At 55.6% G+C, this 57671-nt stretch carries 56 protein-coding genes (2 of these 56 running past the window's edge); 25 read left to right on the forward strand and 31 right to left on the reverse strand.

Features of this window, described 5'->3' with window-relative positions; genetic code table 11:
- The 8 genes from WA922_RS10800 to radA form a co-directional block, all read right to left on the reverse strand.
- A protein-coding gene (locus WA922_RS10800; RefSeq protein ID WP_424771708.1) for a DUF805 domain-containing protein crosses the window boundary here: on the reverse strand, positions 1-238 show its 5' portion. Its footprint begins 356 nt before the window's first position; only the first 238 of its 594 coding nucleotides appear in the window; its start codon is at positions 236-238; the stop codon falls past the left edge of the window.
- A gap of 17 nt (positions 239-255) precedes the next feature.
- Positions 256-1803, reverse strand: a complete 1548-nt coding sequence (locus tag WA922_RS10805) for an aminoacyl--tRNA ligase-related protein (protein ID WP_424771709.1) — start codon at positions 1801-1803, stop codon at positions 256-258.
- A gap of 45 nt (positions 1804-1848) precedes the next feature.
- The gene (gene phaR, locus WA922_RS10810; RefSeq protein ID WP_424771710.1) at positions 1849-2403 is read right to left on the reverse strand and encodes a polyhydroxyalkanoate synthesis repressor PhaR; all 555 of its coding nucleotides are present in this window, start codon (positions 2401-2403) and stop codon (positions 1849-1851) included.
- Between the two features lie 62 nt (positions 2404-2465).
- Complete coding sequence (gene alr, locus WA922_RS10815) at positions 2466-3524, reverse strand: alanine racemase (protein WP_424771711.1); 1059 nt, start codon at positions 3522-3524, stop codon at positions 2466-2468.
- The gene (locus WA922_RS10820; protein WP_424771712.1) at positions 3517-5160 is read right to left on the reverse strand and encodes an MFS transporter; all 1644 of its coding nucleotides are present in this window, start codon (positions 5158-5160) and stop codon (positions 3517-3519) included. Before WA922_RS10820 ends, alr begins: the two co-directional genes overlap by 8 nt.
- 35 nt (positions 5161-5195) lie before the next feature.
- Positions 5196-5636 (reverse strand): iron-sulfur cluster assembly scaffold protein, encoded by a 441-nt coding sequence (locus WA922_RS10825; RefSeq protein WP_424771713.1) that lies wholly within the window; start codon positions 5634-5636, stop codon positions 5196-5198.
- A 21-nt stretch (positions 5637-5657) separates the two neighbouring features.
- Complete coding sequence (locus tag WA922_RS10830) at positions 5658-6167, reverse strand: CvpA family protein (protein ID WP_424771714.1); 510 nt, start codon at positions 6165-6167, stop codon at positions 5658-5660.
- Between the two features lie 11 nt (positions 6168-6178).
- Positions 6179-7543 carry a DNA repair protein RadA gene (radA, locus tag WA922_RS10835; protein ID WP_424771787.1) on the reverse strand — a complete coding sequence of 455 codons (1365 nt, stop codon included), beginning with the start codon at positions 7541-7543 and terminating at the stop codon, positions 6179-6181.
- A 70-nt stretch (positions 7544-7613) separates the two neighbouring features.
- Between radA and WA922_RS10840 the strand changes: the two genes are divergently transcribed.
- Positions 7614-9926: a patatin-like protein gene (locus WA922_RS10840; protein WP_424771715.1), complete on the forward strand. Its 2313-nt coding sequence runs from the start codon at positions 7614-7616 to the stop codon at positions 9924-9926.
- A gap of 18 nt (positions 9927-9944) precedes the next feature.
- Here the strand turns inward: WA922_RS10840 and WA922_RS10845 are convergent, their stop codons facing one another.
- The 3 genes from WA922_RS10845 to dnaK all read right to left on the reverse strand — a co-directional run bounded on the left by WA922_RS10845 (position 9945) and on the right by dnaK (position 13702).
- Positions 9945-10562, reverse strand: coding sequence for a DUF6445 family protein (locus WA922_RS10845; protein WP_424771716.1), 618 nt, complete (start codon positions 10560-10562; stop codon positions 9945-9947).
- Between the two features lie 11 nt (positions 10563-10573).
- Positions 10574-11692, reverse strand: coding sequence for a molecular chaperone DnaJ (gene dnaJ, locus WA922_RS10850; protein ID WP_424771717.1), 1119 nt, complete (start codon positions 11690-11692; stop codon positions 10574-10576).
- Between the two features lie 81 nt (positions 11693-11773).
- Positions 11774-13702: a molecular chaperone DnaK gene (gene dnaK, locus WA922_RS10855; protein ID WP_424771718.1), complete on the reverse strand. Its 1929-nt coding sequence runs from the start codon at positions 13700-13702 to the stop codon at positions 11774-11776.
- A gap of 177 nt (positions 13703-13879) precedes the next feature.
- Between dnaK and WA922_RS10860 the strand changes: the two genes are divergently transcribed.
- Both WA922_RS10860 and WA922_RS10865 read left to right on the forward strand, forming a co-directional pair.
- The gene (locus WA922_RS10860; protein ID WP_424771719.1) at positions 13880-14371 is read left to right on the forward strand and encodes a copper chaperone PCu(A)C; all 492 of its coding nucleotides are present in this window, start codon (positions 13880-13882) and stop codon (positions 14369-14371) included.
- Positions 14372-14380: 9 nt separating this feature from the next.
- Entirely contained in the window at positions 14381-14914 is a 534-nt protein-coding gene (locus WA922_RS10865; RefSeq protein WP_424771720.1) for a vgr related protein, read from the forward strand.
- A gap of 2 nt (positions 14915-14916) precedes the next feature.
- On the opposite strand, the gene grpE is transcribed toward WA922_RS10865, so the two are convergent.
- Together grpE and hrcA are read right to left on the reverse strand one after the other, a co-directional pair.
- The gene (gene grpE, locus WA922_RS10870) at positions 14917-15516 is read right to left on the reverse strand and encodes a nucleotide exchange factor GrpE (RefSeq protein ID WP_424771788.1); all 600 of its coding nucleotides are present in this window, start codon (positions 15514-15516) and stop codon (positions 14917-14919) included.
- 56 nt (positions 15517-15572) lie between these two features.
- On the reverse strand, positions 15573-16616 hold the full coding sequence (gene hrcA, locus WA922_RS10875) for a heat-inducible transcriptional repressor HrcA (protein WP_424771721.1): 1044 nt from the start codon (positions 16614-16616) through the stop codon (positions 15573-15575).
- Between the two features lie 81 nt (positions 16617-16697).
- Between hrcA and rph the strand changes: the two genes are divergently transcribed.
- Together rph and rdgB are read left to right on the forward strand one after the other, a co-directional pair.
- Positions 16698-17411 carry a ribonuclease PH gene (gene rph, locus WA922_RS10880; RefSeq protein ID WP_424771722.1) on the forward strand — a complete coding sequence of 238 codons (714 nt, stop codon included), beginning with the start codon at positions 16698-16700 and terminating at the stop codon, positions 17409-17411.
- A gap of 9 nt (positions 17412-17420) precedes the next feature.
- The gene (gene rdgB / locus WA922_RS10885) at positions 17421-18050 is read left to right on the forward strand and encodes an RdgB/HAM1 family non-canonical purine NTP pyrophosphatase (protein WP_424771723.1); all 630 of its coding nucleotides are present in this window, start codon (positions 17421-17423) and stop codon (positions 18048-18050) included.
- Here rdgB and WA922_RS10890 read toward each other — a convergent pair.
- A complete protein-coding gene (locus WA922_RS10890) occupies positions 18047-18589 on the reverse strand; it encodes a CAP domain-containing protein (RefSeq protein ID WP_424771724.1) in 543 nt (180 codons plus the stop codon). The genes rdgB and WA922_RS10890 overlap by 4 nt on opposite strands.
- 44 nt (positions 18590-18633) lie before the next feature.
- Here WA922_RS10890 and hemW point away from each other — a divergent pair, with 44 nt between their 5' ends.
- Together hemW and WA922_RS10900 are read left to right on the forward strand one after the other, a co-directional pair.
- Positions 18634-19785 carry a radical SAM family heme chaperone HemW gene (hemW, locus tag WA922_RS10895; RefSeq protein ID WP_424771725.1) on the forward strand — a complete coding sequence of 384 codons (1152 nt, stop codon included), beginning with the start codon at positions 18634-18636 and terminating at the stop codon, positions 19783-19785.
- Entirely contained in the window at positions 19782-20678 is an 897-nt protein-coding gene (locus WA922_RS10900; RefSeq protein ID WP_424771726.1) for a tyrosine recombinase XerC, read from the forward strand. The genes hemW and WA922_RS10900 overlap by 4 nt, the downstream gene beginning before the upstream one ends.
- An 11-nt stretch (positions 20679-20689) precedes the next feature.
- Here the strand turns inward: WA922_RS10900 and gshB are convergent, their stop codons facing one another.
- Genes gshB through rsmI form a run of 3 tightly spaced genes read right to left on the reverse strand, consistent with a single transcriptional unit; the run spans position 20690 to position 22903 of the window.
- Positions 20690-21682 (reverse strand): glutathione synthase, encoded by a 993-nt coding sequence (gshB, locus tag WA922_RS10905; protein WP_424771727.1) that lies wholly within the window; start codon positions 21680-21682, stop codon positions 20690-20692.
- Positions 21683-21707: 25 nt separating this feature from the next.
- Positions 21708-22058 (reverse strand): YraN family protein, encoded by a 351-nt coding sequence (locus tag WA922_RS10910; protein WP_424771728.1) that lies wholly within the window; start codon positions 22056-22058, stop codon positions 21708-21710.
- The gene (rsmI, locus tag WA922_RS10915) at positions 22055-22903 is read right to left on the reverse strand and encodes a 16S rRNA (cytidine(1402)-2'-O)-methyltransferase (RefSeq protein WP_424771729.1); all 849 of its coding nucleotides are present in this window, start codon (positions 22901-22903) and stop codon (positions 22055-22057) included. Before rsmI ends, WA922_RS10910 begins: the two co-directional genes overlap by 4 nt.
- A gap of 46 nt (positions 22904-22949) precedes the next feature.
- On the opposite strand from rsmI, the gene WA922_RS10920 reads away from it, so the two are divergent.
- Positions 22950-24122, forward strand: coding sequence for a penicillin-binding protein activator (locus WA922_RS10920; protein WP_424771730.1), 1173 nt, complete (start codon positions 22950-22952; stop codon positions 24120-24122).
- Between the two features lie 69 nt (positions 24123-24191).
- Positions 24192-26183, forward strand: a complete 1992-nt coding sequence (gene parE, locus WA922_RS10925; protein ID WP_424771731.1) for a DNA topoisomerase IV subunit B — start codon at positions 24192-24194, stop codon at positions 26181-26183.
- An 87-nt stretch (positions 26184-26270) separates the two neighbouring features.
- Here parE and WA922_RS10930 read toward each other — a convergent pair whose 3' ends face one another.
- Positions 26271-27479, reverse strand: coding sequence for an alpha/beta fold hydrolase (locus WA922_RS10930; protein WP_424771732.1), 1209 nt, complete (start codon positions 27477-27479; stop codon positions 26271-26273).
- A 128-nt stretch (positions 27480-27607) separates the two neighbouring features.
- Between WA922_RS10930 and WA922_RS10935 the strand changes: the two genes are divergently transcribed.
- The 3 genes from WA922_RS10935 (at position 27608) to WA922_RS10945 (ending at position 30252) form a co-directional block, all read left to right on the forward strand.
- On the forward strand, positions 27608-28897 hold the full coding sequence (locus WA922_RS10935) for a serine hydrolase (RefSeq protein ID WP_424771733.1): 1290 nt from the start codon (positions 27608-27610) through the stop codon (positions 28895-28897).
- An 87-nt stretch (positions 28898-28984) separates the two neighbouring features.
- Positions 28985-29848: an AAA family ATPase gene (locus tag WA922_RS10940; RefSeq protein ID WP_424771734.1), complete on the forward strand. Its 864-nt coding sequence runs from the start codon at positions 28985-28987 to the stop codon at positions 29846-29848.
- Between the two features lie 8 nt (positions 29849-29856).
- A complete protein-coding gene (locus WA922_RS10945; RefSeq protein ID WP_424771735.1) occupies positions 29857-30252 on the forward strand; it encodes a hypothetical protein in 396 nt (131 codons plus the stop codon).
- On the opposite strand, the gene WA922_RS10950 is transcribed toward WA922_RS10945, so the two are convergent.
- Entirely contained in the window at positions 30249-31652 is a 1404-nt protein-coding gene (locus WA922_RS10950; protein WP_424771736.1) for a methyl-accepting chemotaxis protein, read from the reverse strand. The two genes, WA922_RS10945 and WA922_RS10950, sit on opposite strands and share 4 nt — an antisense overlap.
- A gap of 131 nt (positions 31653-31783) precedes the next feature.
- Between WA922_RS10950 and WA922_RS10955 the strand changes: the two genes are divergently transcribed.
- The gene (locus WA922_RS10955) at positions 31784-32965 is read left to right on the forward strand and encodes a vWA domain-containing protein (protein ID WP_424771737.1); all 1182 of its coding nucleotides are present in this window, start codon (positions 31784-31786) and stop codon (positions 32963-32965) included.
- Positions 32966-33031: 66 nt separating this feature from the next.
- Here WA922_RS10955 and WA922_RS10960 read toward each other — a convergent pair whose 3' ends face one another.
- The 4 genes from WA922_RS10960 to WA922_RS10975 all read right to left on the reverse strand — a co-directional run bounded on the left by WA922_RS10960 (position 33032) and on the right by WA922_RS10975 (position 35779).
- Positions 33032-33664, reverse strand: a complete 633-nt coding sequence (locus WA922_RS10960; RefSeq protein WP_424771738.1) for a hypothetical protein — start codon at positions 33662-33664, stop codon at positions 33032-33034.
- A gap of 5 nt (positions 33665-33669) precedes the next feature.
- On the reverse strand, positions 33670-33894 hold the full coding sequence (locus tag WA922_RS10965) for a DUF2188 domain-containing protein (protein WP_424771739.1): 225 nt from the start codon (positions 33892-33894) through the stop codon (positions 33670-33672).
- A gap of 161 nt (positions 33895-34055) precedes the next feature.
- Positions 34056-35261 (reverse strand): exo-beta-N-acetylmuramidase NamZ family protein, encoded by a 1206-nt coding sequence (locus WA922_RS10970; RefSeq protein WP_424771740.1) that lies wholly within the window; start codon positions 35259-35261, stop codon positions 34056-34058.
- Complete coding sequence (locus WA922_RS10975) at positions 35258-35779, reverse strand: hypothetical protein (RefSeq protein WP_424771741.1); 522 nt, start codon at positions 35777-35779, stop codon at positions 35258-35260. Before WA922_RS10975 ends, WA922_RS10970 begins: the two co-directional genes overlap by 4 nt.
- 94 nt (positions 35780-35873) lie before the next feature.
- Here WA922_RS10975 and tyrS point away from each other — a divergent pair, with 94 nt between their 5' ends.
- The 4 genes from tyrS to cysK all read left to right on the forward strand — a co-directional run bounded on the left by tyrS (position 35874) and on the right by cysK (position 39821).
- Positions 35874-37103 carry a tyrosine--tRNA ligase gene (gene tyrS, locus WA922_RS10980; protein ID WP_424771742.1) on the forward strand — a complete coding sequence of 410 codons (1230 nt, stop codon included), beginning with the start codon at positions 35874-35876 and terminating at the stop codon, positions 37101-37103.
- 110 nt (positions 37104-37213) lie between these two features.
- Positions 37214-37552, forward strand: coding sequence for a PilZ domain-containing protein (locus WA922_RS10985; protein WP_424771743.1), 339 nt, complete (start codon positions 37214-37216; stop codon positions 37550-37552).
- Between the two features lie 59 nt (positions 37553-37611).
- Positions 37612-38904, forward strand: coding sequence for an MFS transporter (locus tag WA922_RS10990; protein ID WP_424771744.1), 1293 nt, complete (start codon positions 37612-37614; stop codon positions 38902-38904).
- On the forward strand, positions 38901-39821 hold the full coding sequence (cysK, locus tag WA922_RS10995; protein ID WP_424771745.1) for a cysteine synthase A: 921 nt from the start codon (positions 38901-38903) through the stop codon (positions 39819-39821). Before WA922_RS10990 ends, cysK begins: the two co-directional genes overlap by 4 nt.
- A 220-nt stretch (positions 39822-40041) precedes the next feature.
- On the opposite strand, the gene WA922_RS11000 is transcribed toward cysK, so the two are convergent.
- From WA922_RS11000 to WA922_RS11020, 5 genes are all read right to left on the reverse strand, one after another.
- The gene (locus WA922_RS11000; RefSeq protein ID WP_424771746.1) at positions 40042-42381 is read right to left on the reverse strand and encodes an EAL domain-containing protein; all 2340 of its coding nucleotides are present in this window, start codon (positions 42379-42381) and stop codon (positions 40042-40044) included.
- A 310-nt stretch (positions 42382-42691) separates the two neighbouring features.
- On the reverse strand, positions 42692-44497 hold the full coding sequence (locus tag WA922_RS11005; RefSeq protein WP_424771747.1) for an acyl-CoA dehydrogenase C-terminal domain-containing protein: 1806 nt from the start codon (positions 44495-44497) through the stop codon (positions 42692-42694).
- Positions 44498-44516: 19 nt separating this feature from the next.
- Positions 44517-44975 carry a MerR family transcriptional regulator gene (locus WA922_RS11010; RefSeq protein WP_424771789.1) on the reverse strand — a complete coding sequence of 153 codons (459 nt, stop codon included), beginning with the start codon at positions 44973-44975 and terminating at the stop codon, positions 44517-44519.
- Positions 44976-45006: 31 nt separating this feature from the next.
- On the reverse strand, positions 45007-45387 hold the full coding sequence (gene hisI, locus WA922_RS11015; protein ID WP_424771748.1) for a phosphoribosyl-AMP cyclohydrolase: 381 nt from the start codon (positions 45385-45387) through the stop codon (positions 45007-45009).
- 327 nt (positions 45388-45714) lie between these two features.
- Positions 45715-46563 (reverse strand): double zinc ribbon domain-containing protein, encoded by an 849-nt coding sequence (locus WA922_RS11020; protein WP_424771749.1) that lies wholly within the window; start codon positions 46561-46563, stop codon positions 45715-45717.
- Here WA922_RS11020 and WA922_RS11025 point away from each other — a divergent pair.
- Positions 46557-47312 carry a methyltransferase domain-containing protein gene (locus tag WA922_RS11025; RefSeq protein ID WP_424771750.1) on the forward strand — a complete coding sequence of 252 codons (756 nt, stop codon included), beginning with the start codon at positions 46557-46559 and terminating at the stop codon, positions 47310-47312. The two genes, WA922_RS11020 and WA922_RS11025, sit on opposite strands and share 7 nt — an antisense overlap.
- Positions 47313-47317: 5 nt before the next feature.
- On the opposite strand, the gene ppdK is transcribed toward WA922_RS11025, so the two are convergent.
- The 3 genes from ppdK to WA922_RS11040 all read right to left on the reverse strand — a co-directional run bounded on the left by ppdK (position 47318) and on the right by WA922_RS11040 (position 53458).
- Positions 47318-49987 carry a pyruvate, phosphate dikinase gene (ppdK, locus tag WA922_RS11030; RefSeq protein ID WP_424771790.1) on the reverse strand — a complete coding sequence of 890 codons (2670 nt, stop codon included), beginning with the start codon at positions 49985-49987 and terminating at the stop codon, positions 47318-47320.
- Between the two features lie 151 nt (positions 49988-50138).
- Positions 50139-52595, reverse strand: a complete 2457-nt coding sequence (gene glyS, locus WA922_RS11035) for a glycine--tRNA ligase subunit beta (RefSeq protein ID WP_424771751.1) — start codon at positions 52593-52595, stop codon at positions 50139-50141.
- Positions 52592-53458 carry a glycine--tRNA ligase subunit alpha gene (locus WA922_RS11040; protein ID WP_424771791.1) on the reverse strand — a complete coding sequence of 289 codons (867 nt, stop codon included), beginning with the start codon at positions 53456-53458 and terminating at the stop codon, positions 52592-52594. Before WA922_RS11040 ends, glyS begins: the two co-directional genes overlap by 4 nt.
- 242 nt (positions 53459-53700) lie before the next feature.
- On the opposite strand from WA922_RS11040, the gene WA922_RS11045 reads away from it, so the two are divergent.
- The 7 genes from WA922_RS11045 to pth all read left to right on the forward strand — a co-directional run.
- Positions 53701-54168 (forward strand): hypothetical protein, encoded by a 468-nt coding sequence (locus tag WA922_RS11045; protein ID WP_424771752.1) that lies wholly within the window; start codon positions 53701-53703, stop codon positions 54166-54168.
- On the forward strand, positions 54165-54362 hold the full coding sequence (locus WA922_RS11050; RefSeq protein ID WP_424771753.1) for a helix-turn-helix transcriptional regulator: 198 nt from the start codon (positions 54165-54167) through the stop codon (positions 54360-54362). Before WA922_RS11045 ends, WA922_RS11050 begins: the two co-directional genes overlap by 4 nt.
- A complete protein-coding gene (locus WA922_RS11055; RefSeq protein WP_424771754.1) occupies positions 54346-54774 on the forward strand; it encodes a hypothetical protein in 429 nt (142 codons plus the stop codon). The genes WA922_RS11050 and WA922_RS11055 overlap by 17 nt, the downstream gene beginning before the upstream one ends.
- Positions 54775-54831: 57 nt before the next feature.
- Positions 54832-55764 (forward strand): TraB/GumN family protein, encoded by a 933-nt coding sequence (locus tag WA922_RS11060; RefSeq protein ID WP_424771755.1) that lies wholly within the window; start codon positions 54832-54834, stop codon positions 55762-55764.
- Between the two features lie 2 nt (positions 55765-55766).
- Positions 55767-56672: a TraB/GumN family protein gene (locus tag WA922_RS11065; RefSeq protein ID WP_424771756.1), complete on the forward strand. Its 906-nt coding sequence runs from the start codon at positions 55767-55769 to the stop codon at positions 56670-56672.
- A 119-nt stretch (positions 56673-56791) separates the two neighbouring features.
- Positions 56792-57469 carry a 50S ribosomal protein L25/general stress protein Ctc gene (locus tag WA922_RS11070; protein WP_424771757.1) on the forward strand — a complete coding sequence of 226 codons (678 nt, stop codon included), beginning with the start codon at positions 56792-56794 and terminating at the stop codon, positions 57467-57469.
- 103 nt (positions 57470-57572) lie between these two features.
- A protein-coding gene (gene pth, locus WA922_RS11075) for an aminoacyl-tRNA hydrolase (RefSeq protein WP_424771758.1) crosses the window boundary here: on the forward strand, positions 57573-57671 show its 5' end (the start). 474 nt of this gene lie beyond the right edge of the window; 99 of the gene's 573 nt are visible here — the first part of the coding sequence; it begins with the start codon at positions 57573-57575; its stop codon lies beyond the right edge, outside the window.

The following is a 57671-nucleotide window of genomic DNA, read 5'->3' on the forward strand; positions in this document are numbered from 1 at the left end:
TGGGCGCATATTGAACAACTTGCTCAAAAATTGCCGCTTCTGCTGCGGCAGAATCGCCGGTTTGAGCAACTTCAAAACCGGCGTTCATGGCCGCAACCATCATTGGTATGCTGGCGAGCAGCGAGATTGCAATGTTCAAAATAACCACGAACAACAGATATAACCAGAACACCTTGCGGCCATCTCGGCCGTGAATATTGGTCAGGTTTTTGAGATTATGGCGGATAGCTTTAAGCATGGTGAATCCCTGAATTATCAATAAGCTTTTGCGACATAAACGCGTTGCACTGCCGGTTCACCAGTGAAAATGCACGCGCCGTCCACTGGCGCTGCGTCCATTGGCACATTACGCACGGTCAATTTTAATTGTTTAAGCTTCTCCACCACAGCGTCCAACGTGGCCCCGGTCGGCCTCGACCATTGGACTTCGGCCCAGCCGGGATGGGTTTTGCCGGATGCAAAGTGTTCGGCCAACGCATCCATATCAGAAATATCGCGGGTAATATTCGCATCGCGGCGTGCAGCTGCCTGGTCGAACAGACTTCGCTGAATTTCGGCCAATAGTTCCGGGATCATATGTGCCGCTTCCTTGCGCGACAGCGTGAGGAAATTAGCCTTGCCATTTTCTGTCCAAAGGGCATCACGGCGCAGCAGGCTGACACCGTCATTATCCATGTCCCGCCCGCCGACTTCGATGATGACCGGCGCGCCCTTGCGGACATAATCCCACCGTTTTGCTGCTGCTTTTCCGGGCCGGGTATCCAACATCACGCGAAGTTTCTCGCCAAACGCGGACTGTCCTGCCAAAATTGCGCGCAGACTCTCGCAATATTCGGTCAGAGCGGTGTCTTCCCCCTCGTCCTTGCCACGCAGCATCGGCAGAATGATTACCTGACGCGGCGCGATGGTCGGCGGAACGCGCAGACCGTCATCATCGCCGTGCGTCATTATCACCCCGCCGATCATGCGGGTGGACACGCCCCAGCTGGTTGTATGGCACAGCTGCTGCACGCCGTCGGGATCCTGATACCGGATGCCTGAAGCCTCGGCGAAATTGGTGCCGAGATAATGCGAAGTACCAGCTTGTAACGCCTTGCCATCCTGCATCATCGCTTCGATCGACCATGTTTCCAATGCCCCGGGGAACCGTTCATGTTCCGGCTTCTCGCCCGCAATGACAGGCATCGCCAAATCTTCTTCCGCGCAGGCACGATAGACTTCGAGCATCCGCAGGGTGTGGGCTTTTGCTTCGGCGGCATCCGCATGGGCAGTATGCCCTTCCTGCCACAAAAATTCGCTTGTGCGCAGAAACATGCGGGTACGCATTTCCCAGCGGACGACATTGGCCCATTGATTGGTTTTGAGCGGTAAATCTCGCCAGCTTTGCACCCAGCGCGCCATCGCATCGCCAATGATGGTTTCCGATGTCGGACGAACAACCAAGGGCTCTTCCAGCTTCGCCGCAGGATCGGGAACAAGTTTGCCCGTACCGTCTTGGATCAGGCGGTGATGGGTAACAACGGCCATTTCTTTGGCAAAGCCATCAACATGCTCTGCTTCGCGTTCAAAATTGGCGAGCGGGATGAAGATCGGGAAATAACAATTATCATGGCCGGTATCCTTGATCCGGTCATCAAGCAGCCGCTGGATACGCTCCCAAATACCATAACCCCAAGGCTTGATGACCATGCAACCGCGCACGCCGGATTCCTCCGCAAGATCAGCGGCAGAAATGACTTCCTGATACCACCGCGCAAAATCATCTGCGCGCTTCACGTTCAATGCGTGGCGAATGTTAGACACGGATATTCCTGTTCATATTTACGTTGGAGCAGCCCAAGGAGTTGCTTATTTACCGATTTCGTCGAGCTTTTTTTGCATTTCCGCCATTTGTTTGCGCAGTAAAGCAATCTCGTCATTTTTTTCCGCTACTGGCGTTGCATCTGCGGCTTTGTTGCCTGGAAGAATGGCTTCTCCTACCGCGCGCATAACCGCCAAGTTGGTTTCGGCAATTTTAGCGATCGGATTGGCGGTCAGGCCATCCTTCAAAGCCTCCTGTATTTTCGATTGGTTGGCTCTGAAATTGGCCATAGTCGCTTCAAGATAATGCGGCATCATCGACTGCATGGAATTGCCATACATTGCGATCAGATCACGCAGAAAACTGACTGGCAGCATTTGCTTGCCGCTCGCCTCTTCATCCATGATGATCTGGGTCAAAATGGAATGCGTTATGTCGTCGCCCGTTTTGGCGTCCACCACCACAAAATCAGTTCCCTTTCGCGTCATGGCGGCAAGATCATCCAGCGTGATATAGCTGGAGGAAAGCGTGTTATAGAGCCGCCGATTGGCGTATTTCTTAATCGTGACTGTGTCGCCGGTGTGCGCTTTGCGCTTTGCCATTGGGCCATCCTGTTTATTGCGGTTATTGCTGCGTTAGCAGGTGCAGCAAGTGCAGCGCAACATCAGTGAGAAAACTTTGTCCTGCGGGCAAAACGCTGACCTAAAATGGTGAGCAATTCATATTGCGAAAGGCCGGAATGCCTGGCCGCCTCGGGTAATGCGTATGGCACTTCCAGCCAGTCGCCCTCCCGGCAATGCGGTACAGATGTCAGGTCCACCACGATCATGTCCATCGATATCTTGCCCAGGACTGGCAGCGTGTTACCGTGATGCATCAAGACAGCATGCCCTGCCCAACTGCGCAAAAACCCGTCCGCATACCCTAGCGAAACCACGCCAACCTGCATGTCCACGCGCGCGGTAAATGTGGCATTATAGCCAACAGTGTCGCCAGTTTTCAGCGTGCGGATTTGCAATATCGCGGCTTCGAGAAACGCGACCTGTCTGATGACACCGGCCAGTTCTGGGCGCGGTATACCGCCATATAGTGCAAGCCCGGGCCGGGTAAGATCATATGCATAGTCTGGCCCAAGCGCTATTCCTGCGCTATTGGCGAGACTGTATTGGCAGGCTGGGATGATATCCATTGCCCCCTTGAATTTCGCCCGTTGTTGCCCGTTGCGCGCGCCATCTTCATCTGCGGACGCAAGGTGTGACATTAACGTTCGAACAGACAGGCTGGTTGCTAAACCGCCGCCAATATCATCCATTGCGAGGCCGAGCCGGTTGATCCCTGTATCGACCATCACATCACACAGCTTCCCGCCAGCATCCTTCCAGATGTTGGCCTGATGAAAACTGTTTATGACCGGAATAATCCCCGAAGAAACCGCAAACTGCGCTTCTGCGGCATTTAACGGGCCATGCAAGACTGAAATCTGTTGAGGCGGAACATACTTCAGCAGCTTCTTTGCCTCGCCCCAATGGGCCACGAAATAGGATCTACATCCTGCTTTGATCAAGGCGGGAACAGCTTTGGCCAAGCCCAGCCCATAGGCATCGGCTTTGACTGCCGCCCCCGCAGACGCAGCGCCGGACATTGAATCAAGAACCCGCCAATTTTGCGCAATGGCTGCCGTATCAATGTTCAGCCGTAAAGTCGGCGCGAGCGGCTCAGGCATATTCGTCAAAGTCTTTGGGCGGCCCATCAGGCAGGCCCCACCATGCAACCACCAGCCCGAATGCCACCACGGCCCACGTATACCAAAGCCCTGAATAGGGGTCACCGGTTGAAGCGATGATGTATCCTGCAATCAGCGGCAGAAAACCGCCGAGATACCCGGCCCCGATATGATACGGGATCGACATGGAGCTGTACCGAATTTTTGGCGGAAACATCTCAGACAGCAGCGCCGCGACCGATCCGTATGTGAGCGCAGACAATATACCGCACAGCAGCAGTAGAGCGATAATAGCTGCCACACTTACCGGTGGCGGTGTCTGCACCGAGAAATCATAGCCGCGCAATTCCAGCATTGATTGCATTGCAGCTTTGCGCTCAGCGCCATTATCCCACGGGTAATCCGCCGCAAACGAGACAAGCTGATTGCCTATGGAGACCGAGAAGGCGCTACTCGCCGCCGTTCTGGCAGGTCCGATCGAGTACGTCACGCCAAGCGCAGTTAAATCCTGCAAAACCTTGCCGCAATCGGTTTCCTGCTGTTCGGCAAAAGGGGCATAGGTGCAGCTTTCGCCTGCCACTGTGATCGGCGCAGCGATACTGCTTTGTTGCAGCCCGGGATTGGCCAGAGATCCGATACCCCAGAAAATCGGGAATAGCAGAACCAAAGAGAGCAACCCGCCAATCATGATCGGTTTCTTGCGCCCGACCTTATCGGACCATTTGCCAACCAGAATGTAGAATATCATCGACAGCGTGCCCGCAGTCAGCATGATAATCTCGACTAGCCCCTCATCCACCCGCATCGGGCCGCGTAGAAAAGACAGACCAGAAAAAAAGGCGGTGTACCAGATGGTGGTGAGAATACCGGTGACGCCGAATAAGGTCACAAAAATACGCTTCTTATTGCCGGGATAGGTAAAACTTTCGACAAATGGATTTCTCGCGGTCTGACCCGATGCTTTCATCGCCTTGAAAACAGGGCTTTCTGACAGCTTGAGCCGCATCCAAAGGGAAATCACGAGCAGTATGATCGATAGCAGAAACGGTATGCGCCAGCCCCAGGCGGCAAAATCACCCGCCGGAATCAGTGCACGGCACAGCAGCACCACCACAATGGACAGAACAAACCCGCCCACAACGCTCGCTTGAATGAAGCTGGTGTAGAACCCGCGTTTTTCTGGCGGGGCATGTTCGGCGACATAGATCGCCGCGCCGCCATATTCTCCGCCCAAGGCAAGCCCCTGCAGAATTCGCAGCAGAATGACAATAACCGGCGCCGCGATGCCGATGGTGGCCGCGCTCGGGATCAGGCCGACTCCGGCGGTTGCTATACCCATCAAAGTGACCGTCACGAGAAAGGTATATTTGCGCCCCAATCGGTCGCCCAGAAATCCGAATAATATCGCGCCCAGCGGACGAAACCCAAACCCGACTGCAAAGCCCGCCCAAACCAGCAGCAATTGCAATGTCGGATTGTCCGACGGGAAAAACGCCGCCCCGATCAGCGCCGCGAGCGTGCCGTATATGAAAAAATCATACCATTCAAAAATCGTACCGGCAGATGATGCGGCGATAACCAGGCGGATCTCTTTCTCGGTGGGTTGGTGTTCGGCAAGTGCTGCGGCGTCACTCATGGTCGGTTGTTCTCCCCTGTGAACATTCGCGTTGTTTAGCCGGTAGCCAAGCCATTGGAAAGCGCGCGCTGAGCGGCTCGCCAGGGAAGCAACAGAGCCCCGCGGCGCGCCGGATATGAACGTGCCGGTACTATCAAGTCAAAAGATGGTATTTCCGGCGGGTTTTCGTAGCCATTCAGCCAAGCTTCGATCTGAGCCGATTGCCTGATCAACGCTTCGGTAGACATGCCCGTGACCGAGCGCGCAAAAAGTGCCGCTGATGCCTGACCAATTGCGCATGCGGACAACGACAGACCGATTTTCGATACCGTACCATAAGGGTCAATATTCAGTCCCAGCGAAATTGTGCTGCCGCAGGTGCTGGACCGCGCCTCCGCAGTGCACTCAAAGACGCCAAGCAATGGATAATTTGCCAGATCAACGGCAAGAGCAAGCACATCAGGCGTGTAAAGTTTTGCCGAATTGCCCGTTGCCATGTCTATTTAATGCCAGGCGTTTCAGCCGTCGTCCCGCAATCTGGCGCGGCGTTCATCAATCATTTGAACAAGCGTGTCAGCACTCGCATTGATTACCGGGTAGCTTCGCGCATCGGTCATCCATCCAGGCCTGCCCGCAACACCCCAGACTGTGTCGTAGCCAAGTACAATCAGAGAGAATGCCGTCACCACTATAAGCGCGCCCTTGATCGCCCCAAACCCAAAACCAAGAACGCGGTCAATCGGGCCAAGTATCGAATTGCGCGATGCTTCGCCTATCCGGCCTGCAATCAGTTTCATCGCTGCATACGGAACCAACAATAGCAATGCGAAGGCCAGCACCGCCACGGAAGTACCTGCCCCCAAATACTCCCGAAGAATCTCGTAGAAGGGCGTGTGTAAATAATGGATCGCAAACAGCGCGAGTATCCACGAGGCGAGCGACAGCACCTCCTGAACGATCCCGCGCGCAAAACCGCCAATTGCCGCGACGCCGACGATTGCCAGCACAATGATGTCGAACCCGCTCATGCGTCGATGGTTTATTCTTTAGCCACCACTTGGTCAACGAGGTTGCTCAATTGTTTCAGCCCGCGATATTTGAGCCCGGTGGGCGCTTGTGCATCCTGCGGGCCGCAGCCAGACGTGAAGCCAAGTTTTGCCGCTTCGCGCAATCGCAAACCGGCGTGCGATACAGGGCGAATTTCGCCGGCGAGTGAAACCTCACCGAACCAGATGCTCTGATTGGGCAAGGCTTTGTCAGCAAGCGCAGACATCAAGGCCGCCGCAACAGCCAGATCAGCAGCAGGATCAGATAAACGATATCCGCCCGCTATATTCAGATAGACTTCTGCCGAACTGAAATTTAGCCCGCAGCGCGATTCCAGCACCGCGAGTAGCATCGCCAATCGCCCACTGTCCCAACCAACGACTGCGCGGCGCGGCGTAGCCCCGCTCTGCAGTCGGACGATCAGCGCCTGTACTTCTATCAATACCGGGCGCGTCCCTTCCAGGGCCGGGAATACCGCGCTGCCCGCAAGCGGAATGTCGCGGCCCGATAGAAACAGCATGGACGGGTTGGCCACCTCCTCCAGCCCCTTGCCCGCCATTGCAAACACGCCAATTTCATCGACCGCTCCAAACCGGTTTTTAAGCGCGCGCAAAATCCGATATTGGTGGCTGCGTTCGCCTTCGAAGCTCATCACCACATCAACCATATGTTCAAGCACGCGCGGTCCGGCGATGCTGCCGTCTTTGGTCACATGCCCAACCAGAACGAGCGCCACGCCATTCTGCTTGGCATAACGGATCAGTTCAAACGCGCATCCGCGGACCTGGCTGACCGTACCCGGCGCGCCTTCGATAGTGTCAGAATGCATGGTCTGGATAGAATCGATGACCAGTAATGCGGGCGCTTCCATATGTCCCAAAGTGGTCAAAATATCGCGTACGGATGTCGCGGAAGCGAGTTTGATCGGGGCATCGGCCAGCCCCAAACGCGAGGCCCGCAGGCGTACCTGTCCAGCGGCTTCCTCCCCGCTGACATAGACAGTTGGCGCGCCATCTTGAGCAATTTTCGCCGCCGCCTGAAGCAGCAAAGTCGATTTTCCAATGCCAGGGTCACCACCCATCAGAATGGCCGAGCCGGGAACCAGCCCGCCGCCCAGTGCATGGTCGAACTCGTCCAGTCCGGTCGCGCGGCGTTTGAGCGGAATGCTGGGTGCATCGAGCGATACGAATTCTACCGCTCGGCCTCCACTAGACAGATCATGCTTCTGCGAGAATACTGTGGCAGGCGCATCTTCGGCCAGCGTATTCCACGCAGAACAATCGGGACATTGCCCCTGCCACCTATGCGATACGGAGCCGCATTCTGTACAAATATACCGCTTTTTTGCCTTTGCCATCATGCATTCTTAGTCAGAACATAAACGGAACGCAATTGCCTTCCGGTGTTTTGCCCGCCACAAGCATCCGGTGAGACAAAAAGAACTTCGTATCGCCCTCGTGTGTTATGGCGGCGTCAGCCTCGCGGTGTACATGCACGGCGTCACCAAGGAGATCTGGAAACTCGCCAAGGCAAGCTGCGCCTATCACGGTGCTATTCCGCGCAGCGAAGGAGTGCAAGGTGTATACCGTGATTTGCTAGAGCATATTGCCAGCCATCACGGACTACGATTACGCGTACTGCCTGACATTCTTACCGGAGCGAGCGCGGGCGGAATTAACGCAGTGTTTCTTGCCCAGGCGATCCATTCGGGACAGTCACTGGAGCCGTTGACCGATCTATGGCTTGATAATGCCGATGTGGATAGGCTGGTTGATCCCGATGCTCGGCCGATGTGGCGGTTCGCCAAATTCTGGGCACAACCCATCGCGTGGATGTTTCTGAAACGACCGGGCAACGAGATTTCCGAAAGCGTGGCCCCGGAAACCCGCTCTGAGGTGCGCCGCAAAGTTACCCAATTAATCAAAGGCCGCTGGTTTCAGCCGCCTTTTTCGGGCCCCGGCTTTTCCAGATTGTTGCATAATGCGCTGCACGCGATGCAAACCAGTGCAACCGGCAGCCCTCTGTTGCCCCCGGGCCATCCGATCGACCTGGTGGTCACTGCGACAGATTTTCGCGGACACATCGAATTGCTTCGGCTGAACAGCCCGCCAGTGGTTGAGGAGAGCGAACACCGCCTGCCAATTGGTTTTACTGCCATCACACCCCGGCAAAGCGGCGCTAGTTTGGCCGACAGTGCGGAATTGACATTAGCCGCCCGTGCAACAGCCAGTTTCCCCGGCGCATTCCCCCCGCTGGAGATTCAGGAAATTGATGATCTGATGATGGCCCAAAACCGGGAATGGGTGGGCCGCAATGCATTTATTGAGCGTGTGATGCCGGTGCGCGCCCGGTCCGGCGAGGTTGAGAATGCTGCGTTGGTAGATGGATCGGTGCTGGTCAATGCGCCCTTCGGCGCTGCGCTGAATGCATTACAGGGCCGCCCCGCCCAGCGTGAAGTTGACCGGCGGTTCGTTTACATTGATCCAAGACCGGATAAATTTGCGGACCATAGTGAACGCCGTGATCGCCCAGTCGGTTTTTTCTCGGCGATATTCGGATCAATCTCGACCATTCCCCGTGAACAACCCATTCGCGATAATCTGGAGGAACTGGAAGAGCAGTCGCGCGATGCGGAGCGTTTGCGGCGTATGGTGATCGCCTTGCGCCCTGATGTTGAAGATACGGTAGAAAAGCTGTTCGGACGTACGGTGTTTTTCAACAAACCCACACCGAAACGCCTGGCGGCATGGCGGGGCAAAGCCCAGCAGGCAGCCGCCGACGAGGCCGGCTACGCGTTCCAATCCTACGCGCAGGCAAAATTCACCGGTATCGTAGAAAAGCTGGCACGTTTAACGTATGATGCAGCGCCGGAATTGGGACTGCCCGACAGCACAGCGATCGCAGACAGCTTTTATACAGAACTGTCCCGCAGCGGCCTTTCTATACTTTCTCAAAATGGGGTGACCAAGCCCGCAGCGATCGGGTTTTTCCGCGCGCATGATCTGGGTTTTCGTATCCGCCGCCTACGCTTGCTAACACGGCGCTTGGCGCGTGATTGGGAAGCGGACCCGTCAATTCCGGACGAAGCACTGGAAGATGCGCGCGCTGCAATTTATCGGATTTTGGCACTTTATTTTGAGCAGGAACGTGTCGAAAATCTAGGCCCGGATTTTGCGGTACTCGCAAGCAATGCACTGCGGGCCCCGGCGCCGGTTCTGGCCCATCTGGCAAAGCGGCGCTTATTGGCTTCGATCGATGATGCGGCCGAGGACATGCTGGCCGATGCATTGGAAAAAATGCCCAAGGACCTGCGGCGAAGAATGCTGCTGACCTATCTCGGGTTCCCATTTTATGATGTCGCGACATTGCCACTGATGCGCAATGAAGGGTTGACTGAATTTGACCCGATCAAAGTAGACAGGATATCTCCTGATGATGCACGGTCGATACGCGACGGCGGTACAGCCGCGACCTTGCGCGGGACCGAGTTCTATAATTTCGGCGCGTTTTTCAGCAGGGTCTACCGCGAGAATGATTATATATGGGGGCGCTTGCACGGGGCGGAGCGCATGATTGATCTGGTCTGTTCAACGACGGACAGCCTTATGCACGATGACGAAATTACCCGCTTCAAACGGCACGCCTTTCTGGCAATCTTGGATGAGGAAGAGGAACGGTTGGAGGCGGACCCCGGTTTGCTGCCCACTATCCGTAACGAAATACTTCAGCGATTGGGCTGACCGGCCCTTCTTGCCCGTTCACGTCTTGGCAAAAAACAGGAGCATCACCAAGCGGCTATCTTCCAGCTTGCTACCAAAACCTGGCGCTGCATTATGGAACTGCCACGGCGAAAACAGTATCAGCCGGTTAAAGCGGATCGGCACACGCATGGTGCGTTCCCATCTGGCCGGAGACAGTGTATCCTTGTTGACGACATCATCAATCAGCAGGTTGATGTCTGTATAACCCGCAGCCTGAATGCCCGCCGCATCGCGCGGTACGCTTTCCAGCCCGGTCCGCTTGTGGCGGAAGAAATCAGTGCCGCCCGCAGCAGGCCTGATGCAGTCATCAGGTTTCGACAGATATAAAATGCCGGAGTAATATGCGGGATCGATATGAACTCCGCTGCGCCCTATATCGGATTTGCGCGTAACCCGGCAACAGCCGTGGTTTGTATCCGGCGCGCTGGCAAGATTTATGCCCAGATGCTTTGACACCGCGGCATCAATGGCATCTGTTGGTAACGGGGCGGACGAATTGAGACCGGGAAAATTTCCGTGTTTCAGAGCTGGATCATAATTCAATGCCAATGCCTCGCGCCGCGCCGCCCAGGGATCGATCAGAAAATTATCGATTATCGATAGCGAAGGCAGCAATGCGTTTGTCCTTAAACAGTGAAGGCATCTTTCAGTTTGTCAAAGAAGCCTTTGCTGGCAGGGCATTCCTCGCCTGTCTCGGTTTCCTGGAACTGACATAGAATTTCGCGCTGGGCCTTGGTCAATTTGGTCGGCGTCTCCACTGCGATCTCTACCACCAGATCACCGCGGCCGCGCCCCTGCAACACAGGCATGCCCGCGCCGCGAACGCGCAGCTGTTTTCCTGATTGGATACCAGCGGGAATATCGACTGTGTTGGTGCTACCATCCAAATCGGGGATATCCACTTCACCGCCCAAGGCTGCGGTCGTGAAGCTGATCGGCACCTGCGTGATCAAAGTTGTGCCCTCGCGTTCAAAGACGCTGTGCTGCGCCACGTGGACAAAAATGTACAAATCACCCGGAGGTGCGCCGCGCGGACCCGCTTCACCTTTACCGCTAAGCCGTATGCGCGTGCCGGTATCGACACCAGGCGGTACTTCCACATCCAGTGCAAGCGGCCGGTCAACGCGGCCCTCGCCCCGGCAATCATCGCAGGGGCTCTCAATAACTTCACCCCGCCCGTTACAATTCGGGCAAGGCCGCTCAACCACAAAGAAACCCTGCTTGGCGCGGACTTTGCCGTGGCCTTTGCACAAATTACAGCCGCGACTGCCCGTACCCGGTTTCGCGCCAGATCCGTTGCAGCTATCGCAGCCTTGCGAAACTTCTATTTCAATCTGGGTTTTTTTGCCGTGGAAGGCATCTTCCAACCCGATTTCCATATCATAGCGAAGATCTGCCCCGCGCCGCGCCTGTTGACGGCCACCGCCGCCACCAAATGCACTGCCGAAAATGGTTTCAAATATATCGCCGATATCGCCGAAGTCGCCTTGCGCACCGTGGCCGCCGCCACCGCCCATGCCCTGCTCGAATGCGGCGTGGCCATAGCGGTCATAGGCAGCGCGTTTTTGCGGATCTTTCAAGCAATCATATGCGGCTGAAACGGTCTTGAATTTCGCTTCGGCCTCTGCGTTCCCGGGGTTTCGATCGGGATGACATTCCATCGCGATTTTGCGGTACGCCGACTTGATTGTCTTGTCGTCAGCATCGCGGCTGACGTTCAGCACATCATAAAAATCTGAAGACATAATTCGTCCTAAACCGGTTTCGCCACTGGCACATGCTGCGGTGCAATATGCCAGCGGCGAAGAGGTTTTTTCAACAGGCTATCAGCCTTTGTTTTCGTCTTCATTCACTTCGGAAAATTCCGCATCGACCACATCATCATCTTCCGGCGGTGTACCGGCAGCTTCAGCACCTCCCTCAGACGCCGCACTGGCCTGTTCCTGCTGATAGATTTCCTGGCCCATTTTCATGGCAACTTCGGTAAGTGCCTGCGCCTTGGCGCTGATGGTGTCAGTATCATCACCTTCCAACGCAGTCTTGGTCTCTGCCAGAGCGGCCTCGACCTCGCCTTTCAGATCGGAACTGATTTTGTCGCCATGCTCTTCGATTTGCTTTTCAGTTGCGTGGACAAGACTGTCGGCCTGATTGCGCGTTTCCGCTGACTCCTTGCGCTTCTTGTCTTCATCGGCAAATTTCTCGGCATCTTGGACCATTTGTTCAATGTCAGTATCGGACAGACCGCCCGATGCCTGAATGCGAATCTGCTGCTCTTTGCCCGTGCCCTTATCCTTGGCTGAAACATTCACGATACCGTTGGCATCAATATCAAATGTGACTTCCACTTGCGGGACACCGCGCGGCGCGGGCGGAATGCCCACCAGATCGAACTGGCCGAGTAGTTTGTTATCAGCGGCCATTTCGCGCTCGCCCTGACCAACCCTGATCGTAACAGCCTGTTGGTTATCTTCAGCAGTTGAATAGGTTTGCGACTTCTTGGTCGGAATGGTGGTGTTGCGGTCAATCATCCGCGTAAACACGCCGCCAAGCGTTTCAATACCCAGTGACAACGGAGTCACATCGAGCAGCAGCACATCCTTGACGTCACCCTGCAACACGCCGGCCTGAATGGCTGCGCCCATCGCAACGACTTCATCAGGGTTCACACCGGTATGCGGTTCCTTGCCGAAGAAATCCTTCACGATTTCGCGGACACGCGGCATCCGGGTCATACCGCCAACCAGTATGACTTCATCAATACCGTTTTTGTCCACGCCCGCATCGGCGATGGCTTTCTTGCAAGGCTCCAGAGTGCGCTTGATCAGATCGCCAACCAGCTTTTCCAGGTCAGAGCGGCTGATGGTTTCTACCAGATGGAGCGGCGTTGAGGCGCCGCCTTCCATGCGCGCGGTAATAAACGGCAAGTTCACTTCGGTCGTCTGCGCGCTGGAAAGTTCAATTTTGGCTTTCTCGGCGGCTTCTTTCAGGCGCTGAAGAGCAAGCTTGTCGGTCTTCAGATCCATGTTTTCCTTCTTGTTGAATGCAGCCGCGAGGTGCTCAACAATCGCATTGTCGAAGTCTTCACCGCCAAGGAAGGTATCGCCATTGGTCGATTTAACCTCGAAAACGCCATCGCCGATTTCGAGAACGGACACATCGAAGGTGCCGCCGCCAAGGTCGTAGACGGCGATGGTTTTACCGTCATCCTTGTCCATACCATATGCCAAAGCCGCAGCGGTTGGCTCGTTAATAATCCTCAGCACTTCCAGACCGGCAATTTGGCCAGCATCCTTAGTTGCCTGACGCTGCGCATCGTTGAAATATGCAGGAACGGTGATGACGGCCTGGGTGACAGTTTCGCCCAGATAACTCTCAGCTGTTTCCTTCATCTTCTGCAAGATGAAAGCGGACACCTGTGACGGGCTATAATCCTCTTCGCCCGCCTTGACCCATGCATCGCCGTTTTTACCCTTGACGATGTTATACGGGACGAGGTCCATGTCCTTCTTAGTCATTGGATCATCGAACCGGCGGCCAATCAGACGCTTTATTGCGAAAAGTGTATTGTCGGGATTGGTCACCGCCTGACGCTTCGCGGGCTGACCGATCAGGCGTTCACCGTCTTTTGTGAATGCAACAATCGATGGCGTCGTACGGGCGCCTTCGGAATTTTCAATAACCTTCGGCTTGCCTCCGTCCATGACGGCGACACACGAGTTAGTCGTGCCGAGATCGATACCAATTACTTTAGCCATGAATTCCCCACTTGGTTCTTAAATGTTTGAACCCCGCCGCGTTTCTCCGTCCAGGGTGACGGCGCAACGGAGCTTGTTAAATTTGCAACTTCGAGGGTGGATATAGGTGCGGTTTTTGTTGGCACAAGGGATTGCTACGGCTAGTCCCGCGCAAGAAACATTTCAGGAGTTATTATTGTGTCGAAACGGTTTTTAGCCGGTCTTGTACTGAGTATGTCGGCGGTAACGCTCGCTGCCTGCGGCGATACGGCAGAGGAAGTGGCCGAAGCGCCTGAAGGCATTGAGGGTTTGACCGTTGAAAATGCGCGATTGGTGCTTGCCCCGGTTGCAGGCAATCCGGCAGCAGTCTATCTTGATCTGACCTATGATGGCGAGCGCGGATTGTCGCTTAGCCGCGTGTCAGTCCAGGGTGCGGAAAGCGCAGTGATGCATGAATATGGCGAATTTAACCGCAAGGTCCAGATGATGGAAATGCTGCCCGTCGCACTGACCAAAGGCACTCAGGTCAGCTTCAAACCGGGGGAACAGCATATCATGGCGATGGGTGTGTCACCGGAATTGAAACCGGGCGGCACGACTGAAGTCACTCTGATTGTTTCAGGCGGAGACAAGCAAACCGTAACTGCGGATATTGTCGCTGCTGGCGGGGAGCGCGAAATCGCGCAATAAACGCAGCCGATGGAATCAAGCAGCGAGCGAGCACCGATTTGTCCGGTGGGCGGGGAAAGGCCCCTCACCCCCGGCGAAGTTAAGCTCGCGCGTTGTGTTTTCGGTGATGCAATCGATTATGCCAAGGTTACTATACGGCGCAGAAAATGGATGCCGTTCCAGCCGTCCAATGTGACGATCGCGCCGCGCGGGCATATCCATTTTCACCCGCTTAGCGCGGGATATTGCGATGATTTTTCCGCTCAGTCGCTTAGCCGCCAGGGCCACTTCATTCATGAGATGGTTCACGTTTGGCAAGCACAGAAAAAGGGCAGCTGGTGGCTGGTATTCAACCGGACGCCGTGGGCGCGTTATGATTATAGCCTGAAACCGGGTTGGCCGCTGGAACGATATGGTATTGAGCAGCAGGCAGAGATTGTCACGCATGCGTTCTGGTTGCGCAAGGGGGTATCCGTTGCGGGGGCGCCTGGTCCGGCAGCTTACGACAGGCTGGTCGATTTTCCCGGAGCGACCAAATATTCGGAAGATAGCTGCTCCCCCTGATTTCACTCAGGCTTTTTCGCCACACCTACCATTGCGGGGCGCAGCAGCCGGTCTTTAATCATATAGCCGGACTGCATCTCCTGAACGATCGTTCCCGGCTCGTGCTGGTCGCTGGGGATTTCCATCATCGCCTGATGCTGGTTGGGATCAAGCGGCATGCCCGTGGCGGCGATCCGCGTAATGCCGTGCTGGCCGAAAACCTTTTCGACCTCGCGCTGGGTTGCTTCGATACCGATGACCAGCCCCTTGAATTTTTCATCTTCGCGCAGATCGTCCGGCACGGCTTCAATTGCGCGAGCAAGGTTGTCTGCCACCGATAGGATATCGCGGGCAAATCCGGTTGCTGCATAGGCGCGCGCATCGGCGATATCTTTTTCCATCCGGCGGCGGACATTTTGGGTTTCTGCGCGGGCATAGAGAACTTGCTGCTTCTGTTCTTCCAGATCACCGCGAAGATTGGCTAACGCCTCTTCAAGGCCGCCCTCGTCGCTGCTGTCTTCCTCATCATCTGCCAGCATCTCCGCAGGCACGCCTTCGAGCTCTGCTTCTACGGCTGCATCCTGGGTGTCGGAACTGGTTGGTTCCGGCTTGTCATCATTCATCATCATTCAAATCCAGCTATAAAATTGGCCACTGTCCAATGGGTCTCCCGATCAGTTCAGCCGATGAGTTTGCCCAGTGAACGCGCTGTGAAATCAATCATGGGGACAACGCGCGCGTAATTCAACCGCGTGGGGCCGATGACCCCCAACACACCAACCACTTTTCCGTCAATATCACGATATGGCGAGGCAATCACCGATGATCCCGACAGGGAAAATAATCTGTTTTCCGCACCGATGAAAATTCGTGTTGCATTGGCTTCGCGAGCATTCTCCAGCAACGCGGCGACCGACTGCTTATTCTCCAGATCATCCAATAGAGAGCGCACCCGTTCGATGTCTTGCAGGGCCCCGTCATCGATCAGTCTGGCCTGACCACGGACGATCAGGATGGGGCGCTGGGCTGGGTCCTGTGTCCATATCGCAAGCCCGCTTTCAACCAGATCGCGGCTTGCTTTGTCCAACGCATTCTGGCCGCTGGCAATGTCATGTTTGAGCGCCGCGGCTGCCTCAGCGAGCGTCTTTCCGCCCAGGCGCTGGGAGATAAAATTACCGGCTTGTTCTAATGTCGATTGATCTATCGCTGCTTTCAGGTCGAAGACGCGGTTTTCAACCTGGCCATCCTCGCCGACGAGAATCGCCAGTCCCTGATTTTCCGATACCCGCACCAGATTAAGCTGCCGCAGCTTACTCTCGCGCTTCGGCACCATCACCATGCCCGCCGCGCCCGATAATTCCGATAACAGCGTACTGGTGGCTTCCAGGGCTTTTTCTATCGGACCATTTTCCGTCAGGCGGCGTTCGATGGTGGCACGCTCCTGCGCGGTTGGTTCCGCCATTTGCATCATGCCGTCTACAAACAGGCGCAAGCCCGTTTCGGTCGGCATCCGCCCGGCGCTCGTATGCGGTGCTGCGAGCAGCCCGAGGGTTTCAAGATCAGCCAATACGGAGCGGACCGAAGCAGGCGAAAGATTAACCCGGCCGTCATTGGCTAGCGCCTTTGATCCCACCGGGCTGCCATCTTCAATATAGCCTTCGACGACAAGCTGAAAAATTGCCCGCGCGCGCTCTGTCAATTCGGTCAATGGTACATGTGTCAACGGATCATTCTCATAACGGCCCTTGCGGCTTTATCTCGCTTGCGCCTAACGCGGGACGATCGATTCATCAAAGGACATTCTATGCGACCTTCCGGACGTGCGGCTGACGAAATGCGCGCAATCACTATCGAAACCGGCTTCACCAAGCATGCAGAAGGCTCCTGCCTGATAAGTTTTGGCGACACGCGGGTATTATGCACTGCCAGCGTGGAAGAACGGATTCCGCCGTGGCTGCGCGGTAAAGGCGAAGGGTGGATTACGGGTGAATATTCGATGCTTCCGCGCGCAACGCACACGCGTGGCAGCCGTGAAGCAGCGCGCGGAAAGCAAAGCGGACGGACACAAGAAATCCAGCGGCTTATCGGGCGCTCCTTGCGCGCGGTAGTTGACATGAAGAAACTGGGCGAGCGTCAGATCACTTTGGATTGTGATGTAATACAGGCTGACGGCGGAACCCGGACCGCGTCAATTTCAGGTGCATGGGTTGCCTTGCGCCTAGCCGTCAACGCATTGATGAAATCGGGTGCTATCACGCACGATCCGATAACCGCTCAGGTCGCCGCGATCAGCTGCGGTATCTATAAAGGTGCGCCGGTTCTCGACCTCGATTACCCGGAAGATAGCGATGCAGATGCGGATGCCAATTTTGTGCTGATTGAGGGCGGACAGATTGCTGAGGTGCAAGCCACTGCAGAGGGCGCAACGTATGACGAAGAAGGCTTGCTACGCCTGCTGCGCCTCGCAAAAATCGGTTGCAGCAGCATCTTTGCCGAACAGCTGAAAGCGACACAATAGGGACTGACAATGACACAACGCCTTGGTTCCGGGTCGCTAGTGATAGCAACGCATAATGCGGGAAAGCTGAAAGAGATTTCGGCGTTGCTGGGGCCGTATGGGATGAAATGCCTCTCCGCCGGATCACTTGGCCTTCCCGAACCGGCGGAGACTGGCACCACCTTTGCCCAGAATGCGCTGATCAAGGCGCGCGCAGCGGCAGAGGCGTCGGGCATTGTATCGCTTGCTGATGACAGCGGGTTGTCGGTTGCCGCGCTTGATGGGCGGCCCGGTGTGTATACCGCCGATTGGGCAGAGCGGCAGCATTTTGAAGGGCCCGCTGGCCGCGACTGGTATATGGCTATGGGTAAGGTGGAAGGATTGCTGGCGGAGCAAGGGCCGGACGTGGACCGCTCGGCATGGTTTTCCTGTGTATTGGCGATTGCCTGGCCGGACGGGAACCAGGCTGTCTATGAAGGGCGCATCGACGGATCGCTGACCTGGCCGCCGCGCGGATCGCTCGGCTTCGGTTATGATCCGGTCTTCGTTCCAGGCGGCAAAGATAAGACATTTGCAGAACTTGAACCAGCAAAGAAGCATGCGATCAGCCACCGCGCGGATGCGTTCACCAAACTGGTCGCGGAGCAATTTGGCGCTTAACCTACATAAACGCCCGCCATATTCCCGCTGGGCCAATAGCGGCATACAAGAAAATCAAGCGTGTCGCCGGTTTCAATCGCACAGCCGACGCGCTGCGTGCTGGCCCAGATGATTTGTGTGTAATGGCCGACATCCTGCCATCGTCCAGTTGTTGTGACGTAGGGGAATTTACCGGCATGGAAGTATCGGCGTTCTTCCAGGAATGTTCGCATCATATCTTCGGCTTTGAATTGGCCTGCCGAGCCAGCCCATATGTTTTCGCCAGCTGTGTTTCGCGCCTCATAGGCCGAGTGATGTATCGCGCCATCATTGGCAAGCCTGACCGCCCATTCACGGGCCTGTATTTCCAATGCCGTATCCCAAAACAGCACGGGAAGATCTTTGGCAAGGCGTTCCGCATTATGCTGATCAAGCAAAGTGCTTTCGAACATATCGGAAGGCCCCTCTGGTGCCGCAGTGTCAGAGGCAGTCGCTATGCCGTGCAGAACAGCTGCACCAATGATCAGGCTGCAAACAGTCAGATTGGCCAATCTTTGCATGACAAAACCTTGACTTCATCATCTTAACAAGTGCTGAAAGAGGCGTGGCACACGCTCTATATATCCATTGGCCCTTTTGCGTGAAGAAATGCCCCTATTGCGACTTCAACAGCCATGTCCGCAGCGCAGTTGATTACGCCAAGTGGGAGGCGGCTCTGATCAGCGATATGCGGTTCGAGGCGGCACTATCTGGCGGCACGCCACTGCGTTCAATTTTCTTCGGCGGCGGCACGCCGTCTTTAATGCCCCCCGCCCTTGTCGCATCATTGCTGGCAAGGGCGCAGGCGCTGTGGGGTTTTGATCCTGACATAGAAATCACTCTGGAGGCCAATCCGTCATCGGTCGAGGCGGAAAAGTTTGCCGATCTGGCATCCGCAGGGATCAATCGCATCAGCCTTGGCTTGCAGTCTTTGAATGATGATGCACTGCGGTTTCTCGGGCGGCTTCATTCCGTTTCTGAAAGTCTGACGGCGCTCGAGATCGCTCAGCAGAATTTTGACCGGGTGAGCATAGATTTGATCTATGCGCGCCCCAAGCAAAGCGAAACGATGTGGCGCGCTGAACTGGCGCAGGCGCTGGCGCTTGGCACAGATCATCTCTCGCTATACCAGCTGACCATCGAACCCAATACGCGTTTTGCCACCGACGTGCGGATCGGAGCTTTCTTGCCGCTAGACGACGATCCAGCAGCGGATTTATTCGCGGTCACGCAGACGATGACCGCGGAATTGGGCATCCGCTATTATGAAGTGAGCAATCATGCGCGCGCAGGTCAGGAAAGCCGTCACAATCTCACCTATTGGCGGTATCAGGATTATGTCGGGATCGGTCCCGGCGCACATGGGCGGCGCGGGAGCTACGCCACGCTGCGCCATAAAAAGCCTGAGAACTACCTGGCGGCAATCACGCAAAACGGCCACGGCATGAAAGAGGCGCGGCGCCTGTCGCAAGCCGAATCCGCTTCAGAAGCCCTACTGATGGGGCTGCGATTGCGCGAAGGTGTGTGCCTGTCAGATTTGGCCACACGTTTCGGGTTCGCGCCCGAAAATCTGATCGATGCCCGGCAGGCCGAAATGATGCAACGATTGGGCTATGTGGTGTTTTCAGCAGATCGCCTTGCAGTCACAGATCGGGGCATGCCCGTGCTTGATGCCATTCTGGGCGCGCTGGTTCACAGCGATCTGGTTGCTGCATGAACGTTGCGGATATACTGGGCCAATGGCGCAGCCATCTGGAGCACGGCCGCCGCAGATCGCCGCATACGGTGAGAGCCTATGTAGCCGCCGCAGACCGGCTGCTGGGATACAGAGCTTGTGACAGCTGGGCGGATATTTCGGCGATTTCGTCGCTCCAGCTCAGAACCCATCTTGCCGGACGGCGCGCTGACGGATTGAACAACAGCTCCGCCGCGCGCGAATTATCGGCGATCAAGGCCTTTATCGCTTATGCACGCGGTCAATGCGGAATGGCCGAAACAGGCGGCCCCAGAATACGCGGTCCGCGTATTAAGAAGGGCTTGCCCCGCCCGCTGACACCCGATGATGCGTCGAACATTACGGATGTGGTCGATAGCAACGCCGCAACCGATTGGATCGGTGCGCGCGACCGCGCGGTGCTGTTATTGCTTTACGGGGCGGGATTAAGGATTGCGGAGGCTCTGGCGATTACCGGCGATCAGGTGCCTTTGCAGGGAACGCTTCGGGTTACAGGCAAAGGCGACAAGCAGCGCATTGTCCCAATTATCCCCATTATCCGCGAAGCGATGGACGAATATTATGCGATGTGTCCTTGGCCAATGCCCCGCGACGAGCCGGTATTTCGCGGCTTTCGCGGCGGAACTTTGAGCCAGGGTATGGTGCAAAAAGCGATGGCAAAGGCACGGACCGCTCTGGGTCTCCCGGCAACTGCGACGCCGCATGCGCTTCGTCATAGTTTTGCCACGCATTTGCTGGGCGCAGGTGCCGATTTACGCAGTCTGCAAGAACTGCTCGGCCATGCCAGCCTTGGCAGCACGCAGATTTATACGCAGGTCGACGCAGCAAAATTGCTCGAGACATACCGGCGCGCGCATCCGCGCGATCAGGATTGAAAAAGCCAGGATTAATCAGCCAGCCGCCGCTCAATCGCATCCATAATCGCGCCCGCACTGTCGGTGCCGTTAAACGCGTCGATCGCAACAATTCCGGTTGGTGAGGTGACGTTGATCTCCGTCAGCCACTTGCCGCCGATTACATCGATCCCGACAAAAACCAGTCCGCGCCTTTTCAGTTCAGGCCCCATCGCGGCGCAAATCTCTTCTTCGCGAGCGGTTAATGTGGCCGCTTCGGCATAGCCGCCTTGCGCCAGGTTGGAGCGGAATTCGCCTTCACCTGGCTTACGGTTGATCGCGCCAGCAAATTCGCCATCAATCAGCACGATCCGTTTATCGCCTTCGGACACTTCGGGCAGGAAGGGTTGGATCATATGCGGTTCGGGCCATGTCTGATTGAACAGTTCAAACAGGGCGGACGTATTCGTACCGTCCGCATCCAGTTTGAAAATCGCCTTGCCGCCATTGCCATGCAGCGGTTTGACCACCACGCTGCCATAACGGGCCTGAAAAGCGCGTACATCCTCCAACTTACGGGCAATCAGCGTCGGCGGCATAAATTGCGCATAATCGAGCACAAGCATTTTTTCCGGCGCATTGATAACTTCGCGCGGGTCATTGACCACCAGCGTGTGCCCTGTCAGCCGGTCGAGCAGCAATGCCGCACTGATATATCCCAGATCAAAAGGGGGATCCTGCCGCATCAAGATCACGTCTATATCCTTGACCAGATCGATCCGGCGGCGCTCCCCCGCACAATAATGATCGCCTTCTACCCGCTGGACGGTAACAGGTGCCGCATCCGCTGTCAGCGTGCCGCCAACCACCGACGTATCATAGGCAAGCGTCCGCACATCATAATGCCACAGTTCGGCACCGCGAGCCTGCGCCGAAAGCATCAGCGCGAAGCTGGAATCGCCAGCAATGTTGATCGAGTCCATCGGGTCCATCTGGACGGCGATACGCAGCGGATTGTTGGCGGCGGGCATAGTCAGTCTTTCCATTGAGGCAATCGCTGGCGAAACACGATCACGGTTGCCAGGCGTTGGTGATGTGGCGGGGAAATAGGCCGGGCGCAAGCAGCATCACGTCAATGCGCATATCCTCCCCCTCGGCAGCATATTGATGGGCCACGCATTCGGCCGCTGCAGCTACGCGGCGCAGTCTATGTTCATCAATTGCAAGGTCAAGATCGGCCGGTTTCCTGCGCCATTTTACCTCGATGAAGGCAACCAGATTTCCGCGCTTTGCAATCAAGTCTATTTCGCCGCGCGGGGTTTTGACACGGCGGGCGAGCACGCTCCACCCTTTCAGCTTGAGCCAGATCGCCGCACGCCGTTCACCCTCGCGCCCGCTTTGTTCGGCGACCTGTCGTTTCACCGCGCGCGCAACTGCATGGCGCGGGCATACAGCATTTTTCTGTCCCCACCGATGGCCTTCGCGACTTTGCTGGCCGCTTGGGAGGGTTTGTCAATGTCCAGCGCAGCGCGCAGCAATGCATCCGCATCCTGCTGCGAAAATGCGGCTTTGGCCGGCGGCCCCACCATCAGCACAATCTCCCCTTTGGGCGGATTGTCGCGGTAATGCCCCGCCAGAACTGCGGCGCTACCGGTTCGGCATTCTTCGAACAGCTTTGTCAGTTCCCGTGCGACAGATATGGCACGATCCGGTAAAAGCTCTGCCATCGCATCCAGCGATTTCACCAATCGCGGGCCTGTCTCGTAAAATATGAGCGTTGCATTGGCCGCGCCGGCATCTTCCAGCGCAGCTTTGCGGGCCTTTTCTTTAACCGGCAGGAACCCTGCGAACAAGAACCGGTCATTGGGCAGGCCGGATAGCGTCAGGGCGGTTATCGCTGCACACGCACCGGGTAGGCTCGTGATGGCAACACCCGCTGCACGGGCATCGCGGACGAGCCGGTGTCCGGGATCGGAGATGAGCGGGGTACCGGCATCGCTCACCAAAACGACAGCGTTATCCTGCATCATTTGCACCAATCGAAGCCGGGCCGCTTCGTCACTGTGATCATTATAGCGGTGCAGCGGTTTGTGAATCCCCAGATGTTTCAACAACTTTCCTGTTACCCGTGTGTCCTCGCATGCGACCACATCACAACGTGTAAAACTATCAACCGCGCGCAATGTTACATCGCCAAGATTGCCAATCGGCGTGGCAACGATATAGAGGCCGGGAGAAAGGGCTTCAGGGGGCGGTTCGATAGACACAGCCCTGCATTGAACCCCAGTGAGTAGTACCGCAAGGATGAAGCGAATGAATTTGGTCAAAACGGCTTTTAACCGCCGGAATATGATGGTCGTGGCCGCGACGGTTGTTTTGGCAGGCTGCGAGGTTATTCCCAAGGGGCCCGCTCCCACCACTCAGGCGCCTGCCACAACTGTACCGGCGGCTCCGACCCAGGCTCTACCAACTGATGACACACGCCACCGGGTTGCGTTGCTGGTGCCTATGACAGGCCGCAATGGCGGTGTCGGCAATGCGATCGCCAATGCCACCACTATGGCGTTGCTTGACACCAATGCGGCAAATTTGCGCATTACCACTTACAACACGGCTAATGATGCCCGCGCTGCGGCGCGTAAGGCATTGGGAGAGGGTAACAAGCTCATTCTTGGCCCATTGCTGGCCAATAATGTCCCTGCGGTTCTAGCGGAGGCGCGGGCCGCAGATGTGCCGTTGATATCCTATTCCAATGACGTGAGCGTGGCGGGACCAGATGTTTTTGTGATGGGGCATGTTCCGGGCCAATCGATCACGCGCACTGTGACATACGCGCGTAGTAAAGGCTCGCGAAACTTCGCGATTATCGCGCCTGACGGGGATTATGGCGCGAATGCCAAGGCTGCATTGTCAAGCGCGGTAGAGGTATCGGGCGGACAGGTCGTGCGTTCGGAAAGTTACGACCGCGGTAATACCTCGATCGTAAGTGCGGCCCAGCGTCTGCGTTCTGCGGGCGGCTTTGATACGGTATTGATTGCGGATAATGCACGGCTTGCGGCTTTGGCTGCCGGCGAATTGCGTCCGCGCGGATCGGGCACGACGCAATTGATCGGCACAGAATTGCTGAGCGGGGAGTCTTCTGTCACGCGGGCTTCAGCTCTGCGGGGATCGTGGTTTTCAGCTGTGTCTGATGCGCGCTTCAAACGGTTTTCAGACAGCTATACTTCGCGCTTTGGCAGCCAGCCGTTCCGGATTGCGACTCTGGGATATGACAGTGTTCTGCTGACGTTGCGGGTTGCGCGTGATTGGCGTGTGGGGTCGAATTTTCCGGTATCTCAATTGCGCGCGAGTGACGGATTCCTGGGGCTGGACGGGGCGTTCCGTTTCTCCCGAAATGGCGTGGTTGAGCGTGCAATGGAGGTGCGCGAAGTGCGTGACGGGGAAGTGGTTATCGTCGATGCGGCACCGTCCAAGTTCGACGACTGACACGCACGATAGGCGATAAAGCCCAATCGCCGCTTGTAAGCGCGCGAAACACCCGCTTATAGCTGCGCCATGTCAGATGATCTTTTCGACGGTACGCCGGCCTCTAGCGGTAATTATGATTCCTCCTCGATCGAGGTTTTGGAGGGGTTGGAGCCCGTCCGCCGCCGGCCCGGCATGTATATTGGCGGCACGGATGATCGCGCATTGCACCATCTTGCCGCCGAAGTGCTTGATAATGCAATGGACGAGGCGGTTGCGGGGCATGCAACCCGAATTGAGGTCAGTCTGGAAGAAGGTAACCGGCTGAGTATTACTGATAATGGGCGCGGTATTCCGGTAGACGAGCATCCAAAGTTTCCGGGTAAATCCACACTGGAAGTGATCCTGTCCACTCTCCATTCCGGCGGTAAATTTTCCGGCAAAGCCTATGCGACCAGCGGCGGCTTGCATGGAGTAGGCGTCAGCGTGGTCAATGCCCTGTCGAGCGATACCCGGGTCGAAGTGGCCCGCGACCGACAGCTTTACGCACAGAGTTTTGCCAAAGGTCAAACGCTGGGCCCGATTGAGACGCTTGGCCCCACCCCCAACCGGCGCGGCACCACTGTCAGCTTTACCCCGGACACAGAGATTTTTGGTGACCGGCAATTTAAGCCTCACCGGTTGTTCAAGCTCGCCCGTTCGAAAGCCTATCTGTTTGCCGGTGTCGAAATTCGCTGGAAATGCGCGGATAGTCTGGTCAGTGATGATGTCCCGGCCGAGGCAGTGTTTAAATTTCCCGGCGGGTTGGCTGATCATCTTGCGGAGCAACTGGATGGCCGTGAATGCGTTACTTCGCTGCCTTTTGCCGGTACGCAGGAATTTCCCGAAGATGAGAGCGGGCAATCGCAGGGCCGCGTGGAATGGGCCTGTGCATGGCCGCTCTATTCCGAAGGAACAACCAGCTGGTATTGTAATACTGTACCAACGCCAGACGGGGGCACGCATGAACAGGGTCTGCGTGCGGCTCTGGTCAAAGGATTACGGGCTTTTGGGGATCTGACGGGCGCAAAAAAGGCGAAGGATCTGACTGCTGATGATATAATGACCGGCGGCGAAGTGATGCTGTCCGTCTTCATTCGTGACCCGCAATTCCAGTCACAGACCAAAGACCGGTTGACGTCGCTTGAGGCCACGCGGCTAGTTGAAAACGCCGTGCGCGATCATTTCGACCATTTCCTGACCGATAATATGGAGCGCGGCAAGGCTCTGCTCGGTCAGGTTATGGAGCGGATGGATGAGCGTTTGCGGCGCAAGCAAGAGCGCGAGATTAAGCGTAAATCGGCAACGAATGCCAAGAAGCTGCGCCTGCCCGGCAAGCTGACTGATTGTAGCGGCGAAACTGATAAAGAAACCGAACTGTTCATTGTCGAGGGTGATTCAGCGGGTGGCAGCGCCAAGCAAGCGCGCGACCGCAAAACGCAGGCGATCCTGCCGATCCGGGGTAAAATCCTCAATGTTGCCAGCGCGACCAAAGACAAGATCAACGCGAATTCAGAAATTGCCGATCTGGCGCTGGCGCTGGGATGCGGGACCCGCAAAGACTGTAACGCAGACAATCTGCGCTATGACCGCGTGATTATTATGACCGATGCGGATGTGGACGGTGCGCATATCGCGACATTGCTGATGACGTTTTTCTTTCAGGAAATGCCCGACATCGTTCGCAAGGGGCACCTCTTCCTCGCCCAGCCCCCGCTTTATCGCCTGACTGCGGGTAAAGAGAGCCGTTACGCCCGTGACGACGCCCATCGCGCGGAGCTGGAAGCGAGCGTATTCAAAGGAAAAACTGTGGAAGTGGGCCGGTTCAAGGGGCTGGGTGAAATGAACCCTGCACAATTGCGCGAAACCACCATGAACCCCGACACGCGCGGTTTGCTGAGGATCACTCTGCCGGCAGAATTTGAACAGCGCGCGGTGGTGAAGGAACTGGTCGATCAGTTGATGGGCCGCAACCCGGAACACCGTTTCAATTTCATCCAGAACAATGCTGGCGATATGGACCGTGATATGATCGATGCGTGATGGCGCGGGGCGGCGATAACGGCACTGCTATTCAACCGTGGCATTAGTCTGCTTGGTAACAACGCCGCGCCTATAACTCCCGATCACTCACGCCCTCTCAGTATGAATATGCAAATGTCCCTCCAGCGTCCGGTGCACGGGGCACTTGTCAGCAATTTCGATCAGCTTGGCTTGATCGTCCGCGCTCAAATCGCCCGCCAAACTGATTGTACGATAAATCGCCTGCGCCGCTTCGCTTTCATCCAGCGCGTGGCATAAATCCTCGGCGTGATTGCGTTCGTGGCGCAGAGCGATTGTGGTGCCATCGAATGCCAGCCCTTTGCGGTCTGCGTATATTTTCATCGTCATCGCTGTGCACGTTCCCAGCGCAGCGAGCAGCAGATCGTAAGGCGACGGTCCGCTATCATTCCCGCCATAGGATAGTGGTTCGTCAGCGATAAAGCGGTGCGTATCGGTATGGACTTCGGTACCGAACTTGCCGTGTCCGGTGCGGACTATCACACCCTCGACAGGCTTCAGATCATTACCGCGCGCGGGCAGATAGCGGTCTGCCCAGCTTGCGATTACTCCTGCTGCGAATCGCGCGTCTATATCATCAAGCAAAAGATGATGCGCGCCGTCCAGGCTAACAAAGCTCTTTGGATGCTTCGCCGCCATAAACAATTTGCTCGCATGATCGACGCTAACATACTCATCAGTTGGCGCATGCAGAATCATCAGCGGCACCCGTATGCGCGCCACTTCGTTGAGTAATTTGGCGCTGACGGTCCGGTCAATAAATTCACGGCTGAGTGCGAACGCCCGCCCGCCAATGGTTACATCGCCCTGCCCCTTCTGCTGGATAGCGGCCAAATTACCGCCTATCCTATCCAGCACATGCGCCACATCGGACGGCGCGCCGATGGTGGCTATGGCGGCGATCCGGTCAAAACCCAAATCATCCGCAGCTGCCAGCACGGCCGCGCCGCCCAGGCTGTGCCCGACGAGCAATAGCTTGCCGCCGAACCGCTCCAGCAAGCTCTCCGCAGCAGCAACCAGATCGCCGACATCGGTGGCAAAGCCAGCCCGCCCAAACTCGCCCTCACTGCCGCCAAGACCGGTGAAATCGAACCGCAATGTGGCGATCCCGCATTCTGCCAGCGCGCGCGTCACCGCCACCGCCGCTTTACTCTGTTTTGTGCATGTGAAGCAGTGCGCAAACAGGGCCGCCCCGCGCACAAATCCAGTGGGCATCTCCAGCGATCCGGCAAGCCTGTGCCCGGCGTCAGTGGTAATGGTAAGTGGTTCGGTTGGCATGACAGTTTCCTCTCTACACAGCGCACCTTGCCATGTGCTGGGAATTGGTAAAGGCTGCAAATATCTGATAGAATGTGTTTAAGTTGGTGAAAATGCTCTGCTGCATTTGGCGGAAGAAGGAACATCCCATGATAACACGTATAATGCTGGCCGTTATGGCTATGAGCCTGACTGTGATGGCAGTGCCGGGCTCTGCATTTGCTCAGGAAGCGGAAGACAGCATTTTTGCAAGCCGGGCTGATGATGTGGCGGCTGTGCTGCAGGGCGCAAAAACCGCTGAAAACGTATTTGACGATGCATTTCTGACGCAGGTGCCGCCCGCACAACTGGCACAGCTTACGGCCAGCTTAACTGCCCAATTTGGCGCATTGATTGGCGTAGAACAGGTGGAACCGGCAGGACCGTATGGCGGCAAAGTGGTGTTCCGGTTCGAACGCGCTTTGGGCGTATCGTCCATGACTATACAGTCCTCTGCCCCGCACCGGGTCACCGGATTGCTGATACAGACATTTGATCCGATCGAAGACAGTTTGGCGAAAATCAGCACTGACCTGGACGCATTACCGGGTGATGTCAGCGTGTTCTTCGCGCCTTTGGATCAAACCGCCAGGCCGTTTGTGGCTCGCGATGCGCAAACGCTGTATGCGATTGGTTCAACCTTCAAGCTGTATATTCTATCGGCACTGGCGCGGTCGATCGAAGCTGGTGAGCGGCAATGGTCCGATGTTGCGGTTTTGGACCGGCGATCCTTACCCAGCGGCCAAATGCAGAACTGGCCGGTAAATGCGCCGGTCACATTGCACACGCTGGCGACAATGATGATTTCCATCAGCGATAACACTGCGACCGATATTCTGCTGCACGAACTGGGCCGTGATGCGGTTGAGCGTGAATTGATCGCGAGCGGTCATTCAGACCCCGACCGGACATTGCCGTTTCTTTCAACGCTGGAACTGTTCGCTCTGAAAGGAAGTCCGGCCAATGCGGCAGAGTATCTGGCCGCAGATCAGTCTAGTAAGCGCCGTATATTGGCAGATTTTGAGGATGCTGTGAAAGGTGATCCCGGCGCGATCACTCCGCCGCGTTTTACAGAACCGACAGCCATCGACACGCTTGAATGGTTTGCCAGTGGGCGTGATTTGAGGCGGCTTTTGCGGCGCATTGTTGCCTTGGATGATCCCACCGCGCGCGACATACTGACCGTTACCAAATCGCTGCCGCAAATGCGCATCGATGAATGGGATTATGTCGGATATAAGGGCGGATCGGAACCCGGCGTTTTCAATCTGACATGGTTGCTGCGCGATAAGGGCGGTGAATGGCATGTGCTGACGCTGAGCTGGAACAACAAACAGGAAGACGTCGATAAAACGGCTCTGTCATTGCTGGCCAGCCGCATGATCGCTTTGGCCTCCTGAACGGCTGTTTCATACGCATCCATGCTTGCCCTTTGACGGCGGCGACTTTAACGCCCGCGTGAAGAGACACTCAGCACAGGATATTTCATGACTGACACCAAGATGGGCAGCTTTGGCGGCACTGACGATTACATCGCAACCGATGATTTGAAAGTGGCGGTTGATGCAGCGGTCACTTTACGCCGCCCGCTGCTGGTGAAAGGGGAACCGGGTACCGGTAAAACCGTGCTCGCACACGAAATCGCCAAGGCTGTCGGTGCGCCGCTGATCGAATGGAACGTTAAATCCACCACCAAAGCCCAGCAAGGTCTGTATGAATATGACGCACTGGCACGGCTGCGCGATGGACAGCTGGGCGAAGAGCGGGTTCATGATATCCGTAATTACATCAAGAAGGGGAAATTGTGGGAAGCCTTCACTTCGCCCGAATTGCCGGTGCTGCTGATTGATGAAATCGACAAAGCCGATATCGAATTTCCGAACGATCTGCTACAGGAACTCGACCGGATGAGCTTCGATGTCTATGAGACGCAGGAGCGGATTGCTGCGCAGGAGCGCCCCATCGTCGTCATCACGTCGAATAATGAAAAAGAACTGCCCGACGCGTTTTTGCGCCGCTGTTTTTTCCACTACATCAAATTCCCCGACCGCGAGACGATGCGGTCGATCATCGAAGTACATTACCCCGGGATCCAAAAAACTCTCGTCAGCAAAGCGATGGAGATGTTCTACGAAATCCGGGAGGTTCCTGGTTTGAAGAAAAAGCCCAGCACATCCGAACTGCTCGATTGGCTAAAATTGCTGCTGAACGAAGATATGCCACTGGACGTTCTGCAAAGTCAGGACCCATCCAAAGCCATCCCGCCGCTGCACGGCGCGTTGCTCAAGAACGAGCAGGACATTATGCTGTTTGAACGCCTGGCCTTTATGTCACGGCGCAATCCGGGGTGATCTGCACGATGCATAGCCGCCTGCGGCGTGCTTCTGCCATCATGGCGATCCTTTACGGCGTAGGTCTTTCTGGTTTTGAAACGCTGATCAATTGGGGCCAGTGGCAATGGTGGCCCTGGTGGCTGGTGGACTATGTCGCCGCCGCGATACTGATCGCAGGTGGTATCGCTAGCCTACGCAATGGCGCCGTAGGTCCAGCCCTTTTATTCACCGGTTGGGGTTTCGCACTCGGCATGATGTGGATGTCTTTAGCGGGCAACATTGCCCAGGGCACCGCCCCCGACCGGGCTGCACGTGTAGCCGGTTTGTATGTCGCTCTGATATGCGCCAGTATGGCATATTGTTTTGCAGGCTTATGTCTCAGTTTGGCAGCCTATCGGCATCAAAGCCAGAACCAGCCTTAGTCGTCAAACACATAGCCCACCTCAAAATCACCCCAGCGGCGGCCGCTAATATATAGCGGCACATAAACGTTGCGGACTACGACATAGTCGGTGCCGTCGCCTTCCTGCCGGTATACCGCCATCATGTAGGGGGCATTGCTACGCTTGGCCTTCTGATCGGTGGCATCAAGCAGGATACGGCCGTTGCGGCAATATTGCGTGTCATGTGCCAAATTGCCGTTGGGTTGGCGTGACCGGTCTGACACATGGGTGGGCAGGAAACCGTTCATATCAGCCTGCGAGCACATTTTAATTGGTCCGCCCTGCTGCGATACGTGATCCAGAACCGGCCGCCAATGGGCGTCGGCCCAATCGCTCAAGGCTGTGCGGAAGCGCGGCGGATTGCTGCCCTCTACCGGAACATAGTTCTGGTCAAACAGCGCATTGATATCCAGCGTACCGCCTTCAATCGCCTGCTCGGCCTTGGCGGCGATTTCTTTGGCGAAGGTCTGTGCTTGCTCGACCAGCATGGAATCGCGCGGTGACAGGCCAGCCTTGACGATATCATCAAACATCTGGCTGGCGGTCAGCTCCAATCCGGCCATCCGTGTGTGCGCTTTCTGTAATTTGCCTTCATTGTCGACAGCTGCATGATCAAATATATCCAGCACATCCTGAACTTTGAGCACGTGTCCGCTGATAGTGCCGGTTGCGCGCGCGATCTGGTCGTTCTGGCGATCCACCTCTTCCACCAGATCGGCCACGCTGTCGATTGTCTGTTCGATCTGCGCGACCGAGGCTTTCGCGTGTTTACTGGCGGCTGCGCCGCTTTCGATCTTGGCGATCACCGTTTCCGCTTCGCCGCCCAGAGTATCTATGGTGCGGCTAATTTCCTCGGTGGCGCGGCGCGTCGCGCCAGCCAGGCTTTTCACTTCATTCGCGACCACTGCGAATGTCCGCCCGGCATCGCCTGCGCGCATCGCTTCGATCATTGCGTTCAGCGAGAGGATGTTGGTCGTCTCGGCAATCTGGTCAATATCTTGTGAACAGCGGCGGACTTGCTCCATCGCGGCAGCAAAGCCGGTGACATGCTGGGTGAGCGTTTCGACCAATTCCAGCAGGTCAGAAATCTGGCCGAGAGAGGATTGTATCAAATGTGTGCCCTGCCCCAACCGCTCCATCGCGCGTTCGGACAATAGACGCGCTTCATCGCTGGCTTCGGATACTTTTCGCTGGTCAGCCTCCAGCTCCGCGACTGTGCCTTGAAGCGCGGAATGTTCTGCCCGCAGCCGCTCCGATGAGGTAATGACTGCCTCGACGATTCCCGCGACATCGGCGCAGCCAACGGTCACTTCACCGCAGCTTTCTGAAATCGTGTCGATGCTCTGGCTTTCATCCAGATCGAACTCTGTACGCTTCATCGTCTGTTTAGCCCCATAATGTTTGGGTTTCACCTAGCTCGGATATGGTTATTTTTGCCTTAAGACCGGCGAATATGCGGCTGCTGCGGAAACTGGCTGGCATCGCCGAGCCAACATGGTAAGAATGGCCGATGTTTTTTGATTTTGTAGAAGAGCTTCGCAGCGCCGGTATACAGGCATCTTTCAAAGAGCATTTGACACTGCTTGAGGCGCTTGACCGTGATGTGATTGAGCAGACGCCGGAGGCGTTCTATTATTTGAGCCGTGCGACATTTGTGAAGGATGAAGGCTTGCTCGACCGGTTCGATCAGGTGTTCAACAAAACTTTCAAAGGTATCCTGTCTGATTATGGACAGGATCAGGTCGATATTCCCGAAGAATGGCTGAAAGCCGTCGCGGAGAAGTTCCTCACGCCCGAAGAAATGGCCGAAATTGAAGCCTTGGGTGACTGGGACGAGATCATGGACACCCTCAAGAAACGTCTTGAGGAGCAAGAGAAGCGGCACGAAGGCGGCAATAAATGGATCGGCACAGGCGGCACCAGCCCGTTCGGCCATTCGGGCTATAACCCCGAAGGCGTCCGGATCGGCGGCGAAAGCAAGCATAAAAAAGCAGTGAAAGTCTGGGAGAAGCGCGAGTTTCAAAATCTAGACAACACCAAGGAACTCGGCACCCGCAATATCAAGATGGCGCTGCGCCGCCTGCGCCGGTTCGCCCGTGAAGGCAATGCGGACGAGCTTGATCTGGATGCAACGATCGAGGGTACAGCCAAACAAGGATGGCTCGACATACGCATGCGGCCCGAACGGCATAATGCGGTGAAATTGCTACTATTCCTTGACGTTGGCGGATCGATGGATCCGTTCATCAAAATGGTCGAAGAATTGTTCAGTGCGGCCAATAGCGAGTTCAAAAACCTCGAATTCTTCTACTTCCATAACTGCCTGTATGAAGGCGTGTGGAAAGACAATAAACGCCGCTGGCAGGAACGCACCAACACATGGGATATCCTCCACAAATACGGCCATGATTACAAAGTGATCTTCGTCGGCGATGCCGCGATGAGCCCGTATGAAATCACCCATCAGGGCGGCAGCGTGGAGCATATGAACGAAGAAGCGGGCGCAATGTGGATGCGCCGCGTTACCAACACCTATCCCGCGACAGTGTGGATCAATCCGGTGCCCGAGAAGCAATGGAATTACTCACAAAGCACCAAAATCATCAAAGAACTGGTCAATGACCGGATGTATCCACTGACGCTGGACGGGCTGGATGATGCAATGCGGGAATTGACTAGGAAGAGTGGGTGATTTGGCGCAAGTATGCTAAAGGGCTAAGCTTAGAAGCCATTATTATGACGATATTAGGCTTCCGGTTCAGCTCCATTGATCAGGCTTACCCGCAAGCACCCATTCATGCATCGCCTCAATAACATGAACGGTGGGGTAGTCTAAAATGTCATCGTCGGAAGCTCCGCGTGATAGTTCTCGTTCCCAATACCACTCTTGGAATGTCACGTAGTTGCCTTGAATTTTTGCAGGACCAATTGGATCGGCATTTGCTTGTCTGACAAGCCAGTTTCTCACTATACGAACGGCTTTGATATGATCACCAGCATGTGCTTCGATATCCCAACCGGCGATATCTGACAGGCTCTTCTGATAATCGTAGCGAGTTTCTTCAAGAATGAGGATGGTTTTCCTAATCGCTTCGCCTGCTCCAAATCGAGCGCAAGCATGGTCAATACCCAATTCGAAAGGCATGTTTAAGCGAGCATATTCGCCTATCTTCTTGGCTTTGCAGCGACTGAGATCATGGATTCCATATTTCGAGCCTTCTATTAATTCAACAATACGTTCGAGCCTGTTTGCTGAATTGTCCGAGTTTTCAGGTGCTAGTCTGGGATAAAACCCTAAATCGACGATACAGAATGCGATAGCTTGAAGAAGAGGCGAAAACCTTTCGTCAAAGGGACAGTTAACGAAGACTGATCGCTCAAATGGAGGCACTTCAGTTACCCTTTAGGAGGGTAAGGGTCATTACCGTAAGAGTTTCTCTCACGAATACGGCCGTCTCGACCATGAATATAAAGCTCAGTTTTCTGGTTACGTGCGATGCGAGTTGCTGTCTCAATGGCTTCTTTCTGAGTACCATGAGTGCTCGAAGCTCTGGGAGACCCAGCTTTCCTTACCTTCCAGCCATTGGAAGATGGAACAACATGTTGGCCTTTTTTTGACATTACGCAGTCCTTTCGCTGGTTAGATCATACATTAAATTGATAAAAATTTCGAATAATTCTCATCAAAAATTATCACATTAAAAGTTTGTTCAATGTTATAAAAATATCGTTTTGTATATAATCAAAGGATAATACATTTTCAAATAATCTACATGTTGCGTTTAATAGAGCAAGTACGGTGTATGTTTAGACCAGCTCGCCTCATCCTTACTCGCCAACACCTCCAAATCACCAGCCTCAGCCGCCGCATCATCAACCCATTGGCGCAACCCCGGCCCGCCATTGATCACGTCGATTGCCAGCACATCTTTGGTGTATTCATATTTGAAATCTAACCCCCGCCATAGTTCGTAATTGGGATAGAGGTTGCGGATCGCTTTGAAGGCGAGTGCTTGCAACCGCCACGGTGTGAATTTTGCATGATCATAATGCGGCCCCTCGGCGTGGATCATGAGCGCGCTGCATAGCTCTCCGGCATGTTTGTGGAAGGTTGGTTCGAAATAGCATTCGCGCAATATGCAGCCCTCCATCCATTGCGGAGCAAAGCGGTGCATTTCTGTGAGAACCGCCTTTGCATCGATGTCGGGCGCGCCGAACAGGACCTCGAGCGGGCGTGTGGTGCCTCTGCCCTCGCTCACAGTAGCGCCTTCGATCATCACCGTTCCGGCATAGGCGCGGGCCATATTGACGCTGGCGGCATTGGGGCTGGGATTGATCCAGATGCGGTCCTGCGGCCAGCCGTAGCCCGGGCCTTCTGGCTGCCAGCCTTCCATAGCGATGACACGGTATTCTACATCGAGTTTGAAATGGTCGATAAACCAATGGCCCATCTCGCCCAGCGTCAGCCCGTGCCGCATCGGCATTGGCCCCGAGCCAACAAAGCTCTCATATCCGGGCAGCAGGATAGTCCCCTCTACTGGACGGCCAGCGGGGTTGGGCCGGTCGAGCACCCACACTTCTTTGCCGCGTTTGGCGGCTTCTTCCAGCAGATAGAGCAGCGTGGTGACAAAGGTGTAAATCCGGCAGCCAAGGTCCTGCAGGTCAAACAGAAATACGTCTGCGCTCGACATCATCTGGCCAGTCGGACGGCGTACTTCACCGTACAGGCTGAACACAGGAATGCCGTAGACCGGATCGATCTCGTCCGGGGTCTCCACCATATTGTCCTGCTTATCCCCTTTCAGTCCGTGCTGCGGCCCGAATGCGGAAGTGACATTTACCCCCGCCCCGATCAGTGCATCGAGCGAATGGGTCAGATCCGCCGTAACCGAGGCGGGGTGCGCGACAAGTGCGACGCGTTTTCCCTCCAGCGGTTTGCGCAGATTGGGATCTGCCAGCAGGCGGTCAATACCGAACTGAACGCTCATTTGATGTTCTCCAGATGAAGTGCACGGCACACTTCGCTGTGAAATTCCGGCTTGCCCGTATCAAAGGCGAGCGCCCAGAATTGAATATGCCCTCCTACATCCTCGACAATGGCATTGAGAGCGATCTTTGCAGGTAATGGTAAGCTTGACGCTATGCTGGCTTCCAACTGCAACTGGTCTGCATCATGCGCACAGGCGACCGATATCGCCTGCACCGGAGCATCGCGGCTGTTGAGGCGGAAATCGTCAAAATCATAACAGGCCCAGCGGCTTGACGGGGACAGATTGAATTCGCGGTAATACTGCCCGCCATCGGGCTGCCAGAAAATCTCAAAGCAGGTCGTCTTCCACAGATTATCCATTCGCTCGCTGGGCGCGTGAACAGGTATTTTGATTTTCGAGATATCGCCATCGAGGCGGAAGCGGGCTTTGCAGCCCTGCTGTGTTGCTTCGATATTGCCGCTGACGCTGCGAATGGGGCCAGCGGAGCAATCGGGATGGAGGATTAATGTTTGCATATATCCGCCTATTGCCTAACCCAAAAGCACCTGCAACCCACTTACGAGGGGCACATTTGATTGCTAAGGCTCGCGGGCAAATCACAGGGTATATATGACCAGCTACACATCCGAACTTCTGCGCGTTCTCGACGAGCGCGGCTATATCCACCAGATGACCGATGCGTCAGCCTTGGACGCACTGGCCGCAAGGCAGATTGTGCCGGGCTATATTGGATTTGATGCCACCGCGCCTTCGCTGCATATTGGCAGCTTGGTACAGATCATGTTGCTGCGCCGGTTGCAGCAGGCCGGGCATAAACCGGTCGTTGTGATGGGCGGCGGCACCACGCGGATCGGCGATCCGACCGGGCGCGATGAAAGCCGCAAGATGCTGACAGATGATGTGATCGAGGCGAATATCGCTTCCATCCGCAAAGCCTTTGAGCAGCTGCTGGTGTTTGGTGACGGCCCAACAGATGCGGTGATGGTCAATAATCATGACTGGCTCGGTTCGCTTGGCTATATCGAATTGCTACAGAAAGTGGGGACGCATTTCACTGTCAACCGAATGCTGAGCTTCGATTCGGTCAAACTACGGCTCGACCGCGAACAGCCAATGACCTTCCTCGAATTTAATTATATGATTCTGCAGGGGTATGATTTTCGCCATCTTGCGCAGGTAATGGGTGTCCGCCTGCAAATGGGCGGCAGCGATCAATGGGGCAATATTATCAACGGCGTGGAACTTGGCCGCCGGATGGACGGGACGGAGCTGTTTGGTGTCACCACCCCGCTACTGACCACTGCCGATGGCGGAAAAATGGGCAAGACGGCCTCGGGTGCTGTATGGCTGAATGAAGATCAGTTGCCGGCCTATGATTTCTGGCAATATTGGCGCAATTGTGATGACCGGGATATCGGCCGTTTTCTGCGCCTGTTCACGGATCTGTCTCTTGCCGAGATTGCCAAGATGGAGGCGCTGGAGGGCAGCGAGATCAATGACGCAAAAGTCATCCTTGCCAATGAAGTGACCAGGCTCGTCCGGGGCGAGGATGCTGCTCGTTCGGCAGAGGCGACCGCCGCCGAAACATTTGCAGGCGGCGGTTCGGGGGCGGATCTGCCAACCTTATCAGTCGGCGCAGAGGGCATGAGGATCGGCGCGGCGCTGACTGCAATTGGGTTTGCTGCATCGGGCGGTGAGGCCAAGCGCAAGCTGGCGGAAGGCGCGGTCAAGCTTGATGAGGAAGTGATCGCTGATGCTGGATACCTGATAATGGCGAGCGAAGGCGAAACAAAAAAGATCAGCCTGGGTAAGAAAAAACATGCGATAATAACGCTGTAATCCGCAGAAATGCGTGAGCTGTACCAGATTGAGACAACAAAACTTTACAAAATATCAGGCTTTATAGCGCATTAGGGCTCTTCCACGCGATCAAGGAGGGTCATCGGCCAATGGGTGTCGGAGCACAACTGTCAGTCACGGATCTGCGGCGCGGAGCGCGGCATCCGGTTGACCATCCTGTGATCGCAGAACATGCGCAGCGCGGCGATATCAAACTGACAATTACCAATTTGTCTGCGCACGGCTTCATGGTTGATGAAGGGCCAAAAATGTCGCGCGGTGACCGCGTGGTTATTCGCTTGCCGATTATCGGCCGGATCGAAGCCTATGTCATCTGGACCCGCGAGCCACGTATCGGCTTTCAGTTTGAGCGAATTATCCGCTTCGACGAATTCATCAATGTCATTGACACCATCCAACCCAATCCTCGGCTGCGCAAAAGCCGGTAATTCGCACGCTCTCGAACTGATTGCTTGGCACCGGTAATTTCCTCTGCCAGTGCCACCGGGTGAGCCAACCGCCCCACCCATTTCGCATCCATAATTTCCGCGCCTATTGGGTATCGCGCCTGTGCATGACATTGGCGCAGTATGGCATGCTGCTGATTATTGGCTGGCAAACCTATAATATCGCACGCGACAGCGGCTTGAGTGTGGCGGCATCATCCGGCCAATTGGCACTGATTGGCCTGTTGCAATTTTTGCCGCTATTCATTTTGACGCCTTTTTCCGGGCTGGCGGCGGACATGTTCAATCGCCGCACCGTCGCGCGGCTGACAGTCGCTTTGCAGATGGCCTGTGCGGCATTGCTGGCATGGCTGACATGGAGTGATCAAATCACCCATACAGGCCTGTTTGGTGTGGCAATTCTACTCGGAATTGCGCGGGCGTTTGCAGGGCCTGCGCTATCAGCACTCGCCCCCAATCTCGTGCCCAAGGCCAGTCTGCCGCAAGCCATCGCCTTATCGTCGATCGCATGGCAGACGGGTATGATCGCGGGGCCTGCTATGGGGGGCTATTTTTATGCTTGGGTGCCTGCCCTTCCCTACGCTGCATCATTCGGGCTGTTTGCGATATCGCTGGCTGCACTGACCACAATAGGCGATGTTCCGCGCAGCGTTACCCAGGCGGCGAGACGTCCCATCGGCCAGATTTTGGACGGTCTGCAATACGTCGTGCGTAACAAAATGGTGCTGGGCGCCATTACGCTTGATCTGTTTGCAGTGTTTCTGGCGGGAGCGACTGCGCTGTTTCCGGTCTATGCGCGCGATATTCTGGAAGTCGGCGAGCAGGGTCTGGCCCAGCTGGCGATGGCCCCTGCAATCGGTGCGGTTATTACAGCTGCGTTCTTCTCGTTTTTTCCGATCAGAACCCGTGTCGGGCCTAAAATGCTCGTCGCTGTGGCGGTCTTCGGGGTCGCCACAATCATCTTTGGCATGTCTACTTACATGCCGTTGTCGCTCGTGATGCTGTTTATTGTTGGCGCGGCAGATATGTTCTCCGTCTATATCCGGCAGTCCCTCATTCAATTACACACGCCCGATGATAAACGCGGCCGCGTATCTTCTGTATCAATGATGACGATCTCCGCCTCCAACGAATTTGGGGATTTTTTCTCGGGCACCCTCGCATATTTCATCGGTCCCGTTCTGGCGGTTGTGCTTGGCGGTGCTGGCGCGATCATCACCGTTGCTGTCTGGAGCCAGCTATTTCCTGTGCTGCGGACGACGCGCACCTTTGATCCGCCTGAAGAGTTCCTAGATAGTGACCAAGAAAGATTGTCTTCAGGAGAGAAAAGATGAAAGCCGATTCCGTCCTCGCCACCATTGGCAACACCCCGCATATCCGGCTTGCACGCATGTTCCCGGATTATGAGGTGTGGGTGAAGTCTGAACGCGACAATCCCGGCGGTTCGATCAAGGACCGGATCGCTTTGGCAATGGTTGAGGCTGCGGAGGAGGCAGGCGAGCTGAAGCCGGGCGGCACCATTATCGAACCGACCAGCGGCAATACCGGTATTGGGCTTGCGATGGTCGCGGCAGTCAAGGGCTATAAGCTGGTTCTGGTCATGCCAGAATCTATGTCGCTAGAACGGCGCCGACTGATGCTCGCCTATGGTGCGACATTTGATCTCACTGACAAAGCGAAAGGCATGAAGGGCGCAATCGAACGCGCGACAGAGCTGGTGTCGCAAACAGATGGCGCATGGATGCCTGCGCAGTTTGACAATCCCGCAAATGTTGCGGTGCACATCCGCACCAGCGCGCAAGAGATCCTGACCGATTTTGCCGATGAACCGATTGATGTGATGATTACCGGTGTCGGAACGGGCGGGCATCTGACCGGCTGCGCAGAAGAATTAAAACGACACTGGGCAAATATGAAAGCCTATGCGGTGGAGCCTGAGCAGTCCCCCGTCATCAGCGGCGGGCAACCGGGCCCCCACCCGATTCAGGGTATCGGCGCAGGCTTCATCCCCGGTAACCTTCACACGCAAGCGATTGACGGCGCCATCCCCGTTGACGCCGACGCAGCCAAAGACATGGCTCGCCGCTGCGCGGCTGAGGAAGGCTTGCTCGTCGGCATTTCCAGCGGCGCAACTCTGGCCGCGATTGCAAAAAAGCTGCCGGAGCTTCCCTCAGGTTCGCGGGTGCTGGGCTTTAATTATGATACAGGTGAACGGTATTTGAGCGTACCGGATTTCTTACCGGAAGCATAAAGCGAACGTATCTGCGCTCTAGAAACGCAGAAAATCAACCCTTTATGCCGAAAAAAGAAAGCCCCGGTTTTCACCGGGGCTTTTCAATTTCAGAAGTTAAGCGAATTAACGCCGGCCGAACAGCTCCATGAAATAGTCCCACATAACGATCTCCTTTGTAAACGCAAAATCTCTGCGCTAAATACATCGTTAACATATATTAAGGATATTGCAAGGGCTGCTAAGCGGCAATACGTCCTCGATAGATTTTCCCGAGCAATTCCCGGATCGGTATTGCGCCCGAATAGAGAAATCCCTGTGCCCGCTTGCATCCCAAGGATGCCAGCATGTCGGCTACCTCTTTGGTTTCCACACCCTCTGCGATAACGGTTCGGTTTAGAGCTGCCGCCAGATTGATGGTCGCAATCACCACTGCCTTGTCATCGGCCGACTGGTTCATATTTGTGACAAATTGACGGTCAATTTTGATTTCCGAACTTGGAATACGTCTGAGATAATCAAGATTAGATTGACCGGTCCCAAAATCATCAATCGACAATTCTACATTCATCGAATGTAATTGAGACAGAGTCTCTGCCGCTCTGCTGGCATCGAGCGGCGCGGTTTCAGTAATCTCAAGCATTAGATTCCCCGCTGGAAAACCGCTCCTGCGTAGCTGTGCTTTGAGCTTTGAGACAAACGTATCGTCAGAAAGAGATTTCGCCGATATATTAACCGAAAGTTTGAAATAGGGGTTCAATTCGATAGCGGCACACGCCTCTCCAAGCGCGATCTCCAAAACGCATTCTGTCAGCTTTGCGATCCGTCCATGCTGCTCTGCAAGCCTGATGATCTTTTGCGCCGGCACTTTGCCAAAATCAGAATGTGTCCAGCGCAGAAGAGCTTCGGCGCCAAATATGGCGCCATTGGCTATCATCACTTTGGGCTGATAGCCAAGCACGATGGTATGCTGTTCTATGGCGCGATCAAGATCTGACAGCAATTCGGTTTGCTCATTGCGTGCAGAAAGATAATGGCTGTCAGCCACTTTGACCGCTGACTGCGTCTCAGCGGCATCTTCCGCGCATTGAATGGCATTCTGGATACGGTCATTGGCAGAGATATCGTGATTGGTATCGCAGCCGACCGCTACGGAAAAATTCACGCTCTGACCTTTAATAAGTATTCCGCTTTGGAAGATAGCCTGAATTCCCATTAAGTGGTCCGCAATTTCGTCAGGTCCGACTTTAGGTTTAAGCCAGATAATTGTATTATTTTCAAAAGCGAGCCGCGAAGTATCTTCAGACGCTTCAATCCGATCTGCCACAAACTCAATTATTTCGTTGGATTTTAATGGCGCCAATGAAGAACATAAACTGTTAAGGTTCCGCATTTTCAGGGCAAAGATATCTTTCTCTTTCAAGCCATTCGATTGTGTCAAAAGCGCAGATACCCTTAAATAGCTGGTGTCATCGGAAAAATGCTTGCGAGAAACACGCCCCAGCAACCCATATCCAATTAGCATGCCAAGAACACCAGGCATGATATCGATGTTGATTCCAGCACTATCAAGGGGCAGTGGAAGCACGACGACAAACAACATTGTGGCCCAAAAAGCTTGTCGGGAGGGCTTCCGACGCCCCGACTGTATGCCGATGAGTAACAGGATCAGACAGGCCGTTGGCCCCCATCCCAAATCTATTGGACGTCTTTCAGATAGAGTATGTGCTCCCAACACGTGAAAATAAGCGCCAGAAATTCGTTTGCCGAAGGGAAGGCTTTTAAAATCGTCAGAGCCGAGATACGTATCGGTGATAATAAAGCTTTTGCCCGCAATATCTGTTCGGGACATACGATAATTCAAGATATCAATGAAGCTGGTGGTTGGTATCTGTTCCACGTCGAAAGCAAAATCGGGACGATAAACGATTGCGGGGCCATCATAATCTGCAAGAAACGATGAAATTGAAGGGATATTTTGATCCCAAATAGCCGTTTCTGTCGGAAAACTAACCGATAGGCTTAATGGGCTGGATTTGCCTACCATAGACGCTAGATTTGCATGAGGACGTAAATTGGAATTGGGGATAAGAGCATCGTGCTGCTGCAGACCATTATCTATGGGTGGCGCAGCGCCCAAACGTACTTTTGAGCCATGTCTGGCAAGCGCGTCAGCAAAGATCATATCGTCCGCGATGTCTGATGGGTCAGCATAGGCGCGATCAAACACTATCGACTTTGCGCCATTGGCGAACAGGATATCAATCAGATCTGCGTTTTGAGCGCGCTTCGGTTCGCTGAGGCCCAATTCGCGCAATGTTCGGTCGTCGATCTCGACCAGCACAATATCCTGAGGCGGCGCCTTTTCCCGCAGTTCGGCCCGCACTGCACGGTAAGCGTCCTCAGCTGGCAATGGCAGTTCGATCAAACCGATAACGAGAGTCAGAATTGCGGTCACGACAAGGGCGATCTTGCGCTGCCGTGCACCGCTTACTTCGCGGCCACGACTCGGTAGTCTTCCAGCATGTTCGGGCTGGGTGTTCCCTTTGATCAGAGACCTTAAAAGTTCAAAAGCGCGCAATCACAGCTCGTCTAATGGTTGGACATTTTACATCCCTAGCTGATCGTTGCTAATAATTGGTAACCATATCCATCAGGATTTTTGCCGCAGGACGTCCGAACACCATAATGCGCGCTGTGCGGCCCAGTGTAAGACGGGATATCGGGCATAAATCGGTACCGTTGAGTACCGGTATACCCACGCCCGCTGACCGCGCTATCCTTGCATCGCGTCATTGCATGATCGTTATAAAAAACGGGTCGCCGGCCTTACCGACACCCCGCAGATGCACTTTATCATCCAAAATACGGCGTGCCGCATAAACCCTGTATCAGGCGGCGGTTAGAAAAGCTTCTTCACCCAGCGCCATCATGCTGTCGCAACCGGTTTCAATCTTGCGCCGCAGCGATCCGCAATCAGGCAGGAAGCGGTCACCAAAATAGCGTGCTGTGGCAATCTTGTTTTGATAGAATGCTGCGTCATCGGTTCCGGCATCCAGTTTTGCCTGCGCCACCGTTGCCATGCGCAGCCACATTAGCCCGAGCGAAACATTGCCCATGATGTGCATGTAATGATGCGCACCAGCGCCCAGGTGATCCGGGTTCGCCATGGCATTTTGCATGAACCACATAGTGGCGGCTTTCTGCTCACCGAGCGCCTTTTCGAGTTTCTCGGCAAATGGCGCAATTGTTTCAATATCCTTGGCGGCGACTATTTCTTCATCGACGGTGGCAAAGAAGGTCTGAATAGCCGCACCGCCATTCTGGGCGAGCTTACGGCCGCAAAGGTCCATTGCCTGCACACCGTTGGTACCTTCATAGATCATCGCGATGCGGCTATCGCGCACAAATTGCTCCATCCCCCATTCCTGAATATAACCATGCCCACCAAAGACCTGCTGCATGTTGGTTGCAACATCATATCCCTTATCAGTGCCGTAGCCTTTGATCACAGGCGTCAGCAGGCTGATGATCTGGTCCGCTTTCTCGCGATCTTCCTCGGTTGCGCCTTTATGCGTCAGGTCGACCTGCAACGCCCCCCACAATGCCAGCGCGCGCATTCCCTCGACATAGGCTTTGGCATCCATCAGCATCCGGCGCACATCTGCGTGGACGAAAATGGGGTCGGCGGGTGCCTCCGGCTCAGCTGGACCGCTAAGAGCACGGCCCTGACGGCGGTCCAGAGCATAAGCGACAGCGTTCTGATACGCGACCTCTGCCTGGGCATAGCCCTGTATCCCGACACCGAGCCGCGCGGCATTCATCATGATAAACATCGCGGCGAGGCCTTTATTTTCCTCACCAACCATCCAGCCTTTCGCGCTGTCATAATTCATGACGCAGGTCGAATTGCCGTGGATGCCCATCTTTTCTTCAATGGAACCGCATTGCAGCGTGTTGCGCTCACCCAGCGAACCGTCTTCATTTACGATGAATTTCGGTACGACAAAAAGCGAGATACCTTTGGAGCTGTTTGGTGCGCCGGGCGTCTTGGCGAGTACCAGATGGATGATGTTTTCCGCCATATCATGCTCGCCAGCGGAGATGAAAATTTTGGTACCAGTAATGGCGTAGGAACCGTCAGACTGCGGTTCGGCCTTGGTGCGGATCATACCAAGATCAGTGCCGCAATGCGGCTCTGTCAGATTCATGGTTCCGGTCCACTCATTGGCGATCATCTTGTGCAGATATTTTTCCTTCTGCTCGTCAGATCCCTTGGCGGTCAGTGCCGCAATCGCACCGCCGGTCAGGCCGGGATACATGGCAAAGGCCTGGTTTGCGGTGCCGACGAATTCCTCAACCACAAAGCCCAGGACGTGCGGCATACCCTGGCCACCGAATTCCTCTGGTTGTGCAATCGTTCCCCAGCCGGATTCTCGGTATTGTTCAAACGCTTCCTTAAAACCGGTCGGCGTTGTCACGCTGCCGTCATCGTGACGGGTGCAGCCTTCTTTGTCACCGATCTGATTGAGCGGCGCGAGCACTTCTGAACAAAACTTTCCAGCTTCGTTAACAACAGTGTCAATCATATCGGGCGTCGCATTTTCAAACCCGGGCAGATTGTTGTAGCTCGCCAGATCGAGAACTTCGTTAACGACAAAGCGCGTATCGCGCGTTGGTGCAGTGTAAGTAGGCATAATGTGTTCCTTTAGGTGATCAGCCTTTTCGGCTGTCGAGATCCAAATCTATGATGTCATCAATGAAGGCGGTCAGCTCTTTTATTGATGAGTCTATATCCGCACGTTGACGCCTTAGCTTTGCCACGTGATTGCGGCACTTCTCCACTGTCACACGGCGCTGTTCGACCCGGCCATCGCCGAGGTCATAGAGATCAATCATTTCACGGATTTCGACGAGGCTGAAGCCGACATTCTTTGCCCGCATGATCCAGGCCAGACGTGCTCTGTCCCGTTTTGAATATACTCGGGTAAGTCCCATGCGTTTGGGAGCGACCAGGCCTTCATCTTCGTAAAACCGAAGAGCACGGGCGGTGCAATCAAACTCTGTTGTCAGATCCGAAATGCTATATTGTTCGCGATCGAATTTGTCCGGACGTTCCAAATGCGCCCCGGCATGGGCTTCGCGGGCTGGCTTTTGGTCAGTATGCGTTGTCATGTCGCAATGGTAGCTACCCTTTACGTAAACGTCAAGCTGGCAATCTTTCAAGTCGTCCATCGCCAAGTCGCCGATAGAAACACGATTTCTCGCCGGTATGGCAGGTCGGCCCGGCGGGCTTGCACCGCAGTACCAAAGCGTCTTGATCACAATCAGTCAGTATTTCGCGCACTGCCAACACATGTCCCGAACTTTCACCCTTTCGCCACTGTTTTTTCCGTGACCGGGAATAAAAATGCGCAAAACCGGTCTCAATGGTACTGGCCACAGCCTCCGCATTCATAAATGCAACCATCAACACTGCATTGCTGTCATAATCCGTGACCACGGCTGTCAGCAGGCCGTGGGCATCGTATTTCGGCAGAAATTCTGTGCCGTGCTCTGGGGTAGACGATACGTTGGACTGGGTCATTACATCTGGCTTTCGCTAAGGGCCTGTTTAAACCCGATAGGCGGTGCAGTGCGGTTAACGCTATGTTGCACGATAACCACAGATATGGGTCAAAACATGTAATGCTGCAAGTTGGCTCTTTTACACCGAAGCAACCAGTGGAATGAGAGGCGCTCTTGAATACCGGTGCCGCAGAGTGCCAGGTTCAGGGGGTCAGGACGCAGCCTGTTTTTGAATGTGGCGCGCCTGTTGAACGATGAGGGATTGGATTGTGATGGCCATCAAGGGGGTTGGCCATCGGCGCTGCAAGGCACGTCCAGACATATTCGTCACGTGGCGCCCGAGGCCTTAGGCCTCGGGCGTTTTCGTTTCCGGCATAGCAGTATTCTGACCTCGCGCTTCATCGAGCACTCGTGAGAAACACGCGATTTTCACAGTCTTTGCGCCGCCTCGCTTAAGGGCTTTGACACAGGCATCGCTGGTGGCGCCGCTGGTTAAAACATCATCCACGAGAATGACTTGCGCCGCCTTCATGACGTCACTCTTGCGCGGATGAAGACGGATCGACCCTGATAACATGCGCTCTCTGCCTTTTCGCCCTAGACCGCCAAGCGGCTGAGTCCGCCGTGTCCTTCGTAGCCCATCGACCAGTAATGTCTGCCCGGTGGCCTTGGCAATGTGCTCCGCCAGCAATGCGGCCTGATTGAAGCCGCGATACCACAGCCTGGACCAGTGAAGCGGCACGGGGACGACCAACCATTCGCCTTCCAACTGCGGCAATTGCGCGATGATCAGCGGCGCAAGCATGCGTGACAGGGCGATACGTCGGCCATGTTTGAACGACAAAACCAGCGCACGCGATGCATGGTTGTACAGCGTGCCAGCCGCAATACCATCATGGCGCGGCGGATCGGCCATACACGGACCGCACACCATCGCCGCCTCCGAATAGTCAGCGGGAAACGGGCGTTGGCATGTGGTGCAGCATGGTTCGCCGGGAATTATCAGTTCGCTCCAGCACGGCGCGCAGAGCCCCTTCTGTTGCGCGATGGCAGTGCCGCATAAGGGACAGCGCGGTGGATAGACGAGATCTACTGCGGGTTTGACCGCATCAATGAGGACCTGGCGAAATTGCACCCTGCCATCATGTCGTGCTTGCGCTTGTTCAGCAAGCACGACAAAAGAGCGGGATGGCATCACAGCCCCCTCCAGCGATTTTTTGCCGGAAGCGCCGCGCCGCGAAATGGGCGCGGCTGGTAAGCCGTTCACAGGTGCCTGCTGCGGCTGATTATCTTCTTCGCGATGCGGTGGATGATGTCGTGGAGCGGATCGATTTCATGCAGACATCCCCGCATAAGGCACTGATTATAGGTGATTGGGCTGGCCTCTTGACGTCAGTTTTGAAAGCGCGCGGCACCGATGTGGAAAGTCGCCCGATCGGCGCATTTGATGAAGAGCGCCCGATTGAAAGCGGGCCATATGATCTTGTCATCCACCTGCTGGGCCTTGGCAGCGTAAACGATTTGCCCGGCGCGCTGATCCATAAAAAACACGCGCTGGCTGAAGGCGGTTTGATGATCGCTACATTCCCTGGCGCGGGCAGCTTGCCCAAATTGCGCGAGGCGATGCTAGCGGCAGATGGAGATAGACCAGCCGCGCGTATTCACCCGATGGTGGATAATCAATCCGCCGCAGGGTTGCTACAGCGTGCCGGGTTTAAGCGGCAAGTCGTTGATAGCCATACGCTTTCTGTCCGCTTTTCATCGCTCGACACGCTGGTGAGTGATTTGCGCGATCACGGGCTGAACAATGCGCTGAAAAACGCTGCCCCGCATATTGGCCGCGCAGGGCGTGACCGGGCAGAACGCGCGTTCAACGCCCTTGCTGATATCGACGGTAAGGTGACAGAGACCTTCGAGATAGTTACCCTAACTGGTTGGAAGTGAATGCTTTACCCTTCCTTCCTGATGGAGGCTTGCGCCGCCGCCAGCCGCGCGATCGGAACGCGGTATGGTGATGCGCTGACATAATTCAACCCCACATCATCGCAGAAACCGATACTGGCGGGATCACCGCCATGCTCGCCGCAAATGCCCAGCTTGATATCACTGCGTGTCGCGCGGCCGCGCTCCACGGCCATTTCAACCAATTGCCCCACGCCGCTTATATCGAGGCTGACAAACGGATCGCGCTCGAAAATGCCCTGATCGACATATGGCGCGAGGAACCGCGCAGAATCGTCCCGCGATACACCCAGAGTTGTCTGCGTTAAGTCATTGGTTCCAAATGAGAAGAAGCGCGCTTCACGGGCAATTTCACCGGCCATCAATGCGGCCCGTGGCAGTTCGATCATGGTGCCGACCAGATAGGCGATATCACGGCCCTGCTCGGCAAACACGTCCTGTGCAACACGCTCGATAAGTATTCGCAAGATTTCCAGTTCGCGCTTGGTCGCGACGAGCGGAACCATGATTTCGGGAACCGGCGCTTCGCCAGTTTCCTTGGCAATATCACACGCAGCTTCAAAAATGGCACGCGCCTGCATCTCGTATATTTCGGGATAGGTAATGCCAAGGCGGCACCCGCGATGGCCCAGCATCGGGTTGAATTCGTGCAGTTCACCCGCCCGGCGTTTCAAATGATCGACGTTCAATCCGGTCACATCGGCCAGATCTGCAAATTCCGCATCGCTATGCGGCAGAAACTCATGCAGCGGCGGATCGAGCAGCCGGATCGTGCAGGGCAGCCCCGCCATAACCTCGAAAATCTCGCGAAAATCCGTTCGCTGCTCGGGCAGCAGCTTGGCCAGCGCGTCGCGCCGCCCCGCTTCCGTGTCGGCCAGGATCATCTCGCGCACCGCGCTGATCCGGCTTGCATCAAAAAACATATGTTCGGTGCGGCAAAGCCCGATACCTTCTGCGCCAAACTGCCGCGCCATTTTGCAATCGGCGGGCGTTTCCGCATTGGTGCGCACGCGCATGCGGCGGTATCTGTCCGCCCATTCCATCAATACACCGAAATCTCCGGCCATTTCCGGTTCGATGGTCCGCACAGTGCCCGCCATCACTTGGCCGGTCGATCCGTCCAATGTCAGCGTATCGCCTTCGCTCAATGCGCGGTCGCCAATCCGCAGAGTGCGGCTCACCATATCGATCGAGACAGCCGATGCGCCCGACACGCATGGGCGCCCCATACCGCGCGCCACGACGGCGGCGTGTGACGTCATGCCGCCGCGCGCGGTCAAAATTCCCTGCGCTGCATGCATCCCGTGAATATCTTCCGGGCTGGTTTCCACACGGACCAGAATAACTTTCTCACCGCGATTGGCGGCTTGTTCCGCTGCATCAGCATCCAGTACGATGGCGCCCGATGCAGCGCCCGGTGACGCGGGCAAGCCGGTGGTCAGAATATCGCGGTGCGCGCGCGGATCAAGCGTGGGGTGCAGCAATTGATCGAGCGCCATCGGATCGACGCGCAGAATACCTTCCTTCTCGGTAATCAGCCCTTCGCCCGCCATATCGACAGCCATCTTCAGCGCGGCTTTGGCGGTGCGTTTGCCGCTGCGGGTTTGCAGCATCCACAATTTCCCGTCCTGAACGGTAAATTCGATATCCTGCATATCGCGGTAATGTTTTTCGAGCAGTTCGAACACGGCGGCCAGCTCGCCAAAAGCTGCGGGCATCGCCTCCTCCATGCTCAGCGGTTTAGCCCCGGCCCGCTCACGCGCGGCTTTGGTGAGATATTGCGGCGTGCGGATACCCGCGACCACATCCTCACCCTGCGCATTGACCAGCCATTCGCCGTAATAGGCTTTCTCGCCAGTGGCAGGATCGCGGGTAAACGCCACACCGGTCGCGCTGGTATCGCCCATATTGCCGAACACCATCGCCTGCACGTTGACGGCCGTGCCCCAACCCGCCGGTATGTCATTCAGGCGGCGATAGACTTTCGCGCGGTCCGCATCCCAGCTGTCAAACACGGCGGAGATCGCACCCCATAACTGCTCGGTGACGTCCTGCGGAAAGGGCCTGCCCAATTCCTGCTCAACGATGCTTTTATATTCTGCAACCAGCGCCTGCCAGTCTTCAGCTTCCATCTCTGTGTCATTATAGAACCCCTTGTCTTCCTTGGCGATTTCAAGAGCTTCCTCGAACAGTCCGTGATCAACCTCCAGCACGACGTCCGAATACATCTGAATGAACCGGCGGTAGCTGTCCCAGGCAAAACGTGCATCGCCCGATGTCGCGGCAAGGCCCTGTACCGTGGTGTCATTCAGACCCAGATTGAGGACCGTATCCATCATGCCGGGCATCGACACTCTGGCACCAGAACGAACCGACACCAGCAAGGGATCATCGTTATTTCCGAAGGACTTACCCACGGTGGCTTCGACATGTTGCAACGCCGTCTTGACGTCATTTCGAAGCGTTTGGGTGAAATCCGATCCACCCGCGAGATATTTTACGCATTCTTCGGTGGTGATGGTGAAGCCGGGCGGGACTGGCAAACCGATTTGCGCCATTTCGGCCAGATTTGCGCCCTTCCCGCCCGTGACGGTTTTATCCTTCTGGCGCGGATCGGAATGGTCCGCTGACCCGCCAAATGTGTAGACCGTTTTCATCGTCATCATTTTCCCTATTTGGCTTCGATCTGGTTGACACTTGCTTGACACAATTGACACTGTGTCAAGCAGATATATTCAAAATAGTTCTTTTAATTCAACACTTCTGCAAAAGCGCCCGGCAGAGGGAGGCCCCCGCCCCCGCGCGCAATCATCCTTCAATCTTGCTGAAATCCGCCACCTGATGAACCGCGCCGCGGAACCGCGCGAGCAGATCAAGCCGCGCCGTCCGCTTACTCTCGTCGCTGTCATTAACGGTGACATGGTCAAAAAACTCGTCAATCGGATTACGTAAAGTCGCGAGGGCCGCCATCGCCCCTTCGAAATCTTCGCTCTCGATAGCGGCGGCGGCTTTCGGCCCTGCTGCATCAAGCGCGTCGATCAACGCCTTTTCGGCGGGTTCGGGCGAGTAGGAAAGTTGAAAAGCCCTCTCCCTTGAGGGAGAGGGTTGGGTGTGGGTGTTCGGCGGTACTGAATCTTCCGATGCGGGAACCCCCATCCCCGACCCTTCCCCATCGGGGAAGGGAGTTTGGTGGTTCTCTTTCTTGAGAATGTTCGATGCGCGTTTGTAGCCAGCGAGCAGGTTGGTGCCGTTATCAGTGGCCATAAAGGATTGCAGCGCATGCACGCGGGCAAGGAGACGAACGAGATCGTCCTCGCCGCCTAGCGCGAATACTGCGTCGATGAGGTCGTGACGAACGCCCGCTTCGCGCTGTTGGACTTTGAGGCGGTCGGCGAAGAAGTCTGCCACCTCCACTGCAATCTCTTTTGCGTGCTCTAAGTTCTCAAAGTTAAGATTCGTGGCTCTTAGGGTAGTCAAAGCTCCTGTCGCCGTATCGCGTGGACGGGTGTCCCATTCACCATCGATGAGATTGAAGCGGTAAGTGAAGATGTCTGGACAACATTCTTCGTAATCGACGAAGATGTCGTTCAACTCCATCAAATGCTCGTGCTTTTGCCGAATTTGGTGCGCGGCAAATTTCGCAGCAGAGGACACGAACTTACATAGTTCAACGCGAATAGAGTTTGAGGCCAAAATAGATAGCACGCCGAGGGCGGCACGCCTCAGAGCAAACGGATCTTTCGATCCAGTAGGCTTCTCAGCAATTGCAAAAAAGGCCGTGATTGTCTCAAGCTTATCCGCCAAACTCACCGCCACCGTCACCGGAGCAGTCGGCACATCATCGCCTTGCCCGACCGGCTTGTAATGATCGCGGATCGCATCCGCCACGGCATCATCCAAACCCTCGTCGCGGGCGTAATAGCCGCCCATAAGGCCTTGAAGTTCGGGAAACTCCCCTACCATTTCGGTGACCAGATCGGCCTTGCACAGGCGCGCAGCCAATTCGGCCTGGTCGGCCAATAAAGCCCTCTCCCTTGAGGGAGAGGGTTGGGTGTGGGTGTTCGGCGATGCTGGAGTGCCCGACTTCGAAGCGGGAACCCCCATCCCTGACCCTTCCCCGCCGGGGAAGGGAGTTTCTGTGACAATCCCTTCCTCAACCAGCCAGCGGGCCAGCTTCGCCACCCGCTCCACCTTGTCGGCAACCGTGCCCAGTTTCTCATGGAAAGTAATCCGCTCAAGCCCCTTGGCGTGCTGCGCCAGCGTCTTCTTTCGGTCCACATCCCAGAAGAATTTCGCATCGGACAGCCGCGCAGCGAGGACTTTGCGGTTACCCTCCACCACCACAGCCGGATCATCCGCCTCTATGTTGGCGGTGCAGATGAAGGCGTTGGCGAGCTTGCCGTCCTTCTCGCACACGAAATATTTCTGGTTCACCCGCGCGGTAAGCTGGATTGTCTCTGGCGGCACTTCGAGGAAGTCATCCTCAAACCGGCCAAGCAAAGGCACGGGCCATTCGGTCAGGCCCGCATTCTCAACTACGAGACCTTCATCCTCAACCAGATCGAGGCCGCCATCCGATGCCGCCATCCTGGCCTCGTCGCGGATGATGGTCTGCCGCTCCTCATGATCAACAATCACATGGGCGTCGCGCAATTTAGCCGCATACTCACCCGCATTGTCGATCACGATTTCGCCTTTGTGATGGAACCGGTGGCCCTTGGTAATATTGCCTGCCGCTATGCCATGCACCTCGCAAGGCACGACAGCCCCATCGAGCAGCGCGGTAATGCCCGATAGCGGCCGCACCCAGCGCAGGCTTTCGGTGCTGATCGATGCCTCGCCCCAGCGTTGGGACTTGGGCCAGCTGAAATCCCGGATAATAGCGGGGATAGCCTCGGCCAAAACCTCAGCCACAGCCCTGCCTGGAGTGTTCATGACAGCGAAGTATGTCGGTCGCCCTTTGACATCGCGCACTTCGAGCTGATCGCGCGTGAGGCCCAGCTTGCGGCAGAAACCGTCGACTGCCTGATCGGGAGCGCCTTCTGGCGGACCCTTGGCTTCCTCGCTCACAGCCTTCGTTTCTTTGGGCACATCGCGCGCAATCAAGGCAAGCCGGCGGGGTGTGGACCAGATGGTAAGTTCGCCCAACGCGACGCCCGCAGCGTCCATCTCACGGCGGAACAGTTTCTCCAGCTCATCACGCGCACCGGCCTGCATGCGGGCAGGGATCTCTTCGCTGCGCAGTTCAAGGAGGAAGTCGCTCATTTCGACCACTCCGGATATTTCTCGGCCCACACGGGCGCTTCCTTCTCCATATGCGCTTCGCAGCTCCCGCGCGCGAGGTCGCGGACGCGGGCCATATAGCTGGCGCGTTCCTGCACGCTGATGACACCGCGCGCCTGCAGCAGGTTGAAGATGTGGCTGGCCTCTACCGCTTGCTCATAGGCAGCGATCGGTACATTATTATTTAGCGCATTATGGCACTCGGCCTCCGCCTTGCCAAACAGATCGAACAGAGCATCGGTGTTCGCCACTTCGAAGCTCCATTTCGACATCTGTCTCTCGTTTTCGAGAAACACTGCGCCATAAGAAACGCCCTGACCGTTGAAATCGAGATTGTATACATTGTCGACGCCCTGAATATACATCGCAAGACGTTCAAGCCCATATGTGAGCTCGCCCGCGACCGGCTTGCAATCAAAACCGCCCATCTGCTGGAAATAGGTGAACTGGGTCACTTCCATCCCGTCACACCAGACTTCCCAGCCAAGACCCCATGCGCCCAGCGTGGGGCTTTCCCAATCATCCTCGACAAAGCGGATATCGTGTCGCAGCGGATCAATCCCGATCACGGCGAGGCTCTTCAGATAGAGCTCCTGAATATCGGACGGGCTTGGTTTCAGGATCACCTGATACTGATAATAATGTTGCAGCCGGTTGGGATTTTCGCCGTAACGGCCATCGGTAGGGCGGCGGCAGGGCTGGACAAACGCTGCGTTCCACGGCTCCGGCCCCAGCGCGCGCAGGGTGGTCGCGGTGTGGAATGTGCCCGCCCCCATCCGCATGTCATAGGGTTGCAGGATCAGACAGCCATTGGCGCTCCAGAAATCATGGAGCGCAAGGATCATATCCTGAAAGCTGTTTTCAGGGTTACGTGCCGGTATAGAAGGTGCATTCGTCGCCATGCGCGCGGCTTTGGCGGATGGCCCCAAATGCGTCAATGCCGCAGCGGCGGGCCGAGCGGACATATCGGCATCATAGCCCCTACGGTGTCATATTGTGGCGACATTATGTAAGGGAGTGTTGACATGGTCAGCGAATCGTTACATATAGTCACGATAACCTGACAATTACCACGAGGTATGATCACATGTCCTATCATCCCCATGCCCTCACTACCGAAAGCAGAAGCGTTGCATTCGCATTAATCTGGGTGGGTATGATTGGTACGGCATTGACGCTCGGATTGTATATCTCAGATCCTGACCAGCAGTCACTTTCGGTTTTAACAGGATTGACAGCAAGCGGCCTCATTGCAGCAATATCGCACTATAGATCGGATGACTATTATCGGTCATTATGGCATGTGGGTATGCGGTGGAGCACGGGAGGTATTGCCGCCTACCTTTGTAGCGCGTTGCTGCTGCGGCTCTATGATATCGCCTACAGGGCTGGCTATAGCATCGTCGCGGAGGGTGAGATTGAACGATCGCCATCGAACATTCCAGCACTCGCAAACGACGCCACCTTCCTGGCCCTGGCTGCCGCAATGATGTTCTATGTCGGTTACGCTTATGCAAGTTTGCATGATCGGTTCTCACACGGGAATGGTTCGTGAGGAACCGCCTAAAAGTTCTCCGCGCAGAACGTGACTGGAGCCAGGCCGAATTGGCGGGGAACCTTGATGTATCGCGCCAGGCGGTAAATGCCATTGAGACGGGAAAGCACGACCCCTCGCTCCCGCTTGCTTTTCGTATTTCTCGTCTGTTCGATATGCCGATTGAGGAGATTTTCGATGATTCAAGAAAATAACGGTGCGCCGAGCGGTGAAACCAAGCTTAAAGCCCGCCGAGGAAAATTCTGGCGCTATCTCGCAATAGCGTTTCTGGCCAGTTTCGCGGCCGGTATTGCCACCGGTTACCTGACGGGAATGTTTGAAGATGGTGCGCTGCCAATGTGGGTTCTCTTCATTGTATGGGCCCTAGTTTTCATCGGCCTTGCCTGGTTCACTCGCGATTACTTCCGCCGGATCGATGAATTGGACCTGATGGATAATTTGTGGAGCCATCTGGTGGGGTATTACGCAGCGGTACTGATTTTTGGTCTATGGTATCTGCTGCATGATATCGGTGAGGTTGCCGAGCCTGCCGCTTTGCCGATCATCCTCGTAATGATCGTTGTCACATTCATTGCTTACGGTGCCCGTAAGCTTGGTTTTCGCTAAAATCGCATAATGAAAACCCATAATACCGTGTTCAATCCGTTTTTCAGGAGACTTGCTATGATAGGTTACAAAAATATTCTCACCACAACCGCTGCCAGTATTGCATTGCTGTTTTCAACCACAGCCTGCGCCCAGCAGCAGAAACCGACACCAGTCGCGACAACGCAGGCACCCGTTGCCGATGCGGAAATGCGCGGTCCGGCATTGTGGAAAGTCGCTGACGAGGACACGACCATCTACTTGTTTGGCACAGTTCATATTCTGCCAGAGGATATTGACTGGTACACAGGGCCGATATCGGAGGCGCTGACATCCTCTGACAAGCTGGTCACAGAGCTGTATATGACGCCAGAGGCAGAGGCAACTGCCGGGCAATTGTTCATGACCAGCGGTATGTTGCCTGCCGGAACCACCTTGCGCAGCTTGCTGACCGAGGAACAAAAGACATCTTACGAGGCAGCAATGGCCAAAGTCGGTCTACCGCCAGCCGCCTTTGACCAATTCGAACCGTGGTTTGCCGGTATCAACCTGTCGATGTTGCCGCTGATCCAGGCTGGGTATTCGCCGGAGAGCGGAGTTGAGAAAGTATTGGAGGAAAAAGCGGGCGATAAACCGCGCGGCGAATTGGAAAGCATCGCATTCCAGGTCGGCGTATTTGACGGCTTGCCGCAGGAATCGCAAATCGCGTTCATGATGGAAGCGGCCGACGGGATCGATGAAATCGTGCCAACGCTGGATGCAATGGTTGATGAATGGGTAGAAGGCGATGCTGCTGAATTGGGCACCTTGATGAATGCCAGCCTGACCGATCCTGCCCTGGCCGAAGCACTTTTATTCAGCCGCAATGCCACTTGGGCGGAATGGATTGATGACCGGATGGACGAGCCGGGTACTGTCTTTATCGCGGTGGGCGCCGGACATCTGGCTGGCGAAAAAAGTGTGCAGGACTTGCTCGAACTGCGCGATTTCACTGTCACGCGAGTTCAGTAGGCATGAATATGCGTCTCCTCGGCCCGCTGGCGGCACTGCTGCTGCTGCCGGGCTGCGGAGATGCTCCCGCTTCGGATCAGGTGCATAGTGATGGCAATGCCCTCCCCGCACCCGAACCGGCCTTGTGGGAAATCACTGGCGAAGACGGCAATCTGGAAGGATGGTTATTCGGGACGATCCACGCATTGCCCGACGGCGTGAATTGGCGGACCGAAAAACTGGACCAGGCCTTGCGCCGGTCAGAGGCGCTGGTAGTCGAAATTGCCGATCTGGATGATCAACAGGCAATCGCCCGCACATTCTACCAATTGGCGCTGACGCCGGATCAACCGGTGTTGCAGGACCGTGTTTCGCCCGACCGGCGCAGAAAACTCGCGGCGCTTATGGAGCAAGGCGGTTTTGACAAGGGCGAGTTTCAATCGACCGAGACATGGGCGGCAGCGATTACCTTTGCCCAACTGGCAAGCGTAGGCGATTCTGAAAATGGTGTGGACCGCGCATTGATCCGCGGGTTCGGTGGTGGTCCGGTGATAGAGCTGGAAGGAGCACGCAAGCAGCTGGGTATTTTTGACCGTCTTCCGGAAAAGGAACAGATTGATCTGCTCCACGCGGTTATCGATGAAGGCGCTGTTGCGCAACGCGATGATCCGCGAAAATTGATGGTGACATGGCTTACCGGCAATCTGGAACAGCTGGAGCTGGAAAACGGCGCCGGCATGCTGGCCGATCCCGAACTGCGTGAGGCGCTGTTGGTGAAGCGGAACACCCTATGGGTCCGCCGGTTGCGCGAATTGTTTGCCGGTACCGGCCCGCTGATGATCGCGGTCGGCGCGGCGCACATGACCGGGCCCGATGGATTGCCCGCTTTGCTTGGCGAGAGAGGCTATGGTGTCACGCGCATTCAATAGGCGCTTTTGCTTGCCAATTGCCCGTAACCGCACTATCGCGCCGCACTTCTGTCGCTATGGTCATCCCTGGAGGCGTGGCGCGGAAAATAACCAAATATGCAATTTGAAAGGCAATTATTATGAGCGACGCTCTTACCCTGCCGGCCGAAACGCGCGAACGGGCTGGCAAGGGAGCCTCCCGTGCATTGCGCCGCGATGGCCGTGTTCCCGCCGTAATTTATGGCGGAAAAGAAGAACCAGCACCGATCCACGTGGAAGCCAAGGAGCTGGTTCGCCAGCTGATGACCGGTCACTTCATGAACTCGATCGTCATGGTCGAGCTTGACGGACAAAAAGTCCGTACCATCCCGAAAGATGTTTCGTTTCATCCGGTGACGGACCGCCCGATCCATGCCGATTTCCTTCGTCTCGCGAAGGGGGCAAAGATCGAAGTCGCCATTCCGGTTGTCTTTATCAACGAAGACGCATCGCCTGGCCTTAAGAAAGGCGGCGTGCTGAACGTCGTCCGCCATGAACTCGACCTGGTTTGCGAAGTTGATAAAATCCCGTCGCAGATCGAAATTGATGTTACCGGCAAAGAAGTCGGCGATTCCATCCACATCAGCGAAATCACCCTTCCTGAAGGGTCCGTCAGTGCAATCACTGACCGCGATTACACAATTGCCGGTCTGGTCGCTCCATCGGCTCTCAAGAAAGCCGAAGGCGCTGAAGGTGATGATCAAACCGGTGAAGATATGGAAGCGGGCGAAACTGCCGCGACCGAGCAAGGCCCCGATGCTGACGCTGAGGAAGGCTGATTTAGCAACCGCTGGTTTTCCGCAATCAGCATATCACAAGCGCCGGCCCACGAAAGTGCGGCCGGCGTTTTGTCTTTTGGATAAGCCGCGTTAGAGGGCGATCATGCAATTATGGGTAGGTCTTGGAAATCCGGGTGCGGAATATGTCATGCACCGCCATAATGTCGGGTTTATGGCCTGTGATGTCATCGCTGAAATGCAC

The organism is Pontixanthobacter sp. (assembly GCF_049682855.1).
Classification (GTDB): domain Bacteria; phylum Pseudomonadota; class Alphaproteobacteria; order Sphingomonadales; family Sphingomonadaceae; genus Pontixanthobacter.

What these genes read in the sequence shown, in the direction of transcription:
- phaR (WP_424771710.1), bottom strand. Translation starts at nt 2,403, where the DNA reads ATGGCAAAGCGCAAAGCGCACACCGGCGACACAGTCACGATTAAGAAA.
- alr (WP_424771711.1), bottom strand. Translation starts at nt 3,524, where the DNA reads ATGCCTGAGCCGCTCGCGCCGACTTTACGGCTGAACATTGATACGGCA.
- WA922_RS10820 (WP_424771712.1), bottom strand. Translation starts at nt 5,160, where the DNA reads ATGAGTGACGCCGCAGCACTTGCCGAACACCAACCCACCGAGAAAGAG.
- WA922_RS10825 (WP_424771713.1), bottom strand. Translation starts at nt 5,636, where the DNA reads ATGGCAACGGGCAATTCGGCAAAACTTTACACGCCTGATGTGCTTGCT.
- WA922_RS10830 (WP_424771714.1), bottom strand. Translation starts at nt 6,167, where the DNA reads ATGAGCGGGTTCGACATCATTGTGCTGGCAATCGTCGGCGTCGCGGCA.
- radA (WP_424771787.1), bottom strand. Translation starts at nt 7,543, where the DNA reads ATGGCAAAGGCAAAAAAGCGGTATATTTGTACAGAATGCGGCTCCGTA.
- dnaJ (WP_424771717.1), bottom strand. Translation starts at nt 11,692, where the DNA reads ATGTCTTCAGATTTTTATGATGTGCTGAACGTCAGCCGCGATGCTGAC.
- dnaK (WP_424771718.1), bottom strand. Translation starts at nt 13,702, where the DNA reads ATGGCTAAAGTAATTGGTATCGATCTCGGCACGACTAACTCGTGTGTC.
- WA922_RS10865 (WP_424771720.1), top strand. Translation starts at nt 14,381, where the DNA reads ATGGAATCAAGCAGCGAGCGAGCACCGATTTGTCCGGTGGGCGGGGAA.
- grpE (WP_424771788.1), bottom strand. Translation starts at nt 15,516, where the DNA reads ATGAATGATGACAAGCCGGAACCAACCAGTTCCGACACCCAGGATGCA.
- rph (WP_424771722.1), top strand. Translation starts at nt 16,698, where the DNA reads ATGCGACCTTCCGGACGTGCGGCTGACGAAATGCGCGCAATCACTATC.
- rdgB (WP_424771723.1), top strand. Translation starts at nt 17,421, where the DNA reads ATGACACAACGCCTTGGTTCCGGGTCGCTAGTGATAGCAACGCATAAT.
- WA922_RS10890 (WP_424771724.1), bottom strand. Translation starts at nt 18,589, where the DNA reads ATGCAAAGATTGGCCAATCTGACTGTTTGCAGCCTGATCATTGGTGCA.
- WA922_RS10900 (WP_424771726.1), top strand. Translation starts at nt 19,782, where the DNA reads ATGAACGTTGCGGATATACTGGGCCAATGGCGCAGCCATCTGGAGCAC.
- gshB (WP_424771727.1), bottom strand. Translation starts at nt 21,682, where the DNA reads ATGGAAAGACTGACTATGCCCGCCGCCAACAATCCGCTGCGTATCGCC.
- WA922_RS10920 (WP_424771730.1), top strand. Translation starts at nt 22,950, where the DNA reads ATGAATTTGGTCAAAACGGCTTTTAACCGCCGGAATATGATGGTCGTG.
- parE (WP_424771731.1), top strand. Translation starts at nt 24,192, where the DNA reads ATGTCAGATGATCTTTTCGACGGTACGCCGGCCTCTAGCGGTAATTAT.
- WA922_RS10930 (WP_424771732.1), bottom strand. Translation starts at nt 27,479, where the DNA reads ATGCCAACCGAACCACTTACCATTACCACTGACGCCGGGCACAGGCTT.
- WA922_RS10935 (WP_424771733.1), top strand. Translation starts at nt 27,608, where the DNA reads ATGATAACACGTATAATGCTGGCCGTTATGGCTATGAGCCTGACTGTG.
- WA922_RS10940 (WP_424771734.1), top strand. Translation starts at nt 28,985, where the DNA reads ATGACTGACACCAAGATGGGCAGCTTTGGCGGCACTGACGATTACATC.
- WA922_RS10945 (WP_424771735.1), top strand. Translation starts at nt 29,857, where the DNA reads ATGCATAGCCGCCTGCGGCGTGCTTCTGCCATCATGGCGATCCTTTAC.
- WA922_RS10950 (WP_424771736.1), bottom strand. Translation starts at nt 31,652, where the DNA reads ATGAAGCGTACAGAGTTCGATCTGGATGAAAGCCAGAGCATCGACACG.
- WA922_RS10955 (WP_424771737.1), top strand. Translation starts at nt 31,784, where the DNA reads ATGTTTTTTGATTTTGTAGAAGAGCTTCGCAGCGCCGGTATACAGGCA.
- WA922_RS10965 (WP_424771739.1), bottom strand. Translation starts at nt 33,894, where the DNA reads ATGTCAAAAAAAGGCCAACATGTTGTTCCATCTTCCAATGGCTGGAAG.
- WA922_RS10970 (WP_424771740.1), bottom strand. Translation starts at nt 35,261, where the DNA reads ATGAGCGTTCAGTTCGGTATTGACCGCCTGCTGGCAGATCCCAATCTG.
- WA922_RS10975 (WP_424771741.1), bottom strand. Translation starts at nt 35,779, where the DNA reads ATGCAAACATTAATCCTCCATCCCGATTGCTCCGCTGGCCCCATTCGC.
- tyrS (WP_424771742.1), top strand. Translation starts at nt 35,874, where the DNA reads ATGACCAGCTACACATCCGAACTTCTGCGCGTTCTCGACGAGCGCGGC.
- WA922_RS10985 (WP_424771743.1), top strand. Translation starts at nt 37,214, where the DNA reads ATGGGTGTCGGAGCACAACTGTCAGTCACGGATCTGCGGCGCGGAGCG.
- cysK (WP_424771745.1), top strand. Translation starts at nt 38,901, where the DNA reads ATGAAAGCCGATTCCGTCCTCGCCACCATTGGCAACACCCCGCATATC.
- WA922_RS11005 (WP_424771747.1), bottom strand. Translation starts at nt 44,497, where the DNA reads ATGCCTACTTACACTGCACCAACGCGCGATACGCGCTTTGTCGTTAAC.
- WA922_RS11010 (WP_424771789.1), bottom strand. Translation starts at nt 44,975, where the DNA reads ATGACAACGCATACTGACCAAAAGCCAGCCCGCGAAGCCCATGCCGGG.
- hisI (WP_424771748.1), bottom strand. Translation starts at nt 45,387, where the DNA reads ATGACCCAGTCCAACGTATCGTCTACCCCAGAGCACGGCACAGAATTT.
- WA922_RS11025 (WP_424771750.1), top strand. Translation starts at nt 46,557, where the DNA reads ATGGCATCACAGCCCCCTCCAGCGATTTTTTGCCGGAAGCGCCGCGCC.
- WA922_RS11020 (WP_424771749.1), bottom strand. Translation starts at nt 46,563, where the DNA reads ATGCCATCCCGCTCTTTTGTCGTGCTTGCTGAACAAGCGCAAGCACGA.
- ppdK (WP_424771790.1), bottom strand. Translation starts at nt 49,987, where the DNA reads ATGAAAACGGTCTACACATTTGGCGGGTCAGCGGACCATTCCGATCCG.
- glyS (WP_424771751.1), bottom strand. Translation starts at nt 52,595, where the DNA reads ATGAGCGACTTCCTCCTTGAACTGCGCAGCGAAGAGATCCCTGCCCGC.
- WA922_RS11040 (WP_424771791.1), bottom strand. Translation starts at nt 53,458, where the DNA reads ATGATCCTTGCGCTCCATGATTTCTGGAGCGCCAATGGCTGTCTGATC.
- WA922_RS11045 (WP_424771752.1), top strand. Translation starts at nt 53,701, where the DNA reads ATGTCCTATCATCCCCATGCCCTCACTACCGAAAGCAGAAGCGTTGCA.
- WA922_RS11055 (WP_424771754.1), top strand. Translation starts at nt 54,346, where the DNA reads ATGATTCAAGAAAATAACGGTGCGCCGAGCGGTGAAACCAAGCTTAAA.
- WA922_RS11060 (WP_424771755.1), top strand. Translation starts at nt 54,832, where the DNA reads ATGATAGGTTACAAAAATATTCTCACCACAACCGCTGCCAGTATTGCA.
- WA922_RS11065 (WP_424771756.1), top strand. Translation starts at nt 55,767, where the DNA reads ATGAATATGCGTCTCCTCGGCCCGCTGGCGGCACTGCTGCTGCTGCCG.
- WA922_RS11070 (WP_424771757.1), top strand. Translation starts at nt 56,792, where the DNA reads ATGAGCGACGCTCTTACCCTGCCGGCCGAAACGCGCGAACGGGCTGGC.